This is a genomic window from Blautia sp. 2227st1_G12_2227SCRN_220401 (genome assembly GCF_039062885.1).
Classification (GTDB): domain Bacteria; phylum Bacillota; class Clostridia; order Lachnospirales; family Lachnospiraceae; genus Blautia_A; species Blautia_A fusiformis.
Genome location: NZ_JBCLNI010000001.1, coordinates 115,343 through 172,243 on the forward strand (window position 1 = coordinate 115,343; position 56,901 = coordinate 172,243).

The following is a 56,901-nucleotide window of genomic DNA, read 5'->3' on the forward strand; positions in this document are numbered from 1 at the left end:
AGAAGCCTTGGAGGCATATTGTTCTACTACGCTTTCAAGCAGCGGCTGAAGTGATGCTTGCTGAGGGGAAAGTGAAATGATCCCATTTTCCAGTCTGGAAAGTTTTACGAGAGAATCAATCAGAAATCGTAGCTTTTCCGATTGTTTGTACAGTGCCTCCACGTTTTCCTTTGCCGATGCAGGCAGAGTTTCCTCCATCAAAAGCTCGCTGTATAATAGCAGGTTTGCAATCGGCGTTTTCGTCTGGTGGGAAATGTCCGCAATCAAGGATTTGATTTTGTCTTTTTCCTGTGCCATATTTCGAGAAGATGCTTCTGCGGCAGAAAGATAGTGTGCAAACTTTGTTTCCAAAGCAGACAGCTGGCTTTCATCAAAAGTGATTTCAGAAAAAGAACCGGTCATGGCAGCGTCCAGCATCCTTTCGATTTCTTCCATCGTTTTTCTGACCTTTCTCCGCTCCCATAATACAACAGCTGCCGCCGCCAGAGAACACAGCAGTATGATCACAATGCCGGTTTTATTCATCTTTTGTCACCCAGCTATAACCGATTCCATAGACGGTTTTAATGTATTTCTGTGCCCCAAGCTTATCCCTCAGACGCTTGATCGTAACAGACAAAGCATTTTCATCCACATATTCTGCGCCATCTGTCCAGATCCTGTCTATAAGGTTTCCACGCGTCATGGTCTGACCGCGGTTTTCAACAAGAAGACGCAGTAATTTTTGCTCTGTTTTACTTAATTCTACTTTTGAATCTCCCACATAAAAGGTCATTGCTTCAAAGTCAAAGTGAAATAGATCAATATGGATCAGCGCATTTTTATGGTTTGACGCTTGCTTTCGCAGTTGGGTATTCACTCTTGCCCGCAAAACCGAAAGAGAAAAGGGCTTGGTAATGTAATCATCAGCGCCCATCTCCAGTCCGTCCACGATGTCCAGATCGGTATCATTGGCAGTCAGCAGAATAACAGGAATCCCGGGTGTGTTTTCCTTGACCTCCCGTAGCAATTCAAGCCCACTGCCATCCGGCAGATTGATATCCAACAGGATCAGGGATACACCGCCGCAAAGCAGCTGCTCCTTCGCCGTTTTCAGGTCTTGGCAGGAAATGATCTTCCGATCATCTACTTTCAGTGCTTTGCATAAACCTTGATTCAAACCAATATCATCTTCAACAATCAATAATTGCTCCATATATCTCACTCCCTCGTTACTCAAAGGTATTCGGCAAAGTTAATAACAAGACACAAAAATAACCGCTTCAGCCTCGCAAATGAAGTGAACGGTTATTTTCAATCAATTAAGTATGTGGACTAACCGTCTATCGGCAGCACACTTTTTCTATAATCATATTAGCACGCATATGTGACAATGTCAAAAAATTTCTTCATTCTCTTGGTTATTAATCTCCTTGATCAGCTGTACTGCCTTCTTTGCATCATCGGTTTTCACGAATATATCCACACCATATATTCCAAATCCAGGTGCTCCATGCATTGCAACATTCGCACCTGCTTCCTGGGAAAAAGCTTCTATTTCACTTTGCTTTAACATTTCTACGAGCTGTTCTGTCTCTACTATATTCTGTGCATTATAAATCTTTGTCCATTCTGTCTTAGATTGGGAAGTTTCTTTTCTCTCCTGAACATTTGGTGAATTCTGATTTCTTTTTCGATTAATAAATGCTAAGGTCCTAAGAATAATAAATGACACAATAGTAATACCTATCAGAAATCCCAATGCCAATCGTGTTATCTGTGTTTCTGTAGCTCCCATTCTAAATAAACATATACCATAGATGACTGTAAAAATTCCTGCACATATTACACTGGTGAGAAAATTTCGCCATATAGCAGCACTTTTTGGCAGGCATTTATCCCATATTCCATTATACACCATAATAGCTACATATAGGATTCCTCCTACTAAGACAGTTACTATCTCTCCCAAAACCAAACGAGTATCCACCATTAATAGCATCTGAATAATAATCGCTAACACACCAATCACAAACATTGATGCAAATGCAAGATTTCCAGCCTTTAATGCTTTTTGTTTCACCCATTCTTCATACACCGCAACTTTGTCCAGTGTTTCTTTCATCTCTTTATTCATAGTCTGGCTCCTTTCTCCATCCAGGAGCTCTCTTATCTCAACATCGTAATACTCAGCAAGTTGAACAAGTACACTGAGATCTGGCATATTTATTCCTGTTTCCCATCTGGAAACTGTTCTTGCAGATACCCCAAACTTCTCGGCAAGCTGTTCTTGCGTAAGATTCTTTTCTTTACGACATTGCTTTAAAAAAGCTCCAATCTTTTTTGTATCCATGTCTCTACCTCTCTTCCACTTACAGCTTACCAATATGCACCAAAATTACCACGACATAAAACGAGAATCCGTTAATTTTCAACCGGACATCTTATGTCTAGAATAAATAAACGGTATTTTCATCCCGAAAACAAATACCTATAATCATTCCAACATTCAAACAAGAAGTATCTCTCGCCCAATGCGCTCGGTCATATGTGAGAATGTCACAATTTTTCTAAACTCAATATTGCAAGACTGCTGGCATTGCTATTTCTTTTCATTCAATAATTCTTTTACTCTTTTAACCGGAAATCTATCTTCAATATCAACTACTTCAAACAGATTTAATGGCAATTTCTTTTCACCAATCAGGGAAAGGTATTCATTAACAGCTCTACGATCAACCATAATCTTTCCATGTCCTGCCCAATGACGATTGCTCTCTTCCTTTTTCAGTCCGGAAATCCAATATTTATCACCATTCTCAATATCTATATAATTTGCATAGTTACCGATATTTTTCTGAAAGGCATGGTCATTAAAATAGATTGTTTTCTTACTTTTTGAAGTTTTGACATATCCAATCCATGCCGGACCATCATCAGAATATCCCGTTTTTAATTCAATGTACATCAAATTGTTAATCATTCTTATTCTCTCCTGATTCCAAATTTTGCAACATCTCAACTAACTGGAAGTTATTACTTTCTGCATAGCGTGTTTCCCAAAATGATAATTACCGCGACATCAATCAAAATAATTCCCAATGCAATATATACAAAAAATGCAGGCAAAATATTTTCAAGCACGCCCATAATTAATGCAAGAATTGCTATAATAGACATTCCAATTCCCATTGTTCTGCATAACTTCTTTTCATCATATTTTTCCTTTTCTTCTTTTGTAGCTGTATTATATCCAGAAATAAACCAGCTTCCGTGTCCAGAAAGTAAAGTTATAGAAAGTGCAGCAAATATTACAAAGACAATCCACACTATCCAATCAGAACCTGTTGCTAAATCTGCTAATTTCATCTATATGCTCCTTGAATTCCAATTTTCTAAACTCTCAATTCCATCTTCTTGCCATTCAAACAAGAAGTATCTCTCGCCCAATGCGCTCGGTCAATCCCGATTTGAGTTAAAGCCCAAGAGGCTTTTAATGCCCCTTATGCTTTTCTCTTTTCTTTTGCTGTTTCAACTCAAACATTCGCTGTTCTTTTGCCTCTTTTTTCTTGCGATTTCTCTCTTTACGCTCCTGTTTGTTATGTTCCTGCTGTAATTTCAATGCTTGCTGCGATTTTGTGCCAATACCTGTTCCTATTGTCTGCTTTTTTACTTCTCGATGCATCCGTTTCGGATTTCTTTTTATATCCTTTACAACAGTTTCAACAGCCGGACTGAATTTCAAACTGAAATAGTATTGTTGAATATATTCCTGCACTTCGTAATCTTTTGGTTCTGCACCAAATATTACCTTCGCTACAGATAATTTACCATCCTCAATACGCTCGAATACGCCTACCCAAAATGGTTCTTCAAAATATACCGTCAGTTTTCCATTTGTTTTGTCCATAAAAATCCCTCCTAAAATGAATTGAACAAAGAATGGACAACCCGGAGGGGCAGGTTACTTACCCTATTTACATAGGACGGCTGGGCTACCTACCAGCTCTAGCATATCTTAAAAATATGCATTGCGTTTTTATCTTGTTTTTATCATATAAAGTGCAATATCACACAATATATCCTTACAATTTATATATTCTAATTCCTATAGTAAATCTATACAATCATCTTTTCCATTGATAGTACGAGACGATTTTAACATAATACTTTATCTGTTTTCAACACATAATCATGGGAACATATAATTCTGCTTCTCTGAATGATATCACCTCTAACAGAACAGTTTCCTTTTGCACAGCCTTCTATCGGTGTAAAATTTTTGCAGGAACCACATTTTCTGCGTTCCTTTTTCATTCCACGTCCATCGCACCGGATCATTTCATAACCAACAATGTATTTTTGCAATTCATCTTCCGGGATTGTCTTTTCCAGCTTTTCCCCTGCATCATTTCTCAGTTCAAAATGAATATCTTTGCCATTTATGTCTGCTTGCAAGGCTATATTATTATTTAAGAGACCTTCCTCGTTTAACTCATTGATTTCTTCACAATCCAGATTTTCAATAAATTGCAAAATATCTTCCATTATGTCCACAGACAAGCCATATCCTCCAGAGCTGTATTCATAGAATATATTTCCATAATAATCGCCTTCTTTTAAGGTTATCGCAATCACATAGTCCCTGGATTTGTAATCATCAGATAGATCATGGTACATTTTTGTCTTCTCCTTATACTGATATCTGTTCTGGTTTTCTTCCCTGTACTTTTCATTTCTTATTTTATCGGCTGCATTTTGTTTTTCTATCTTTGCTTCCATTGCAGCATAACCATTTTGCTTAAATTTTTCTATCAGCTCGTCCCCATAACAATCACGAAATTCTTCTCTACATTTCTTTAATGCATCCAGTTGTGTAGATAAAAACTCATCAAAGAAGCTTTCCGGAATATGCAGCCTGCTTGAAAATTGTCTTTTTCTCTTTGGTATCGTTTTTTGTGTGCTGGCATATCCCAGCACTCCCATAGACACATCTAATACCCCTGCTAATTCTACTGAATTTAATTCATAGACCTTTTCAATCGCATCATAAATATTTATTTCTACATCGACTCCCTGTTCATCCTGTTGTAAAAGATCCAGAAATTTTTCATAACTTATTTTACATCTATCATAAGGTCCCTTAATATACCAAGGTGCTTTTTTCGTAATCTCCGTATAATACTCCAAAGAAGCTTCCCAGTCATCGCACTCTTCGTCTTCCTTACATGTGCTATACATACCACACACACCATTAGAGTCAAATCCACAAGTTTTGCAAGTTTTGTCAACCCTCATACTGATCCCCTCTCAATCCATCAATACTTTTTTGCATAGATAAATTTTTTCATCGAATTCTTTCCTTGTAATTATACACTTTTTCTGATGATATTACTATCTGCATGGATATTTGAACTTACTATTGAACTCTTCTTACTGAAAACTATAGATACTCAATTTGAACATACGTTTTTGACAATTACATTGTATTTCAACCCGAAGATTCTTATTGTCATTCAGTGTGTTTATAAATGAATTTTATTATATATTCATAAAATTTTATACTAAAAACTTCAAAATAGTGATACTATATTTATATTTAGATTAAAAAACCAACAACATATACAACGTCACCTTTTTTCTTTCCAAATACACTCTTTTGGGTTCAATTACTCAATTCTTACTGTAACTACTTTTCTAGTGATATTATGTTTTTTCATAATAATCTCTATACAAATCTTATAAATGCGCAAAAAACTATTGAAAAAAACATAAAACGTGCTATAATTGCTCTCCGTTGTTGAACAAAGCGCTAATTTGACAGCTAAATATTTTTCGGGAGGACAACTATGCGTAAAAAAAACAAATTAAGAATAATACTCATGTGGATGTTATCGCTTACATTGATATTAAGCGTCAATTTTAGTGTTTTTGCCTCAAATCAAAATATTACTCAATCTGATATAAAAATATCCTCATTACATGATGAAGAGGGATTATCTTTAAATGCTACATCTTTAAGCACTGACTCTGTAAATCTTCATAATAGAAAAAATGCCTCTTCTTTAGCTTCCAGAGAACAGGAAGTTGTCGGTGAGTTTACATATCATACTAATTATCTTTATGTTGACGGAAAATTACGTTATGGTTTTGTTATAGACTCTATGATTGGAGAAAAACCTAAAGTTCTCACTGTTCATTTCACACTACGTCATGGATCCAATATAAAACAAGTAACAGCTAATACAAATTTAGGAACTGTAACTTTTAAAAGTAGTGAAATAAGAAAGGGACAGGTTAAATATGTTACTACCGCTGCTAATACAATGTTTTGGAAATTAAATACTTCCTTTAACGCGGTTATGGCTGATGGCACTTCTAATCCTGGTGCAAACGGACAAATAACTCCTATTTTAACAAATAAAAAAGGACAAATCTTCCCTCAATATGTTGATCCCGTATCTAAAAAAGATGCTGAATCTACAATTAGCACCACTTGGAAAAAGCTTGCGAAATCTCCTACATGGAATGGAAGATCAAAGTATATAAAACAATATGAAGAAAAATATGGAAAACAGCCTTCTTCCTTCTGGTCAAGTGTTCAAATTCATCATATACGCCCAAGACAATATGGAGGTGCATTAAATGATTTTAATAATTTAATGCCCGTCAAAACCGAAAGCCATAGAGCAATAACTTCTTGGTTTAGAAATTATTAAGGAGAGAGTACATAATGGAAGATGTAAATGCAATACACAGAATTTTCAAAAATTTAAAATATGAGATGGATAATAATGGTTGGGTCTATCAATGGCATTTAGGTGATGAGCCTATAAAAGTAACTCATAAATTTTACCCACCTGTATCCTCCGAAGAAATTCAGTTATTTGAAAAATATTTTCCCAACATGAAACTTCCCGCTTCGTATAAAGCCTTTTTATCTTGTTCAAATGGAATGGAGCTTTTTTGTGGAGAAGAGGGTAGTTCTCTAGTCAGCTGTACCATCTACTCTTTAAAAGAAGCTCTTAATCAAAAAGAGGTTTGGAATAATACACCCATTTTATCTGATCCAGAATTCACCTATCATCTTCCCATTCTTTTTCTGCAAGATATAGGTGATATAACCATGGATTTACAAGCTGTATTAGAAGGTAGAGACGATTATTTATGTTATCCAGCTCCTGACACCGATCGTTTTAACCTTCCTTTTAATGAGTGGTTGGAGCGCTATATTGTATGCCAGGGACATGAATTTTGGTTTTTCTTAAATCCGTAACTACCAAAATACTTTCTCTCTATTTTTATAAAAAAAATATATGCTTATGAAAAACACTCTGACTACTAAGTTGGAGTGTTTTTATAATTCATATTATATTTATAGATTTACTCTCAGTGCTACACATTCCGGGGGTTGAGGCCGTCCCCAAAGTGCGTTTTGATGTCCAAACGCTATGCTTGCCAGATACTTCCGAACACTTTTTAAGGAAACCATACCATCCGTCCAACCATTTTATATTAATTCTCATCCATATTATCTTTCTTCTCCATCAGCTGTTTCAGCTTTTTATTTATTTTGCTTCTATTCTCCTCCTGTAATTTTCCGCAGAATAGATAGCAAAATTTCAGTGCAAACCACCAGATATACAAAGCTTTAAAGCTCTGGAATGCCTGATCATCCAGCATTCCATGTGCCACATTGTTGCGCATGTTAAATCCAAATTTTGAACAGAAAATCGTATTTAAAGCAAATATAAGGTCTTCATCCAGGCTTTCTTTTACTCCTTCCAATTCTAAGACAGCGTGCATTGGTTTTACTTCTTCAATCCCTTCTTCATTCATGTTGTAAACAGGTTCTCCACATTCCACTGCCAGATATCTTACTGCATTTTCTATCTGTGGAATCAGGATACTTAGCGCCGTCAAAAAATCTCCTGAAAAGCCAAACATAAGACCCTTGGTATACGATTCTTTTCTCCCCTCTGGAATCGCACAACTTACATCTACAATCTTTTTTACATCACTCTCTTCGATCACAAATCTGGAACGAATATATTCAAACGTATTTCTCACCAGAATCTGTGCAAAATAATCCATCTCCATGGCTGCTGTCCGCTCCATATTATCCTTAAGCGCACCTTCATCGATTGTTCCATCAGGCTTTTTCACAGGCCTGCTTTTAGCAATTAATTTTCCTCCTTTTCCAAGGATTGCCGCTGGAAATATCGTGTTCAGGATCCCAGTCCTATTTAATACTTGATTCTTTACCTTTTCTCTTACCGGAATCGGAAGAAATGAAGCAAAATAACATAATGCCTCTTCTTTATCAAGATCTTCCAGTTGGCGGAACAGTTCTTTTACAATGCCGCTGGCATCCTGTTTATCACTCCATACCATCATCTCCGAAAGGGAAGCTTCTTCTATCTGTGCTATTTCCTGCAACAGTGCCTTTCTTTCTTCTTCCGTACCCTGTATGGTCTTTAACAACTGAATAACCTCTTTCAAATAGTGAATCTTTCTCATTAAATTTCCTTTGGAAGAGGCCCCGGCATATTCAGCCTCCATCCGGATAGCCTGAATCTTACGTCTTCGTATCGCAATCAGTTTAGGTTCAGTAATACACTTTTTCTTCTGCCTCTTCTGCCAGTTATTTTTTCTGCAATAGAGTTCTTCCAACAGATCACAAAACTTACCAATGAGCGGTGCATCACAGCTATTATCATCGTAAGTTTTCAAGATATTTTCCACATAAGGGATCAGATATCCTGTATCCACTTTTTCCTCCATGGCGGTTTTTATCAAATATCCAATTTTTGCGTGGCTGCTGTTATCATACTCTTCTAATACTTTTATCAGCAGATTCTTTCGCACCTCTTCATTGATTTCCTTGCTTCGGATTTTTTTAGAGATAAACAAGATCCGGTTTATAGCCATGATATGATCTGCAAATGCACCGGTGTTCTTCAAGTGTTCGTAATAAGCCGTTTCTGCTATTTTAGCATTTGAAAAATCATTTTCCACAACCCATAAAAAATCCGATATCTTTGCCTTGTTGATCGGTGCGATGGGATAGCTTCGGATTTCCTCCAGCAATGCCTGATACTCTTCTCTATTTATATCTTTCCGATTCCAAATGCTGCGGGCATAGGAAAACGGTACGTCTTTAGGCGTATCAATCCATCGTTCCACAATAATATCCACCAGAAGATTCCTGAATTCCCCATCCATCGTTCCGCAGAAATCTGTCAGTGCTTTCTCTGCCGTTTGAAAATTAGGTCCTTTTAAAATCTCTGCAATCTGCTCTGCCATTTTTTCTGCCATACATATCCCTCCAACCTTTTTCTATAGGAAAAGTATAACGCATTTTTCTTTTTCCTGTAAAGCAGAAAGACCTGAAATTCCAGGTCTTTCGGTCATCATTGATTAGAAATTGAAATTCACACTCTATTTTATATCCTTGGAACCCATAGAAGCCGCCCATCCAGCCTGAATCCTTTGTATTACGCTTCCATCCCGTGCATCAATCGTAAGGAGTGGAACACCTGCAGCATCCATCGTTACGTCTCCCATGACCGGTCCATCCTCCCCATTTCCGTACTCATACTCTGGCTCTTTGGATGTCCAGGTTCCATAAAAATCCCACACCGGGATCAGGACTGCTTCGGTATCGCTGCCTTCACTGTCTGGCATGCACATATAACCCAGTTGTACCTTTGTTATGGTTATCTCCGCACTCTGTGCATCAATGGACGGATAACGGTAGTGGCTTCCTCCATCGACAGAGATCAGCCGATTCTTGTCTTCTGTCATTACCTGCAAAGTGATCGTTTTTTCAAAGATATCCTTGACCTCATCAAAAGGAAGTAAGAACAGCCTCTCATCGGAAGCATTCGATGCTTCTATGGGATTTCGGTGCAGAAAACTCTGAAGTGTCCCACTGCAAAAGTCCATCGTCAGTACTTCATTTTCCCATCCTTCAGACTGTCCTTCATGAAGTGTTCCATCTTCGTTTTCCCATTCAAGAGCCTGCTCATTAACAGGCAGAGAGGTTTCCCTCACATAATTAACCGGAACCCCGTCTATCATCCGTTCAAAAATGAAATCATCTTTTTCCAGGGTAGTGCTTCCTTCAGTAAGTGCTTTTGAGGAACTTTCAAATATCTCCCAGTTTCCGGACACAAGACCTGAAACCTTCTCCTTTGCTTCCTTTTCAGATACTTTCCCGCTTCCTGCCTTTATATAATTTTGAAAGCGTTCTTCCCTTTCTTTTTTCTCACTCGATTCCAGGGTCATGTCTCCACAATCGTCAAAGATAAACTTCGCTATCCCAAATCCGAGTTCCTCCACATCCGATACCTGCTCACTCTGTGTATAAGAATACCGATAGGTCAGTCCATCTACTGTATATGTCCCCGCCTGTTCGTTCTCATTCTTCTCTTCCTGCATGGGCTGTCCTTTTCCGAATGTGTCTTTTATTTTATTCTGTTCTTCTTCAGGAATCGCCACCCTTTTTACTTTTTTTAAACAGATTGCATCTACATCCGGGACTTTTACCGGTGCATCCGCTGTCAGGGTAAAATTCATCGGGGTTTCTTTATCCTCCCGGTCCGCTGATCTTAGATCTGCTTGGATTGTTGTCTGGTATGTTTCCGGTGCCTGAACCTGTTCGGCAACGATTTTCTGAACTGTCTCCTTTTTCTCTTCTTTTTTCTGTTCTGTCTGATCCTTTTCTTCCACAACAGCAGACTGGACAATACGGTCACATCCGGATAATGTCAAAAGATTCATACACAGAACGGCTCCCATAAACATTTTTATTTTCTTCATCCTTTTTCCATCCTTTCCTTTCGGTATTAAAAAAGGTACCCTCTTCTTATGAGAAAAGAGTACCATATTGCTTTGCCGATGTATTCATCAAGATGTAAACAAATTGTAAATCAAAAGATGGCTCTTACCGTGGTCCCCTCTCTCTGTTTGCTTTCGATTTTCAAGCATCCGCCATGGATTTCAGCCACCTTCACACAGAGTGCCAGCCCAAGTCCGGATCCGCCTTCTTTTCGGCTTCGTGATTTGTCCACCATATAGAATGCATCTGTGATCTTTCCCATTTCTTCCTCCGGGATCCCCATTCCGGTATCCGACACCTCAAAGATCTTTTTTCCAGCTTTCTCATAAGCCTTTACCCAAATGCTTCCACCGGCATCCGTAGCCTTTAGGGCATTGTCGATCAGGTTTATCAGAAGGCTTTCCATCAAGGCCGGATCCATTTTCATGGAAAAGGCTTCACATTCCATCTTGAGGTGCACCGCTTTCTTTTCTGCCTGTTCTTTTTCCATGTCTATGACATGGTTTAAAAGGTCACCTGCCATGGTCATTTCCATCTGTATGGCATGGTTCTGATAAAGCCCCAGCATCTGCAGCATCTTCCCAGAAAGAGCCTCCAGGCGCTTTCCCTCCCGGTTGATATGTTCCAGTGCCCGGTCTTTCTGTTCATCTTTCAGCTTTACATGGCGCAGGGTATCCGAATACCCGATAATGGACGTTAACGGGGTACGCATTTCATGGGAAAGTGCCCCCATGAGCAGCTCCTGTTTCTCTGCCACTTCCTGTAACTTCTCCATCTGTTCCACAGTTCTTCGCATCATCATATAAATAAAAAGGCCGGCGATCAGGAACACAGCCAGATAAATTCCCAAAAACCAGACAGCGGTCTGTCTCAGCTCTGCAAAAAGCCCTGTGACTTCCCGGACAGAGAGGACTTCGTATCCTTCCGGTCTGGATAATGGTTCCAGCTGGAGAAGGAGGTATTTCTGTCCCAGTTTCTGTATCTTGTAGGCATACGGATCTCCTTCATCCTTTAAGCCTAAGTTTTCGAGCCCCACCACTTTATAATCTGTCAGGTTTTCAATGACGGCATTGCTTTTTCGGTCGATCAGGGCCATGCCTTCCCCACAGCATCGCTGGAACTGAAAGCCCATATAAGCCTGCTTTCCAGTCTCGGACATCTGCTCATATTTGCTGTTATCCCAAAATTGTTCCAGGAGTATCTTGCCATTTTCCAGCTGTCTTCCGTAGGTCTCTGCAGCATTATTGAGGCTTCGTTTTCCTGTGATATAAAGACTTAGCGTTCCCACTGGGATCAGGGCACATAATAGCGTTACCAGCATAAGAAGTACCGTTCGTTTCCACAGCTTCATCCTTATTCCTCCAGACGGTATCCAAGTTTCGGGATCGTCCTGATCTCATCATAAAGTTCCAGCTTTTTTCTGAGCTGTCCGATATGGACATCCACCGTCCTGCTTTCTCCCAGGTAGTTTTCTCCCCAGACCCGTTTTAACAGTTCTTCCCTTCCAAGCGCAATATTCTTATTTTGCAGGAGCAGCACAAAGAGGTCATATTCCATTGGCTTTAGGCTTACCGGAAGCCCGTCTTTGTAGACCTGATGGCTTTGCATGTCCACCAGGATGTTCCGGACCGTTAAGACTTTCTTGGCCCGTCCCGTCCTCTCCAGCACCTTCTCAATGCGTACCAGAAGTTCCAGCATCTCAAAAGGTTTTACCATATAATCTTCCGCACCCAGCTTTAATCCCTTCACCTTGGAAGCCACATCATCCTTTGCAGTCAGGTAGAGCACCGGAAGCTCCTTCTTTTTAAAATCCTCCATCAATGCAAACCCGTCTTTTCCCGGCAGCATGATATCCACTACTGCCAGGTCCGCGTCCTCCTGCCATAAGAGCAGCCTCTGGGCTTCTTCCCCATCATACGCTGCCACAGTCTCATACCCTGCTGCCTCCAGGTTCATGCACAGCAATTCTGAAATTGCACGGTCATCTTCTATCACCAAAATTTTATTTTTCATTCCCGTTGCCACCTCTAACGCTTTTCTATAGTATAGTTTTTTATATCCCAAGTCTACATTGCATTTGTTCTTGCTTTCTCATCATTTATACGTATCAGGGCACGATAATGTGACCAGCTCAATTCAGGGCACAGTGTGTCTCGAATTAGAAAAGTACAATAAAACTGAAATTATAGATTTTTGTCCCTTTTCTTTTTGGCCATTACGAATCCAAACAGTGACATGCTCCCACCACTTAAATCTCTGATTTTGAAGTGGGGGCTTCTTGCTCAATGGCTCTACTGAGCCAAGTATCTACAAGCTATCCTCGCGTGCCCCGCGATTTTTATTAGTCCGGTTACGGACTTTTTATTGTGCTGTCATGCACATTCTGCAAAGATTCTTTTTCCCTCATTCATGATGTTAACTGCTGCATTTACATCACGGTCCATTCTGTGTCCGCATTCACAGTAATAGATCCTTTCAGATAAAGACAATTTTTCTTTTTTCTTTCCACATGCACTGCAAATCCTACTTGATGCAAAATAACGATCTACTTTTATCAGATACTTCCCGCGTTCCTCCAGTTTATATTCCAGCATAGACAGAAACAGGCCATATCCATTATCATGTACGCCTTTTCCAAGATGAAGTCCTCCTGCCATCCCTTTCAGATTCAGATCTTCCACGCATACTGCATCGTAGCTCTCGGCAAGACTGGCACTGAGTTTATGTTGAAAGTCTTTTCTCTGATTTCGGATCTTTTCATGGCACAGTGCAACTCTTTTCTTCTGTTTCTTATAATTCTGACTGCCTTTCTGACATCTGGACAGCTTTCTCTGTTCCCGCGCAAGCTTTTTCTCTGTATTTCGATAGAACATCGGATATTCAGCTCTTTTACCGGTAGAAAACACACACATTCCCTGCATCGCAAAATCGATCCCAATAAATTTTTCTGCCGGTCTTTTTTCTGCTGTTTGGTTTTCACAGCAAAACAAAAGACTGGCAAAATATTTTCCGGATGGCTCCCTGCTGACTGTCACAGATTTCAGTTTCCATTTTTCTGATACCGGACGGTGAAGCTTTATTCTGACAGCCGTCATCTTAGGCAGTTTCAGATATTTCCCTTCCAGAAAGATATTTCCATTCACCACGTTTGTTGTATAGGATTTCCTTGATGACTTCTTTGATTTGAAACGCGGAAATCCTGCAGATGGTTCACGAAAAAACTTATGGAATGCACTTTCCAGATGCATCTGTACATTTGCTAACGCCAATGAATCCACCTCTTTCAGCCAGGGATATTCTTTCTTGTAACTGGCTGGTGTGTTCCTTAACATCTTTTTTTCTTTTTTATAATGTTCCATTTTGTCAGCAAGCATACAATTATAGATGAAGCGACTGCAACCGATTGTTTTATCTATTTGCACACGTTGTTCTGCATTTGGATAGATTCTTATTTTTACTGCCCGATTTATTTTTCTCACCTTATTCCTACATATGAATGATTTCAATCATCGTTTTTTGAACAATATGTTCTCTTTTTATTATTATAATACAATTCCAACACGCGAACAAGTGTTTTCTTTTTTTGTTTATAAAATTCTTTTGAGCATTTATGCTCAGATCTACAATTCATCTCCCACCTATAGAGGAAGGAGAATTCTTGTTATATTTTGTTAAATAACTATCGTTATCAATTCTATTCCAATCGAATAATACTCCTTGTAAGAATTGATCATTCATCTAATCACCTGCCTGTAAAAAACACTTTCTAATCTACCTTTTCTTTCTCTTTGGACAAGAAGCAAAAAGAACAGAATTGATTATTCCAACTATCCACTGACTGTTTATGAGTCCAAATAATCTTGTTTGTATGTACCCTCTGAATAATACTTCTAATGTTCTCTTTGCTACAGTAAAAAAATAAAAAGAAGCCAGCAGTCAAAATCAAAGGGATCCATATCTGTGATAAATTCAGCACAATAACATTTATATTTGTTGTATAAAGCCAGCCCTGACAGAAAGCACTGCACATGATTAAGCAGTAAACTGCAAGAGCTTTCATCCCATCCCTTTTATCATTTTTTCTCAAATTACTTTCGTACTATATATTTAACCAACTCATTCGATCACTCCCACATGCCAGCTAATTCTATTATGCTTTCATCATCTCTATAAACTTTTATTTATCTTCTAACTCAAATCCGAGTTCTTTCAATTCTTTTTCGTTTCTGACATCTTCTTCCGTTTTCTTTCCAGTAATGGCACTGTAGGCTTCTTTGATTCCATTTTTCACTGCCCATTTGATGACGAAATACAGCGCAATCAAAATAATAATTGCGGTTCCCCCGCTTAAACCTAATTCATTCCACATAATCATTAACTCCTCCGATTTCGTAACTTTCAATTTATTTTCAATTTTGCAGGCTGGGATTTATCATTGAATAAAACACATCCATACTCCAACTGCTATAATCAATATGCCTGATATTCTTCCTGCGAATTTTGACTTTTGATATCCTAGAAAATTAATTGTTTCAGGAGTTGTAAATGGCAATAAAACAACATCTATACCCATTACTACAATCCCAATTCCTATTATAAAGACATTATTGTTAGAAATAATGCCATAAAACATAACTAAGAATCCCAAAATAATGCCTAATGTAAAATACTTGATTTTATGGCTGTCTTTATCCATCATCTTTTCATAACAATTTTCACATTTACTGTTACAAAATTCAAAATTATCATTGAGTTTTTTGCCACAATATTTGCATTTTTTCACACTCTATTCCTCCATGATTTTCGTTTTGTCACTAACATGATATCATATTTTTTCCTCAATTACATCCACCTAATTTTAATACACTGCCATTCGTTTTGCTTCTGTAACCAGCATCCTCTTGTTCTTCTCCTGCAAGGTTTCCTTTGCATCTTCATCAATCGAATAGTTCTCATTTATCTCGATTTTTTTCGATTCCCGGTCAAAATAGTCAAAGACTTCTTTCCATATCTGGACGGAACATATACACTTTTCTTCCATAAAATTATTGCTGATAATTATAAAAAAACAGAAGACCAATTAAGATCTTCCATTTTATAAACAAATCTCTATATGAAGCTATATATCCTGCCCATTTTTAATAAAAACAGACAATCGGCACACTTTCGTCTATCCTATTATAAAGTTCTGCCGCTTTGTCCGCCGGAAGATTAATGCATCCATGGGATCCACCACCTTCTCGGAAACGATTTCCTCCAAAGTATGGCTGCCATGAAGCATCATGAAATCCAATCCCCCCATTAAAAGGCATCCAGTAAGTTACTGGTCTTTCATATTCATATTTCCCATTTTCCAACATTTTTCCTTTCAGCACAGATGGACTTTTCTTGTAATACAGTTGAAAAATTCCCGATGGTGTCTGCCGTTCTGCATACTGCATATCTCCTGACACAATATCCGATTCCAAAATGATCGAACCATCCTGATAGTAATATAAATGCTGTGCAGACAGGTCCACTTCAATATACGTGCTGCCTATATCATTCATTCCCCGTGCATTTGCCCGCATAGCGTATACCGGTTCCCGGTTTATCTGTACTCCTGCAATCATTTCCTGCATAATGGTTTCTATTTCCTTTTCCTGATCGATCTTCCATCCATAAACGGAACTATACACCTGAACAGTACGTCCGCTTGTTGTACAAAATTCCCTCTCTGTATTTACGGTATCATGTGTGGCAGCCAGCTGTGCCACATATTCTGCCACACACTGTCTCAGTTCATCCTCATTTTTTTGCAGCTTTCCTCTTTCATCAAAAATAAGCCAGTTTCTGATCTCGTCTCCCTCCAATGTTACCGTTTCTTCTCCAAATATATATACGATTTTGGTCCGGATCAGATTTTGGCATTCTTCCAATGAATTTTTAAGATCTGGATCATCTTTCAGTACTGCTGCTTTTACATAAACAGCCGGACAACTATTCAGATCAATGGTTCTTTTTTTGTCAGTAACCGCTTCTGACAGTGCCTGATAAGCTCCATTGAAATCCATGGTATTCCCTTCCGTTTCCGGTACGATTTCAAACTTCGAATCTTTATAAGCTACATAAGCATCTTCTGGTGCTGTCTGATTCTCTTTTTTTACACATTCCAGTTTTTCCAGCTGTTTTTTTAACTTCACTTTATCATAGGTCATATTTTCCTTGGCTGTATAATTTTGTTTTTTCCAAAATCCCCGAACCCATTTATATGGTTTTTGTTCATCCAGATATTGGGAAATACTGCCATCCGAAACATAACGATATCCGATCAATTTTCCATTGATACTCTGTGATTTCAGATTTCTTGCCTTTACTTCCAGCAGATAGTCCTCTGCTTTTTTAGCAACCGCCTGTTCTGCCTCTTCCGATGTTTTTCCAGAACAGTTAATTCCATTGATCGTTGTTCCCCGAAAAAATCTGTCTGAATAGTAATAAGACATTCCTGCATAGCCAGCCATAGCAAAGAACACTATGATGACAGTGATTATTATCCACATTTTTTGCTTTCCATTATCCTTACTGGTTATCTCTTTTCTTTTTCCCATCCATGCCCCCTGTTTTTAACGATAAACAGCATTCAGACAAATTTTTTAAATCGTCTGATTTTAATATCTCCGATTTAATAAAAAATAACCAAGGCTGCTGGAAAAAACATTTTCTTTTACAAACAGTAAGCTGATTTCTACAAAACATTTTCCGCTGTTTTTTTACGGATAGAAACACCGCATCATCATTTATCTCATATTTAGCACTTTTTGGGTATTTTCAGACACTTTTCTTTTTCTCTGTGAACAGAACCCTGAAAACAGGAAAAAAGGGGCTGACATGACCGGTCAGGGATGTTTCATCCTAGACTGATTCATGACAGCACCTAATCAGATCTCACTTATTTTCTTCTATACAAAATCGCTTCTCTGTTTTCTCCTTCTGTCCGGCCGGATTGTACACGTGTTTGTTTTACACTAATTAGATGCAGATACAAGCAAATCGGTTCTCATAATAATAAATTTTTTCTTTCTATCGAATTTTCCTGGTTCATTTGATAAAATGTCCTTATCTAACAGGAGGGGATTTTTTGAAAAGAGTATTTGATAGTCCTTTTTTGAATAAAGCTGCACTGGTGCTGATCTGGCTTCTATTAATGGGCGGGACATTCTTTTATGCCAATAAAAACTATTTTCTTTACCATGAAAATCCAAATTTAATCAAAGCAGACGGATATTATCTTTATAATTTTGGTAGTCCGCGTCATTATTACTGGGCACTGCCTGTTAAATTCAGCCATGAAGGCAAAGTATATCATTCTCAGTTTCCTTTAGATATACGAGATGAAAGTTCATCCTGTACTGTAGATCTTCGCATTTACATACCGGCAGATTCTTCTGGCAGTGCATTTGCATTCCGAAACAATATCACCATTCCTGCACTATGGAGGATCTTTATTTTTGTTCCACTGCTACTTCTTCTTACATCCAAAAGAAAAGCCTAGGAAGGTTTCACACCTTATAAAAAATATTCTATTTTCATCATCTTCCTTTTAAAAAATGGGAGGTTTCACTTACCTCCCATTTTCCCAAAAATCCTTTTATTTCAGTTTTTATAATGTTTCAAGAAAACGCATGAATGCTTCTCTTCCCTCGGTCGTACATTTGTATACTCCTGCATCTTCCAGAACATGGGTAAATACGATTCCAATCTCTTTCTGAAGAATGCCATGGATGTTTTCTTTTGTGATTTCCGGATATTTCGGAAGAAACTTCTTAACCCACTCTGCATGTTTCTCAATCTGTTCATTTGAAGAAATATCTTTGCCTTCGAGAATATACTCTTCCAAAAGTTCCATCTCACCTTTTAATCTGACCGGAAGAACTGCAAGTCCCATAACTTCGATCAGACCGATATTTTCTTTCTTAATATGATGATATTCTGCATGCGGATGGTACACTCCCAGCGGATGTTCTTCTGTTGTGATGTTGTTCCTTAATGTCAGATCCAGTTCGTAGGTATCACCTACTTTACGTGCAATTGGTGTAATTGTATTATGTGGTTCTCCATTGGTCTCAGCATAAATAAATGCTTTTTCATCGGTATAGCCTCTCCATACTTCCAGCACATGTGTTGCCAGATCTACCAAACGGTTGGAATCTTTATGTCGAATACGAAGCACAGATAATGGCCATTTTACAATTCCAGCCTCTACATCTTCAAATCCCGGAAGTATTACATGCTGCTCAATTGGTGCTTTTGCCATTGCAAATGTATAATGTCCACCCTGGAAATGATCATGGCTTAGGATCGAACCACCTACGATCGGCAGGTCTGCATTAGATCCAAGGAAATAATGCGGAAACAGTTTTACAAAATCAAACAGTTTAATGAATGCATTTCTCTCGATTTTCATTGGAGTATGCTGGCAGTTAAATACAATACAATGCTCATTGTAATACACATACGGAGAATACTGGAAGCCCCAAGGAGTATCATTGATCATGATCGGAATAATCCTGTGGTTCTGCCTTGCCGGATGATTAACACGTCCCGCATATCTTTCATTTTCCGGGCAAAGAAGACATTTCGGATAGCTTCCGGATTTTACATTCCTTGCCGCGGCAATTGCTTTTGGATCTTTTTCCGGTTTGGACAAATTAATGGTAATATCAATCTCACCGTATGGACTGTCTACCTTCCACTTTTGATCCTTCTCTACGCGATATCTGCGGATATAATTGCTATCCTGACTCAGTTTATAAAATAATCAGTTGCTTCCTTTGGGCTTTCTTTATATTTATCCCAGAATTCTTTTTGCACCTGGCCCGGACGCGGCATCAGACAGTTCATTAATCTGGTATCAAATAGATCCCGGTATACAATACTGTCTTCGATCAGTCCTCTTTTTACAGCTTCGTCCAGCAATTCGCCCAATGTTGCTTCAAGATTAACAGGTTCCTCAATGCTGTCCGGTTTCTCATAGTCATCCTCATGAAAAACGTCCAGCAGAAGATTTGTTGTGTAATTTCTTTCACATTCTGGTGTCAGACCTGTTGTAATCCCATACTGTACCAGTTTTGCAATGCTTTCACTTAACATTTTTCTTCCTCCTGTGCTTCACTTTTAAATTTATATTTTTGGTAACATATATACCGATTTCCCTGATAAGTCAGCATACCTCGATCGCCTTTTTCCAATTCACGAAAATCTCCCTGTTGCATTTGAAATTCCATCAAACTTCCATCTGTCATCTCAAATACAACGCGAAACCAAGGTACATGTGATTCAGACTGCATATGGGTATAGATTCCTTGCTTCTTTTCAACTACAGTCGCATCAACAGATTCAACTGCCGCACTGCTGTTATTGCCAAAACTTAACAACATTTTGGTAAATACAAACATCATGATTATGAGTGCTGCTATACAGATTATAAATGCCATCCTATTTCTCCATTCCAGATATTTCATCCTGGGTCTGACTTATATATTGTTCATGATAAAGATTCCGGTATTCCCTTGACGTTACTTTATATCTTTCACGAAATACCCTGTTAAATGTCCTTTGGCTCTCAACTCCTGCATCCAGGCAAATGTCTGTGATGCTCTTACCAGTACATTCCAATTAATCTCCTGCAAGTTTTGTCTACTTTTTCTTCCCATTTGGCAAGTAATATACGTCTTCTGATATTATAATGTGCTTGTAAGATAAAGAAAGGAGGAAAACGAAATGAAAAGATTTAAAGCATACGTCAACTACCTCATGAACTTCTATGCCAACTACTTCAGAATTTACCGCTATATGTAAAGGACATTCCTGCCATCACAGGAATGTCCAATACGGAAACCCAGTTTCAATGGTTTCCCTTATTATACTCTAATTTAGTTGCATTTGTACATGAACAGGATTCTCGAAAACATAGACAAAATTGAACAGAATTATGAAAATACTCTTACCAAGTTTTTTGATTTGTCCAATTAATAATCTCTGAATTTCCATACATCTGATGGAGTTGCATTTTTCATACTCAGCATTCTTTGAAGCTGCTCTTCTGTAAACCACAGATCGTGCAGTATTTTTCCGAAATATAGAGGCTAGATATCAGACCGCTTCATTGCAATTATAAACTGTTGATTTACCAAGATTATTTACATATACGGTAATCAAGTCGCCTTTCTTAAGATCCGGCTTTTCCCATACCAAACGGCTTTTATGATAATACACTTTATCATGATATGTAAAACTATATAAAATCCTGTATGGAATCTGTCTTCTATATCTTGTGTATTTTTGCAAATATACTTTTTCTACCAAGCCCTTCACTTTTGTACCATTTTCGATTAATTGTAAATGTAATTTATCAAGCTTTGCAGTATAAATTCCAAGAGCAGCACTTATTATACACATAAGCACTCCCGTTATAGAAAACACAGTTCCCAACATGTCTGGATTCTGAATGCCTGAGTTTACTGCTGGTTTTAATATCCCAAGAAAACTTAAGACACCGGAAACAAGAAAGAATATTCCTATCCAAAAGAAGATAACTCTCAATAAATCTTCTGTATAATTAAGTTTTTTCATATTTATTTTCTCCACAAGCATTCCATCAAAATTTTTTATCCTGTTTCAATCATATCTAATTTTACTTCAATTTAGTTAAATCCTCTAAATACATTTCTGTATGTCCACACTCTGGACAGACTGCAACTTTAACATCATCTATAGTTGTCGTTTTTTGTTTTTCATCTACATCTACAACGATCCCATAGCCACCGCCATTAACTTTAAGTCTTAAATCCGCTCTCATGACTGTTCCACACTTTTCACATTTTCTCATTGCTGTCCTCCAAATATATGTTTCGCTTTCCTATTTTTCTTACTATATAATAGCAGACAAAATATTAACCACTGAATGATCTACCGTTCATACGATGCAATGATTTCCTTACTATCCGCTATTTTATAATCAAGCGTTTCCAAATTACCAATCAAATCAAATGTCATATCCGCATTAACTTGCAATTCATCTTCAATCTTAACTGCAGACGGCTCAACTTTTAGAAATACTGTTAATCCATAAGGCTTCGTTTCAGACTGTATCTGTATGCTATCATAAGAATATCCTTCCTGATACTCTTGCCCACTTACAATATTTATAACATTCGAAGAATCTCCTACATAATCTGTCTTGTACTGTGACAGGTTAGGAATCTCGTACAGTTCTTCTTTTCTGCCACATGCAGAAAGCAATATTGCTGATACCGTAAATAAAATAATTGGAATTACTTTTTTCATCATGAACCAGCTCCTCTTCACACTTTGATATAAAACAGCCTGCCCAATGAACCAGAAACTGCCATATATTTGCTTCTTTATTTATAGATCAGCCTTTAAACAAACGAAGCATAAATCATAAAAATTTCTGCAATCAAAATAATTCCTAAAACACAATCAATCATCAGGTTATATTGACCAACTGTTAGCCAAGTCTTCGAATGCATCAGAACATACTTTATACTTTTTATACCACTCAAGATTGTAACAGTCAGAAGGAGTATCGGCATTAAAAAAATTTCTATCTTATTGCCAAAGTCATCTGCGACTCCATTCCCAGCAAAGTGAACGGGAATAATCTCCGGTAAGAAAAAGAAGCTTATTATTGCAATCGCAATGCCAGCGATGCAAATTCCCCATGTTAATTTCCTGCTGCTTATACCATCCATAACAGTGCCTCATCTGGAACGATATCTAGTAAATATGTTTCCTTAGAAGAAATTTTTTCAAGAAGTTTTTCCAGTAAATTTTCTTCCTTACCTTCTGCTATTGGCAGAAGTTCCTTATACAAAACCGTAGGAATTCCAATAGAATACTTTTCTTCCTCATATACGAGAGAGCCAAATGTCCAGTCTTCCTGTTCCTCTGGGCCTAATTCCACGATCAACTCAACAATCTGCAAATAATGACACATTTGTAGGAAACTTAAATTAACTTTTATCCGGCCTTCCTCGCCCTCTGGATCTTTTTCTATTATCTCTATTTTATCCTTTCCCGTTACGGTCATTACAATTTAAAGAATTGAAAATCTCAATATTCGTAAGAAACAATAATCTTTCTGCAGAAATCACAATTATAGGCAGCTATGCGGTCTCCAGATATCCTTGCTGCCAACTCTGGATCCGTATTTAACCGCAAACTCTCAGAGCCTTCTTTCCACTCCAGTCCTGCCCCTGCACCAACCGCATGCAACTGACCCTTGCGCATTTTTCCTTCACAATATGGACATCTCATATTCACGTCATCTCCTTTAAGTAGTTAAAGTTCCTCTTGTTACCGAGTATTATCCTGTTCCTGGATAGCTTGTATATCTTCTTTCGCATATAATTTTTGCCTAAATGTTCTTTTCTATTTTTTCTCGTTTCATACGTTCTTTCATCAATAAAACAAATTGAAAGGTCCATATTACACACGCTGCAAAACACCCGATTCCACTGTATAATAAATCTATGGCTGCACCGACTACAAATGGCAGTGCCATCCACATCATCCGATTTCCATATACTCTGCACATTTCTTTTTCATCATACTGTTTTCGTTCTTCCTTAGATTTCATATTATAGCCAGACAAAAATGCAGCGGCCTTTCCATTTGATTTTACAAAGCAGATTCCGAATAAAAACATAATCACTGCCATTCCCAAATCAAAGATAACACAGATTATCATTGCAGACACCTCACTTCCCGCTCTGGCTATCAAATAAAAAAAGCCAAACACAACAGTAAAACTTATTATGTTTGGCTAGGTCAACTTGTTATTTTTTTATCACTTCTTATGGTTGTATTATACTATATATTTCTCTATAGTAAAACAATTTTTTATATTATTTTTTATTTTAATATTATATTTCTACTATCATCAATTTTTCAGATATTTCCAACGCATAAACAATGCTATTAGCTACAATATTTCCGGAAAATTCATCATAGGTCTGTGTTGCCACAAAGAAACGGCGGATTTTTTTCTTTTACCGTCATGCGGCAGATAACCAATTCATTCTATTTTGAACTTCTTTTATGCTACCTGATGTCTGCAATAGGAATGAATTGCCAAGAATATAAACACAAATAATTCAATTCCTGCCGAAAGCAAAATAATCTGCGGTGTCCAGAAACTCATTCCACCGATATTCAGATAATTGAAATCTGCAAGCTGAGAAAGGAAAATGTTCTTCAAATCAATTCCGGCAGATGGAAGTATGGTAGAGAGCCATGTTGCTCCCATCGCCACATAAGCAAAAAGCGGCATGAGAAGAACTACAATAGAGATCAGCAAAACTGTCAATGTGTCTTTACATTTTGCAGACAGGAACAACGTACAGCTAACCGTTGCTAATACAGAAAGTAAGCCCACTGCTGCGAGAATTATCTGTAACTGCCCCAGATTGATGTTTGGCAGGTTAATGATAGAGTATCGCATCTGAAACGATGTTTTTAAGCAATCCGTCCCGAACGCTGCATGAAAAAGTATGCGCTGATTCCCTCTGCCACACTGCATATTGCTGTCATAATAAAATACTGTTCTTTAAGGTCCATCAGATGATATACATCATCTTCTGTCGCCTGTAGTCTCAAGGGCATCCATCCTTTCCGTCATGCCACGCTTATTTTATCCGGGGATTTCTTTTTTTCCTCTCGGCTTTTTATATAGTCTGTACATTCCCGGATGGTCTGTTCACACAGGTAATAAGAAAATTTCCCGATATGTGTGTCCTTTTCCCGGAGATTCAAACGGTTCTGAAGCCAGATATATGTGCTGTGTTTGGTCATATAACCATTTTTCCAGATTGCATCCAAAGCTCTGTGTGCTTCGATCCGCTTATTACGCAGATTGCTGTCAGCCATGGTTCCCATGGGACGCATACTTTTTTTGTGTGCCCCAATGTATGAATCACAGGAAGGATAGCCGCTGCATACATACAGGTATTTCTCCGGATCCAGGTTGTTATCCCCATAGACATAGGCTGCCGGCCTAAGTACCCCGGGTCTTTTGCAATATGGACAGTACAAGGTTTCCCGCATCTGTTTTTTCTTCTTTTTTGCCATCTGACGTCACTCCTTTCCATCTTTATCTCCGATGTTAAAGAAATCCCTTTTTCTGTGTCAACAGAATTCTTTGAAAATCATAAAAACATTTTCAGGAAGCTCTTTTGATAAGCCTTGTGATAATGCCTTCTGCCACTTCATAGTTGTCGTTGATGCGGGTCACCACAAATCCGATCTTATCTTTCTTTCCCGGAAGTGCGGACATATTGCAGGAATGTGCCACGGCATTGACTCCGATATCAAGGCGGATAAAATAGGTTCCCTTATAGACTTCCGTAATGATCCCTGTATATTTTCCCTGTTTATGGCATTTCCGGAGGTTATCTTTATTGATATTGGCTGTCGGACTCTTTGCATCCACTTCTATAATGATCTGGTCAACAGAGCTTGCTTCCACCTTATTGACCATGACCAGCACCAGATCACCTACCTGGAATTTTTCTCCGGCATCTACCATCCACTCCCAGGCCATGTCTCTGGCCCGGACAGATACTTCTACACCAAAGACTTCCAGGCGGACTGCTTTGGGAGCTACCGCGATCACCCTTGCTTCTACGATCCTGCCTTCATAGAGCATTGGTTTTTCTGTATCTTCCCCAAGGTAAAAAGTCTGTCTCTTTTTAAGCATTGCATCTTTTCTGGATGCTACAACGCTCCGGCTCTTGTTATCCAGATCTTTGATGATGAAATCAATATCACAGCCGAGCATGTTGTTAGCAATACGGACCTGACGGTTTAAGGTATCCGCGTTTTCACGCCCGTCTCCCTGAAGGTTGATCATCATTTCATTCATTGGGATAATGATCCGGAAACCATTAAAGTATGTAACAGCAACCATCCATCCACTCTCCAGTTTTTCAATGCCCCCAAGCTGGCCCGTCAGGATCTTTCTGGTACGATGTGCATTCAAAAGCTGATGCCATCTGGCTTCTTCCTGTTCCTCCATGCTTTCAACCTGCGCGTCTACATCGATTGTCAAAACACCATCGTAGACCGCACGCGGAACATCTTTTTCCCCGTTTCCCGCCAAAACTGTTTTTTTGGTATCCTCCATATACTTCCTCCTGTTCTTATTTATTTTTCGTCTTCTCTGCTCCATCCAGAAAACTCCTTTTCCTCCGGCACTCAGGAAAGACAAAAGAAGACACAAAAAAAGCAGCCCGTTTAAAGCTGCTTTCTTCATGCCTTCTTTTTACAGATACCATTCTATAATACATGGAATTCTATGTCAATATTACCTCGATTGCAATAGTGTCGCATATTAGTTCCTTTTATGAAGCCTGTACGACAGAAGGATTTGGTAACACTAAGAACTGCCAGATTCCTGTGTCCTTATAGAAAATTCCATCTCATATGTAATTGTTTCATTATATAGTGTTTATTTCTTCCTCTTAATCGTCCCCAATAAGACAACCGACCTTCTTGTACATTTTTAAACTATAGATATTACGGAACAGTTGCAGTAGATATATATTTTTTCAAATAGCTGAAGGATAATACCTGATTATCTGTTATTTATATACATAATACATATTGAATTTTAGTAAAACTAGAGGATACATAAAAATGCCATTAACCAAAGAACAATTTCTTAAACAATTAAATTCTGATTGTTATTTCTCCACATACTCTTCTGCCATATGTACTGCCATAGCACCATCTGCCACTGCTGTTACTATCTGACGAAGTAACTTTGTTCTGACATCTCCTACAGCATAAACACCCGGAATACTCGTTTCAGTGTTTTCACCTGCCACAATATATCCTTTATTATCCAGTTCTATCTGATTATCTAAAAAATCTGTTGTCGGTTTTCTTCCTATACTCACAAACAGGCCGTCACATTCTATAATGTTTTCTTCTCCTGTAACTGTATCTTTCAACCGCACACCAGTCAATCGTTCTCCATAAATCAGTTCATTTACTGTATTGTTCCATCGAAACTCTATATTTTCAGTTTTCATCAGCTGGTCATGGTAGATTTTCGTTGCACGTAATGTATCTCTTCGATGAACAATGATGACTTTCTTAGCAATTCGACTTAAAAGAACAGCATCTGATACAGCAGAATTTCCACCACCAACAACCACCACGATCTTATCTTTATAAAACATACCATCACAGGAGGCACAATAAGCAACCCCATGACCTATCAATTCTTTTTCTTTAGCAAGGCCAAGTTCTCTTGGATTTGCTCCAGTAGCAATCACTACTGTTTTCCCAATATAAATTCCCGAACTAGTTTCTACTCTCTTAAGCTTTCCTGTTAAATCCATATTATAAACTTCAGCATATTCACTTTTAGCATCAAATTTTTCCGCCTGTTTTTGCATTTTCTCTGCCAATGAAAATCCGTCAATTCCATTTTCAAAACCAGGATAGTTATCAATCTGCCAGGTCAATGACATCTGACCACCTGCAGATAATTTTTCTATAACAATTGTATCAAGTCCTGCTCTGGCTGCGTATAATGCTGAAGTATACCCTCCAGGTCCTCCCCCTACGATAATCATATCGTAAACATGATTTTCATTCATACAGCAGTCCTCCTTTTATTTTTCCAATGCTTCATTAATAAAATTCTCTATCATTATTTTTGATTCAGGTGCAACAATAGAATCTATTGCCTTTCCATTTCGATATAAAACCAGCGTAGGAATCACCTCAATCTTTTCAGCTTCTGCAATCTGCGGTTCTTCATCAATATTTACTTTTCCAGCAACAAGAATATCGCTGTATTCTTCACTTATTTTTTCATAAGCTGCTCCAATTCTACGGCAATAACCACACCAAGGTGCCCAGAAATCAACCAAAACCGGTTTTTCCTTATGAATTAATTGTCCAAACTTTTCTTTATTTATATTTATAGATGTCATATTTTTCAACTCCTTCTCCTATTTGAACTTAATATACCCCAAATAAGTGCTTGCTTCCGTGATGATATCACAGAAAAGATAATTTACTTTATTACACTTCTTTTTATTTCTATTTATGGCATATGCCAGTTATATAATTGACGCATCTAAAAAAAGCAAGTATACTATGTTCGTAAAGGAGATAACGGTTATGAACTTCGAAAATTGTTTTCCACTATGGAATGACTTAAATACAGCACAGAAAAAACTAATTTCAGACAATTTAATCACACGGGATGTAAAAAAAGGAACGATCATTCACAATGGAAACCTGGACTGTACTGGATTATTACTGGTTAAATCCGGGCAGCTTCGAACTTACATACTTTCAGATGAAGGACGGGAGATTACACTTTACCGTCTGTTCGATATGGATATGTGTCTTTTATCCGCCTCATGTATCATGCGGTCTATTCAATTTGAAGTAACCATTGAAGCAGAAAAAGATACGGATCTTTGGATCATCCCTGCTGAAATCTATAAGGGCATCATGAAAGAATCTGCTCCTGTCGCAAACTATACCAATGAGTTAATGGCTACCCGTTTTTCTGATGTCATGTGGCTGATTGAACAGATTATGTGGAAGAGTTTGGATAAGCGTGTTGCTTCATTTCTTTTAGAAGAAACATCCATTGAAGGAACAAATGAACTGAAAATCACTCACGAAACTATCGCAAACCATCTTGGTTCCCACAGGGAAGTTATCACTCGAATGCTTCGATACTTTCAAGGCGAAGGACTCGTCAGACTCTCTCGCGGCAAAATAGCAATCCTTGATTCGAAAAGACTGGAAACACTACAAAGATCATAAAACGTTTTTTTCTCTAAAGAATCCTCCATTTATCAGAATTATGAAAGTCATTCTAATAAATGGGGGATCTTTTTATACTACAATCAAACTATAAAAATATTTTATTTATTTCTAATAATCCATACCACATGCATATGATCTTTCAATCAGTGCATGGTCATTAGCCACTGCATCATAAAAGCGGAATCCACCTGAAAAGTTGTATGTTTCATATCCATTTCCTTCCAAAATACGGCTTGCAATATAACTGCGTAGCCCACTCTGGCATATCAGGTAAACGGGCTTTCCCTTCTCAATTTCATTGATACGTTCCCTTAGTTCATCTACAGGAATGTTTTTGAATCCATCCATATGCCCCCTGTTAAATTCACCTACAGTTCTCACATCCAGCAACACAACACTTTTATCTCTAGAAATCTTATCCATATCTTCCAGATGCCATTGTTTTAAGGTACCTTTTGCTATATTGTCTATCATGAATCCTGCCATATTTACAGGATCCTTGGCAGAGGAATAAGGCGGTGCATATGCGAGATCCAAATCCTTCAGCTGGGTTGCCTTCAGCCCTGCATGAATTGCTGTTGCCAGCACATCAATACGTTTATCAACTCCTTCATATCCAATAATCTGAGCACCAAGCAAACGATAGGTCTCTTTTTCAAAAACCACCTTCATGGTCATCACTTTTCCACCAGGATAGTAACCGGCATGACTCATAGGAGAAAGAATTACTGTATCTACCTCTAATCCTGACTTTTTGGCATTGGTTTCATTGATACCTGTAGTGGCTGCTGTCATATCAAACACTTTTATAACGGAGCTTCCCTGACTGCCCAGGTAACGACTATCACCGCCACAAATATTATCAGCGATGATTCTGCCCTGTTTATTGGCTGGTCCTGCCAAAGAAATCAGCGCATCATTACCCGTAACATAATGTTTTACCTGAACTGCATCACCTGCAGCATAAATATCCGGTACAGAAGTTTCCATTCTGTCATTCACTACAATACTTTCCTTGATGCCAAGTTCCAGACCGGCTTCTTTTGCTAATACTGTGTCTGGTGTGACTCCGATTGCCAGAACTACCATATCAGCCTGAAGGGATGGATTATCTTTCAACAGGACCTCCACTCCGGTGTCTTTTTCTTTAAATCCTTCTACTGTATAGCCCAGTACCAGTTTTATCCCATGTTTTCTCATTTCATTATGGATCATGGATGCCATATCCGGGTCAAAAGGGTTCATCAGCTGCTTAGGCCGCTGGACAATCGTAACATCCATGCCAAGCTCCCTTAAATTTTCTGCCAGTTCCAGACCAATAAAACCACCACCTGCCAATACAGCCGATTTTGGATGATTCTTATTTATATATTCCTTTATCCGAAAAGTGTCTTCTACAGTACGAAGTGTAAAAAGTTTATCAATACCTACTCCGGGAAGTCTCGGCTGTGTTGGCTTTGCACCTGGAGAGAGGATCAGCTTATCATATTTTTCTTCAAATATCTCACCATTCTCTAAATTTTTCACTGAAACCGTTTTACGTTCCGGATGTATGGAGATAACTTCATGATGAATTTTCATGTTAATACGGAAGCGTTTAAAAAAACTCTCTGGTGTCTGTAGTGTAAGTTCTTCCGGGTCTGTGATCACGTCTCCAATATAATATGGAAGTCCACAATTTGCATAGGATATGTATCCGGATCTTTCAAACACAGTAATTTCAGCATGTTCATTCAGTCTGCGTATTCTTGCTGCGGCTGTAGCTCCTCCGGCTACACCTCCTACAATTATTACCTTCATCTTATTTTTCCACCTTTCCTGAGTAAGCTACAATGCCACCGATATTATTTACTTTAGAATATCCCATTCGTTGCAGTATCCCAGTTGCCTGGCGGCTTCGTGAACCGGAATAACAGTATACAAACAGTGGGATATCCTTATTCTTCGCTACAGAAGCAATATTGTCAAGTTGCTGCAACGGCACATTTTTACTTTCTGGTATATGTCCTTCCTGATATTCCTGCGGTGTACGTACATCCAGCAGAACTGCATCATCAGTCCTTTTATATTCTTCTATGCCTTGATTAATATTCGACTGTTTAAAGAGATCAAAAAATCCCATTAGCACACCCCCCCCTAAAGCATTTCTAAAATCGCATTCTTAGGTCTCGCCCCTGAAACCTGCTGTACAATCTTCCCATTCTTCATAACCACTAAAGTTGGAATGCTCATAATACTGAACTTATTTGCCAGTTCAGGCTCTTCATCTACATTAATCTTTCCAACTTTAATATCTCTACGCTCACTTGCAATCTCCTCTACAATAGGTACTACCATACGGCAAGGCGCACACCAAGATGCCCAAAAATCTAAAAGAACGGGTTTATCGGAATTCAGTACTTCGTTCTGAAAATTATTTTTATTGATATTAATAGCAGACATTTTACAGTCCTCCTTATCTTTCTCTTTTTGTAGATTTATTATAGTCTTAATTTCATTTATTTTCCGTGATTACATCACCATACCTCATTAACTTAACTTCTTGCCATACCATCTACACTTAATATAACACCTGTAATGTAACTCGCCTCATCTGAAGCAAGAAACACAAACGCGTTGGCAATATCTTCTGGCTGTCCAAGACGACGCAATGGAATTCTTTCAATCATAGGTTCGATAACTTCCTTTGGCACGGCCTTCATCATATCAGTTTCTGTAATCCCAGGTGCAACAGCATTAACACGAATACCTTTAGGTCCTAGTTCTCTTGCTAATGATACAGTCAATCCGTTTACTGCAAACTTCGATGCCGGATAAGCAAACCCACTTGGCTGTCCCGAAATACTCACCATGGAAGAAGTTGAGAGAATGACCCCCTTGCCTCTTGCCACCATACATTCTGCTGCTACACGAGTAGTATTAAATACTCCTTTTACATTTAGATCCATGACTTTATCAAAAGTCTCCTCTGTATAATCCATAAATGAGGTGTTTTCTGAAATCCCTGCATTATTTACCAGTATGTCGACACATCCATATTTTTCAGTTGCCTCTTTAAAAGCCTTTCTGACAGACTCCATGCTTGCCAGATTTGGACTAATTCCAGCAACTATTGCATTGGGATATTTTTCTTTTAATTTATCTACAGCAACATCTGCCGATTCCTGTGAACTTGCTGCCAACACAACTGAAGCACCTTCCTTCAAGAATTTATCAGCTGTAGCAAATCCTATACCACGGCTTCCACCCGTAATGATTGCAACTTTATCTTTTAATCTCATTTAGACTACCTCCTTACTTAGTTTCTAACTACATTATAAGCAAAAGGTAGATTATTTTCTGTGATATCATCACAAAATATCGCAATAAAAAACCCTGTTGCTCACGCACCAGGGTTTTGGTTTATCCATCTGTATTTAACACAAGATTAGGCTTCTATTCAACTTCTGAAAACTGATCTTTTCCAACATTACATAATGGGCATTCAAAATCTTCTGGAACATCCTCCCACTTTGTTCCTGGTGCAATACCACCTTCAGGATAACCTTCCTCTTCATCATATTCCCATCCGCAAACGTCACATACATATTTCATTAGTTTATTCCTCCTTATAAATATATTAATACACAGCATATATTACTGTTGTATCTGAATTATTTTGTAATCTTAGCACGAAAGTCAAGTGTTTTTAGCATTTCCAGAGTCCATGAAGATTGCAGTATGCGTATACTTCTTCTACATATTCTCCATCACAGAGGCAGAAATCCGCAATAGGTTCCTGTCCTGGAATTAGCTGTTTTCTATAAATACCCTGATTTGTATTTAGTGTAATCCATTCAATGAAATGATTATCAAGCATTGGATGTTTTATTTCACCGACCACAACATGTACATGCTGTTTGTCCACTGTATATACAGGTACATGCTTCTCAACAGCAGCATCTGTCACTCCAGCTTTTAACTCATGCATAGCCTCTCCGCAACACATTACTGGTACGCCTTGATCCTTTAACATTTCAATAATGTTTCCACAATGATTGCATACATAATATTTTACTTCCATCTTTTTTATCTTCCTATGTTTAAAATTTAAAATCCAATTGTTTCTATAACTTTCTTCAAAGCATCCGTCGATTCTTAAACTTTAATGCTTCTTTACCAACCGATGCAGAACCAACAAAGCCACAGCCTATCATTACTGCTTTTTTTAATAATCACTTTCTTCTTTGTAATAATCTCCTTCTCTTTAATAGTTCTCTTCACGTATTTCGAAATAACTCTGTGGATGGTTACATACTGGACATATCTCAGGTGCCTTTGTTCCTACCACAACATGTCCACAGTTACGGCATTCCCATACCTTAACTTCACTCTTTTCAAACACCTGTGCAGTTTCAATATTCTTAAGAAGTGCACGATATCTCTCTTCGTGGTGCATCTCAATCTGTTTATTGTCAATAGATAATAGTAATAATTACTATTATTATAATAATCAATATTACTGATTACCTTTTATTTAAAATAATCATTCAATCATCATTTTTTCCGTTCAAAAACATATTCTGCATCTGATGATAAATCAGAGCGGAATGAATAGCCTAGTCTATCAAATTTCTTAATATCCTCAGGATTTTCAATTCTGTTTTCAGCCATGAACCTAACCATTTCACCACGGGCCATCTTAGCATATGTACCTTTTGTCACCAGTTTATCTCCTGATAACTCACAAAATGTAATCGTAATGTATCTATCCTGTCGTGTCAGATATTTTTCTATGCACTTAGAGTATTCTTTCGATGCCAGATTGATTATAATCCTGCTGTTATCAATCACTGAGCGGTATAATAAATCTCCCCAGTACTCATACAGATTTTTTGTTTCTCCTATTCCAACCTTCGCCTGCATTTCCAAACGATAAGGTGTCACACCATCCCTTGGTTTTAGCACACCATAAAATGCAGATATTATTCTCAAATGATTTTGTACATACTCGAATTGACTGTCCTCAAACACGGATGGAGCCATATATTGAAAAGCAATTCCTTCATATGATAAGACAGCTGGGGTAAGTAAATGATAAAGATCCATGTTTTCCAATCTATTGAAGTTCTGTTCTGTAATTTTGTCATTACATTTCCAGATAGTCTTCAGTTCTTCTTTTGACTTACTTTTCAACCAACTTTGTATCTCTGTCGTCTTTTCAATAAATTCAGGCAATCCATCCGGCGCTATGCTGTCAGTATCTGTAATCATCTTTTTAGCAGGGGATAATATTATCTTCATTAATCTAATTCCTTGAGCATATTTTCAGGATCATCTGCAGCCTTGACTTTATCATTTGCCTTTATAATAATCCCCTGTTCATCAATAAGATATGTGGTTCTTACTACTCCCATAGAGACTTTGCCATAATTTTTCTTTTCTTTCCATACATCATATGCTTCAATAACTTTCCGCTCTGGATCTGCTAAAAGTGTAAATGTCAATCCATATTTTTCCTCAAATCTCTTATGAGAGGATACAGAATCCTTACTGACTCCAAGAATAACTGCTCCTTTTTCGGTAAACTGAGGGTATCGCTCAGAAAACCCACATGCCTGTTTCGTGCATCCCGCTGTATTATCCTTGGGATAGAAATATAAAATCACTTTTTTTCCTGTATAATCCGATAATCTATGTATTTTCCCATTTTGATCTGGCAACTCAAAATCCGGTGCCTTAACCCCTACTTCCAACATTATTTATCCCTCCCTTTCTGTATCTTTCTCTTTATTCGCCTTTTTCTTCCTATTCCCGGTAATCATTTTATGACCTGTATATATCGCCATTACCATACATAACATAGAACTTAAAGCAAAGTATTTGTGACTTGATTTTTGCTTTTTATATCCAGTGTAAAAAGTCCCAAGCATTGTGATCAATGCTCCTACTGACCAATATTTATGTGCTTTCATGTAATTCCTCCATTTTTTCAGTGTATTCAATTCTAATTATACGCTACCATATTCCTATGTCAATTTGATAATAGAGCATTCCTATAAATTTTTTTAAAATATCATTGTCAAAACTATGTATTGTTATCCTTTAATTTTTCTTTGAAATAATTGACAAAAAGCTTGCTTTCAGGAGATTACTATTTAATCTCTTTTCCATCTATATATAGTTGAAATTTATCAGGATTATTGACAACATCATAGTCCTTTCCGTATTCTACAGGTCTATATTCGGCTGTCATTACCGATTCCCCGTCTTCAATATCCTCTTTCCATAAATAGATGTTCATATCAATGCTCGTCGCATATCCTCTGTCTGTGGAGAATTTTGTCGAATGAAAAGAGACTTTACAACTTAAAATTGGATAAAAAGGACAAAAAAAAGAAGAGCTGCTTGCTCTTCCCATATAGTAGTAGTAAAATAATATGTCATGCCAGCGCAATATATTACCTAGAATATCGCTATAACAGGAAAGGGGCTGCATTGTGACAGCCCCTAATTTACTTCATCACGTTGTCTACATTCTGAGTGAACTCGTTCCCTGGTTTATTTTAGCATCGGTCTGGATTTTGTTTCATAAAGATAAATTTTGCCACAGAGCGGTCGTATGTTTTAATGTGTCCAAACAGCCAGTCGATTACATTTTTCTGTACAAGTTCACTGAACCGATCTGTTGGTCCTTCATACTCCTGAAGGTATTCATACAGTTCTTGAATTGTCTTTTTAAACTCTTCATGTTTTTCATAATGTTTTTCACGCTCTGGATAACCGGATTTTTCCTGAAGCTTTTCCTCTTCTTTGAAATGAAAGTCAGTATATTCATCCAGATAATCCAGCATTTTGATTGCTTTTACTTTGCTGTCGCCATTTTGACAGGCAGTTACAAAGTTCTGGATACGGTCAATCAATTCTTTGTGCTGTGTATCGATTGTTTTATTTCCTGTTACTAAATTGTCATCAAAGGTAATGTTTAAATCGTAAGTCATAATTTGACCTCCATTTCTTTTATATGTTCTCTTAGGCTCTTTTAATGTCTGGCAGTTTCGTACCTGCATTTTCTGCTTAGTCTTCTACAGGAACGAAAACATCTTTTCCTAATCCGCAGATTGGGCATGTCCAGTCATCTGGAATATCCTCAAATGCAGTTTCTGGAGCGATACCGGCGTCTGGATCTCCTACTGCCGGATCATAAATATATCCACATGGTTCACATTCATATTTTTTCATAGTCATTTTCCATTTTCAATGTCGATTTATTTTTGTTACCAAGTTCCTAGCAATTTTTCTAACACTTTGTTTCTTGTATATCTGTATTATACATGATAATTATTCTTTTGTCAATAATAGTAATTATTATTATTTTTGCACTTAGCATAAACTGATATTTGAATTGCACATTTACATATTGTATATATCATGGGAATAGTTGAATAAAAAAATGAACTCTATTCATTAAAGACAGAGTTGCTGGAAATTATTTCTCTCCAACAACTTTCTTCGTCTTTAAGTCCTTGAAACACAATACTGTCCCATCAGGTTCATCCAACTGTTATATTTATTCTTTTCACACACCTTTCGACAAATTTCATTTTCCATCAATACACAGAACATCTTATCATAATCAAATGCCCAAACAGCACCATTCACATGGTTTTCCACTGCTTTCTGATCTATGTACTTTAAACGTGTGACCATTTTTTCAATTTCTCCATTTCTCAAGTTACCGATATTTTTGCAGATAAACCGAAAGAAATTCAACGTTGCATATTCGTCATGCCAATGGAACTCTTCTGGATTGTTTTTAATTTTACTGGCTCGCTGCTGTTCTTTGATTATTTGATCAGCTACACCTTTCATCGAATCTTCGTATCTCATATTACTCACCTACTCTTCCTCAACGCCCAGTGACGGTTTAAATCTTTTATCCTTTGCCTGCGGTACCACGATCTCGTAAAAATAAAATCCTAAATATCCAAGTGCCTGCTTCTTCATTTTATAAAAAGAAGTCCTGCCTATTCCTAGCTCCTGCTGTACTTCCACATCTGTCTTATTATAATGACTGCAAAAACAGGAATGAAGGATTTCACTGAGCATCACACCATTCGGTGCATAGAACTTCACCAGTGTCATTCCACGATAGATCATATCAGACAAGCCATAAATGATCATCAGGTTATTCATTTCCCGGTGCATCTTTGGCACATTCAGCTGATTGTTATAAATGCTCAGATAACTCAATGCATATGCCATATCTTCATTGATTTTCTCCTGGCACTCCATATCCAGTTCTTCCAATACAACTGGTTTTCTAAAATCAGTTTCTGGTAGCTTGTCATCAGTTCTTTAATATCAGTATAATGTCTTAATCCTGTGCATGACTTGCCATATGGAAGGTAATTTCTTTCACTGATTTAATTGCATAATCTCTGTCTGTCATCAGTTTCAAAATCTCCTTATCATCATCACACTAACTGGCGGTCTTTCAGACCAGTTCGCTTTCCCCATGATTTTGATGGGAAGCAATTACTTACTACAACTTGCAGAAGCGGATATCCAAAAGGCATTGTGGGAGCTGCCTTTGCTGACCGAAATCCATCTTCTTATGTAAAACCTGCAGGAATATAAAGGGAAAGTGACTATCCCTGCCGATTAATAATCCAAATAATATCGTCTATACCAATCTCTCCTTATTTTTCAAAGCATCTGTAAAATCGTTTTCTATCATTTGGTTATAAAGTCTCTTCTGCGCCAGTTCATCTGTATAATACGCATAGTCATGATTATAATCTTCCATAACTGTTTCTGCCGCCATAGATGCATAATCACATATGGTAGCTATTGAAAGATTCTTATCTATATTTTTGTAAATACCATATTTAATCTTTATTTCTTTAATCGGAGCATTCTCTACAAACTCATTAATAACATTGTCCATTCTCCGATGATCCAGCTCACAATCATCACTTAATAAGCAGAGAAAAGATGCTTTTTCTTTTCTCACCGGTGCTGCTCAAGTTCATAATGCCTAACTCATCTAATCTTATATCTGAATCCTCACTTGCAAACGCAAACACTATTTTTTCGAATGTATCTGCATTTCCAATTCTTGCACATTTCATACGATAACGCAAAGTATCATTACCATTTTTTATCCTGTAATGTATTGTGAACTGTGAGACCAGTTGCAGTTGTTTGCATATATTATTAAAATCCGTAGCAACCAGCATTTTATTTCTGTCTTCTTCAAATACATTGGTCTCTATATACTTCTGTATTACGGTTTCATATGTTTTTTTTCTCGTTCATTAATTCATCTAACTCTGTGTTTTCATTTAGATGTCTATAAATCTGAATGTACTGATCTTGACGATTTACGCAATATATACTACTAAACTCATTCCCCAAAATGTTAATAATATCCGTAATCAGCATTTTTCCCCTTACTCTTCATTTACATATCATTTTATTGTAATCTCTTGATCTTTTTCAAAGATACTTTCGCTGTTGTTCCAAAGTTTCCATGTCTCTCTTTCTTTAAAATACAACGAAAAGTGAACTCTTATGTACTTGAAGAATCTGAAATACGATTCCTCCCTGTAAATATCAATCTGTTCCACAAAGCAAGTGACATGCTCCCACCACTTAAATCTTACGATTTTGAAGTGGGGGCTTCCTGCTCGATTACCCTTTAGGGCAAAGCTAAAACAGGCTATCCCCGCGTGTCCCGCGGTTTTGTTTTTTATGTTTATCCGGTTACGGATTTTTTTCTTGTGCCGTCAGGCACATTCTTTATAGATTCTTTTTCCTTCTTCACGGATGTTGACTGCTGCATTCACATCCCGGTCCATCCTATTTCCACATTCACAAACATACATTCTATCCGACAATGCCAGTTCCTTTTTCTTATGTCCGCATACACTGCAGATCTTACTGGATGCAAAATAACGGTCTACTTTTATAAGATGTTTTCCATATTCTTCCAGCTTGTATCCCAACATGAACAGAAACTGCCCGTACCCGTTATCCTGCACACCTTTCCCAAGGTGCAGCCCTCCGGACATTCCCTTCATATTCAGATCTTCCACACATACTGCATCATATCTTTCCGCAAGCTCCCTACTGAGCTTATGCTGGAAATCTTTTCTCTGGTTCTTTATCTTTTCATGACATAAAGCTACCCTTTTTTTCTGTTTCTGATAGTTCCGGCTTTCTTTTTCACAGTGGGAGAGCTTTCTCTGTTCTCTTGCAAGTTTTTTCTCTGCTTTTCTGTAAAACATAGGGTACCCGGCTCTTTCTCCTGTAGAAAATACACACATTCCCTGCATGGCAAAATCGATCCCAAGAAATCTCTCTGCCGGTCTTTTTTCCACTGTTTGGTTCTCACAGCAGAACAAAAGGCTGGCAAAATATTTCCCGGATGGCTCACGGCTCACAGTTACAGACTTCAGTTTCCAGTCTGATGGAATCTGACGGTGAAGTTTTATCCTTATGACGGACATCTTTGGAAGTTTCAGATGGGTATCCTGCAAAAGGATATTTCCGTTTAGTGCATTGGTCGTATATGAATTTCTTGCATGCTTCTTTGATTTATAACGTGGAAATCCGCAGGCTGGTTCCCGAAAAAACTTCCGGAACGCACTTTCCAGATGCAGTTGCGCATTCGCCAGGGCAAGGGAATCCACCTCCTTCAGCCATGGATATTCCTTTTTATATCCGGCCGGTGTGTTCCGGAGCATCTTTTTTTCTTTCTGGTAATAGCTGATCTTATCTGCAAGCATCTGGTTATAGATAAAGCGGCTGCAGCCGATTGTTTGCTCTATCTGAACTCTCTGCTCTTTATTTGGATAAATCCTTATTTTTACGGCGCGGTTCATTCTTCTCACCCTGGCTTTCTATATACTGCCGTATCGTTTCAATCGTTGCTCCGCCTGCACTGAGCAGACCGAAGATCTGACCCCAGAATGCATCTTTCATGGTCTAACTCCATTATATTTATCGTCCTTTTTCTTATATCGACGGATATGTATTTATGAACTAATTGTTCTTTTTCAGTATACTACATCAGGGAAGGGAGAACGAGTGTTTCTTTTATACTATAGAGATTTTTTTGAGCAGATATGCTCAGATGTGCAATTCATCTCACCACCTGAAGAGGTGGGAGAATTCTTGCTACATTTGTTAAAATTTATTCTTCTCAGTGGTCTTAATATATAGTTTATCAAAATATAGAAGAAATGGATATATATTTTCTTTTAATATTTTTCTAAAAAAGCTTTATTTTATCACTCTCCAGTCACCGGACGCATCATGGAAAGCAGCTCCTTCCGGTAATGATCGGCCTTTTCCTGATTGCCCTGTTCTTTCCGTACCATCTTTGTGATTCCCGGATACTGTCCTGGGAAGCTTTCCAGCATGATACCATCTCCATAGATCAGGTAAACATCTCCGTCTGTCATATCTTCCTCTGTCAGCTTCTTTCCATTCTCATCCGTAAGCTTATCCGGTATCGTTCCGGAGAAAATCGTGTCCGTGTCCAGATCCGCAAAATACCAGCTGTTATCATCTGGATGAAAATACACTGCTGTCATCGGCTTTTCCCCGCATCCCGCCAGACAGAACATAACAAGTACCGCCAGCATCACGATCCATTTTTTCATTATTCCACCTCCTAGTCTCTGTCAGTATTTGATTATTTCGACTTCACACCGTGCTAGCACCATGAAAAACATTAATATTACTGACTTCTACAATGTTTTTTATCTGGCACTACCATTAGTGGGAGATTTTTAATATAAATTTAATTGATCGTTGGAAGTACTTCCATAACCTGATCAATTACTTCCACAATTCTCTGTATATCCATATTTTCTTTTACATCAGAACTATCATTCACGTTCAAACCATCTTGCCAGTCCTGGACAATCGATACTGCCGGGATATTCACTAATGCAAACGGATAATGGTCACTGTTGGTTGCCATTGTCAGGAAAAATCTGTCACTGGGTGTAAATAGTTCTGACATACTGTTTTTATTTAATTCTGCCAGTTTTTTCAATCCCTCATCATCATATTCCGCATTGTCTGGTCTTTTGTTTCCTTCGATCATCGCCATATAACCCAGATCACTTTTTTCTGCAATAGTATCAATATTTATTACTCCGATGATCTGTTTCCGCTCGTCCTCCGTCAGCTTACCAACATACCATCTTGAACCCAGCATATATTTCTCTTCGCCCGAGAACAGGATGAATTTTATATTATACGGTATCTCTGTATCTTTTAAAATCCTTGCCAGTTCAAGCACTGCTGCCACTCCGGAACCGTTATCATTGGCGCCCACCGAATCTTCTGCACTGTCATAATGGGCACTTATGATCAGATTTTTTGTAGTATCAATAGATGAGTTTTTTGTCACAATGATATTTTCACCAATGCCGTCAACAATTGCATCCTCGGCTGTTGATGCCAGAAACACATCCGCCTGCGAGGAATGCCTTATTGCATTCTCATTGTTTTCATCGTTATATTCGAATTTCTGGTATTCTATATTGTCATATCCCAGATTGCCAAAATATTCACTAATATATTCTTTTACATTCTGTATTGCATCAGAATTTATTGGACGCGGTTCAGAAGTGATTTCATCGATGATCTGTTCAATATTCTGTTCCAAAGGCTCTATTATTGTACCGTTCTGGGTAACACTCTCCGCCATTGTCTGAATTGGTGCTATTAATGATATAACCATAATTAAGGCAATTGTAATTTTTTTCATTTGTGAGCTCCCTCATTTTACCAAGTATTAATCAGTATTTTTATCCAATAACTTTCCATGCAGAACCATAGGCTACAACGAAAGCTTTTTTCCATACCATAAGCATTATCATGTGATATACTTCTGCCAATTAAATCTCAGATTTTGAAAAAGGAACAGACATTGATAAATTTACTTAGTTCCATTCTGGGCTATGCACGGAACATTACAACCACATGATCAAAAAGCAGTAAATCTGATATTCAAATGTACATTGTGATCCTTTTTTTAACAAAATAAGCTTTTTTATCATTTATGTTATCAACTGATACTATTATACCATGAACTGCAGCACCAACCAAGTGTTCTTTTTTGCTTTTACAATTCATTGCACATCTGCAGAGGAAGGAGAATTCTTGCTATATATTAATATTATGTTAAATTCCTGAAAGTATTTTCTTTGCGTTCTCCAGGTTATTTTTTCCATTTATTTTTAGATATACTTTACTGATCTCAGAAGGCTCTCCTATTTCTCTGCAGAGATCCTGTGCCTGGGAAATGGGTATGTAGATTTCGTTGCCTTCTATTACTACAGCGGCTTTACAGGGCATATATGAGGTTTGCGGTTCTCTTGCGGAATTGCTGGATAAGGTAGTAAGATCATCTGTGGCTTTGGAAGTATCCTTCTCTTTTTCATCCAGGGAATAAAAAATATTCAGGTTTTCACCCATCTCTAAAAATTTTTCCTGTTGTTTTTTTGAAATGGCATGATTATTATAGTCTTTCATATCCCGTAGGGAACCATTTCCCAGCAATAACAACGGCATCTTCCCCAGTTCATTCTGAGTTGGATTTTTTCCAAACGCATTCATATCAATTCCTGAAAAAGTCGTTGTTTCCGTATAATCTTCAATTTTGATGACAACCGGGACTTCTATGACTGGCCAGATTTCTTTTATACCTTTTATCTTCTTCGCTTTCTGCAAAAAATCTTCATCATAAGCCAGATCTCCAAGTGGGAGCAACACAGTAAATTGCCGTTTTTCTTCTTTCATGCCTGCCAGCAGCATTCCTAATAATGTAAGTATCAATGCCAGCAGAAGTATGACTAATAAGGTAAAGCTGTCTATTTTTTTTCTTTTCAATGAGAAGCCGCCTTCCTCGCTTCTTCAAGAAGGATATTTTTCTTATGAAGCTTTCTGACCAGAATCAGGATTATGGAAATAAGCAGTACTGCAACAACTGCAGCTATGGAATACCACCAGTTATTGGTTTTCTCCTGGTCATCTTCAACCTTTAAAGTTTTTATCTGGGTTTCTTTGATTTCAGAATCAAATTTTATTTCTTCCTCATATGATTTGCCATCTGCATCCTCATACGTAAGAATTAATTGACCTGCACATTTTCCTGTTTTTCCTTTTACATATATGCGAAGACTTCCTTGGGATAAATCTCCGGCCTCTATGGTCCCTAAGAATGCAGTATCGTTTGAGCTTAATTCATCAGCCTTTAAGCTGACACTTGCATTGTATATTTTGTCTCTTCCGAGATTCATTGCTTTTACCGGGATCTCTACTGTATCCATAGTGTATAAAACAGATGGAATATCTGAAGCTTCCAGCTTAACACGAACCGGTTGGATGATCTGAAAAGACAGTAATTCTGTACCGGTAGTTGCCGTTGCTTTCGAATCTTCATAATCCAGAGAAAAAGTAATGACAGCCTGGCCAGGATCACAGTTTTCTGTTATAGTAATCATCTGTTCCAAAGTAATTGCTTCACCAGGAGCCAGGACTTGTACATAAAAAGAGTTTTTCTCAAATTCGATTCCTTTGTTCTCTGTAGAAAGGGAAATTTTTAAACCAAATACATTTTGACTGCAGCTTTTATTTCGAAATGTCAGCGACATTTCTGTTGTAGAACCAGCCTCCAATCGTCCACCTGAAAGATTGCTGTCTTCTAATAATACCTGCGGTTTATGTAATATTTTTTCACTTGATGAGTCTGATGTTGAATTACCTCCTCCCCCACCGCCCGAATACCCTCCGTTGTCTATAACCGGATCTGTTATCTGCGGGGCGTCACCGTCCTCCGGATTATCACTGTCTATTACAACATGAAAAGGATTCGATTTAGAACCATCACCAAAGTCATCTCCTGATGTAAAAATATCCGGATCCGGATTTTCTTTATCGGTATCAGCTTTATCAGGAGTCTTTTCATCCTCTGCCGGAGGTTCGCTACTCGTAGAATCATCCTCTTTTTCATCAAGGGTTAACGAGTTGTCATTCTCATAAGATACGGACGGATCTGAGTCCGTAAATCCTTCTTCAGCAGATGTAATCTCCGTGTTTTGAGGCTCTGTGGCAAAAACGGTAGCTGGAAGAAATATTATTGTCGTACACAATACTAATGCCGTTTTTACAAATAAATTTCTCATTATCAGGCAGTCCTTTCTCTTAAGATTCCTCCATCCATTTCATATACGTGGTCACATAAGATTCTGATGTCCTCTTCATTATGGCTTGCCAGCAAAATGGTTTTTCCTGCTGCTTTTAAATCCAGCAGCAGTTCTCTTATTTCTTCCACGCCATGTTTATCCAGTCCATTAAACGGCTCATCCAGGATCAAAAACAGAGGATCTTCCATAATGGCCTGTGCAATACCAAGGCGTTGACGCATTCCAAGGGAATATTTTCCGACTGGTTTCTTCATGTCCGGATCCAATCCTACCCTTTTTAAGACTATGCGGATATCGGCCTTTGAGATCCGGCCATTCATGTCTGCCAGGATCTCCAGATTTTTAAAGCCCGTATATTGTGTAAGAAAACCGGGAGTCTCGATAATAACTCCAAGACTTTCAGGAAAATCCACATCATGGCCTATTTTTTTTCCAAATACAAAAATAGCGCCCGTAGTTACAGGAAGAAACCCACAGATGCATTTCATAAGGACGGTCTTTCCTGAACCGTTATTTCCAACAATCCCATAGACGTTCCCTGTTTTCAGGGAAAGATTTACTTCCTGTAACACGATGTCTTCACCGAAACGTTTGGTCACGTGTTCTATTTTTACGCAGGTGTTCTGCATCATTCCACTTGCTCTTTGCGGATCACAGGCCAGATTAAATGTCCCTTCAGATTTCTTCCAATCTTCCATATAAAACACCTCCCAGAATTCCCAGCATTACTAATAAAAACAACAGTAGAAATAGCCAAACTCCTATTTTGTCCGGTCCCCAATTTTCATCAGCCAGTATCCATTCTACTGGATAAAACCATATCTGATTCTTAAAATAGCGGTCATGAAGGATAATTCCGAAATAAAAGCTTACAAAAGGGATTCCATATGCCATGTAAGCAGAATCCCATAAAATCCCGCAGCTTCCACCGAAAGTACTTATGATACTTCCGATAAGTCCTGTCCGAAATGCCTTCATGAGTAAGTCCAGAAGTGCTTCTTTCTGAATAGCACCCTTTATCTCCAGCGGATAGAACACAATAAAATTGATAAAAAGTACCGTTAGTATAGATAACGTCCAGACCATAAAACCAGATACCATAATGGAAAAAACTTTACCTTCGATATACTGTCTGCGAGTCGTTCTGGGAAGTATCTCCTTTAAAAATCCACTTTTATATTCTTGCAGAATGGAATCACTCCATGGCAATACGGCTGCTACCGGAATGGCAAAAGATACTGCCTGACTTTTTAAGGAACCTTCCAGTATACTGATAAAAGTACTACATGTCAGTGCTTTTTTTAAGCTGGGATAAGTCTGTCCAATGGCTATGGAAATGCAGGCTATCAGCCATGCTGCCAGAAAATTCTTATTAAAAAACATACGTTTTGTTTCACCCCACATAGGTTTTCCCCCTTCCGATCATGTCTTTTCTCCAAGAAATTCAAAGGTATATTTTTTCATCCGGTTAATTGCAAAAACTGCAAGAAGAACTAAAATACCCAGAAAAAACATGTAGGAATGCGTGATTTTCGGAAGCAATGGGTCATAACCTAAGTTATGTTTTCCGTATACTGCCTGGTTCAGAGGACTGATCCAGCAGATTAATACATTTACCTGATACATTTCGTATTTTTCTTTATGTAAAATTGTAGCCAGTACTTTCGGGTCCAATAAAAAACCAAAGACACTGTAAAGAAGGCCAAAAATCATCCCCTTAGTCTTCCCTTTATAGAGATTTCCTACAAGGATTACAAAGCTTAAGGTCAACGAATAACAAAACAGAAGGAAGAAAACCTGCAGCATACAGCCATAGGGTGAGATACTTTCCATGACCCTTACTGTAGAAGGGACCTGCAGGTTTTTTCCTAATTCTGAATAACCAAGCATGGCCGCAGTTTCGCTCCACAGGTTACCTGGATAACTCTTTTTCATACACAGCACGGCCGTAAACAGCAGCATCAAAACCGTATATAAAACAGTTACAAGAATAACATAAATGAATTGACCTAAAAGCCATTTCCTCTTGGTTGTCCGGGTCAGCTGGTATGGAGTAATAGGTGTCATCTTCGGCAGGTCAGAAAACATAAGAAGCAAGAGCAGCGAACTGGACAGTACTGCTATCCCATCCCCAAATGTCCAGATAAATGGTTCAATGGCCTGTACCGGTGTATCGTAGGTCTCCATTACAACCATGATTCTGCCTGTAAGCAGGAAACTAAGTACAAATTCTAACAGAAATACAAAAATAACTTTGGGATTGCGTAAAAATCCGAAGAAATTGTACCTTACAATTCCAAATACCTGTCTCATGTCAGTAACCCAGATTCCGGTCTATGATACTGCCATCCACGGCATTAATGGTAAGGAAACTTTCATTCGGATCTTTACTGGTATTTGATTCTGTTTCTCCGTTATATTCACTTTCTGAAGTCATGCTGCCGAAAAAATCCCAGACGGGGATCAAAATACCTGTGTGTGCGTCAGTAGACGGCTCATATATTCTGGCATAACCAAGAACGATCCGATCAATATTATAGATCCTGGAATTTTCATATTGCATATTATCAGCGTTTGTTACCACCATCATTTTTTCATAAATTTTCATAATCTCGCTGAATGAAAGAAGATTTAAATTCTCTGTCTTTATGTTACCAATTGTGTAGGGATTTGAATAAGTCATGCTTTCTATGCCATCTTTATCGACATAGAAACAGAGACTTTCATAAGACCATGTTTCCATTGTACTATCCATATCTTCCAATGCCCCACCGTCTGCAATTGTCTGAGTTACCGGCACACCATTTATGGTACGTGCATAGTCAATTCTATATCCATTTCCAAAATTACCTGAACTATTATCGCCTTCAAAACTTTTGCACACCGCGTAATTCCAGTTAGAAAACTGTAAATCTGTGATGCCCATTTTTTCAACTTTTTCCTTTGCAAGTTTTTTTGCTTCATCCAGGGACAGCCCGATAGATTCTTCTGTGGGTTTTTCTTCCTCTTCAGAATATCCGTAATCACACCACATTGCATCCTCCGGTATTTTTTCCCCGCCCTTGTTTGCTGCTTTCTTGATCTTGACTGACAAGGTATCGGAGCCATCGGAAGATATTTTATAATAGAATTGTGAATCGTCTGGCATTTGTGCAATACAATCGAAAAAATTTCCGGCAACAGGTTTTGCCTCTGTCAGGGTTTTCTTTTCCGGAGCAGTTTCGTATTCCTGTTCCCATGTCTCAATATCTTCATAGATATCATAGACATAATTCCCATCATCATCTGTTCCATAGTTATACGGATCCAGGTTTCCGTTTGCAACGTCTTCTTTTAGTTCATCCAGAGTTTTTTTAATTTCATCCTTTGTCTTCACGTAATAACTATCCATGGTATAAAGTTTTGCCTCTGAGAAGAATGCGTTTGTAATACGGTCGAGAAGCTCCTGGGTAACTTCTGCCGCGGTGACAGAAATAGCAGATATCTTTTCCACTTCCGGAATTTCTACGCTTGCATCTGTATTTACCACGAGCTTGGCACTGTCATCTTCCACATGGCTTTTATAATTTTGAGGAGCATCAATGAGATTCCTGATGGTTGTCTTTGACTCTGAACCGTCATCGTTCTTACTTTCAGATGCTTCTCCTTTAGAACCGCTAACATCATCCGCTTCCGTATAAGCATCTACAGCCTTGCTCCCCTTCGGCTTTACCAAAGAAGAATCCGGGGTCTGTGCGCATCCTGTAAACATTCCAATACAAAGCACTATTCCTGCAAACTTTCTTATGTTTTTTCTCATTTCTGGTAATATCTCCTTTCTAAGGTTGTTATAAGTATATCATCGAGCATTACACCAAATCTTTCGCGATTTGTAACTGATATGTAAACGTTAGTGTGATTACCAGAAAACAGAGACGGTAGTTCCTTTTCCCGGATTGCTTTCAATCTTCAGTTGGAAATCGTGCAGTTCTATAATTTTCTGACATAAAGAAAGACCAAGTCCTACACTTCCTTTTGCCCTGGAACGAGATTTATCTACCATATAAAATGGTTCCGTCACCATTTCCAGATCCTCTTTCGGTATTCCCTTTCCAAAATCCTGAACCATCAGATGGTCTGGGGTTGCCTCAAGCACAATTTTAGATTCTTTCCTGGAAGCTTTGACTGCATTATCAATTAGATTTGTCACTACACTTATCATTAAGTCCTGATCAAACTTCTTTACCAATTCTTTTGGTTCACAAAATACATCAAGAGAGATGTTTTTTTCTTGAAGCCTGCAATCAATGAGTTCTTTTACTTCTTTCAGAAAGTTATCCACCTGTATTTCAGCTGGATTGAATGAGTCTTCCGAAGCTTCGTAGAGTCCGGTTAATTCCAGCATTTTCATAGAAAGTCTTGAAAGCCTGCGACATTCATTTTCAATATAAATCAGAGCCTTCTCCTGCCTTTCCGGGGTTAGGCGCACAGTAAGCAATGTATCTGCATAGCCTATGATTGCAGTCATTGGGGTCTTCAGCTCATGAGCCAGACTTCCAATAAGCTGTTTTTGTGTCCGGTTTATGTTAGAAAGACTTTCAATTTGTTCTTTTATTTTACCTGTCATAAAATTAAAGGTTGCACCTACCTGTGCAAGTTCTGTATTTCCCTCTGACGGTACTTTAAAATCATAAATACCTTCAGAAACAAGAAGCGTAGCTTCTCTTAGGCTTGTAAGCGGTGCTGTGATTTTTCGAAGGCTCAAATAAAGGATAATTCCCATCACCACGATCAAAGATAAAGTAAATCCACCCGTCTGAAAAAACAGCAGATGACTTTTTTCTATTACATCTGTTATATCTTTATAAGTAATAATCTGATATCCCATATTTACATTGCCATAGTAAAATAACAAAAGTGTCCTTCCATTTATCTGACTGATCATAGGGCCATGACCGTCACTGTTGCTGCCATGATCCACCATGTTTGCCTTACTTTCACATAATTCTCTTAACTTTTTTACATCGAATTCATAAACAGTTCCATTATAGATCATTTTTCCATCAAGATATAAAACCGCGCTGTCATGAAAAACCTGCCGAAAAGCATAAGTAACTATTTGGGGGCGCATTTCGTTGTCGGCATTCTGTTTCTGATTGTCAGAAAGGCTTGTTTTATTTTCAAACTGTAAGATATTTGTTCTGAATATACTGCTTTCATAACTGTTGATATTCTGTATACTCTGATTTTTCCAACAATAAGTGGTATAGAGAAAGATCCCTGACGATACCAACAAAATGATACATGTAGTCTGAGAAAAGATCTTTATTAAGAGTTTCATAAATCCACCTCAAGTCTGTAACCGATTCTGGGAATTGTTTTAATCTTATCCTGCCAGCCAAGCTTTTTCCTGATACGACCCACATGTGCATCCACAGTTCTTGTTTCTCCGCAGAACTCTTCATTCCACAGTTCCTGCAGAATCTGATTCCTGGTCAGTGCTTTATTCGGATTTTTGGCGAACACCATGAGGCAGTTATATTCCATTGGCTTTAAATAGATTTCCATGCCCATTTTTGTAACAGTACGACTAGCAGTATCAATGATGACATCACCAATTTGAATCTGTTCTTGTACAGTGCCATTACGTTCCAGTACTTTTTCAAGACGGACCATCACTTCCAGCATTTCAAATGGTTTTACAATATAATCTTCTGCACCGTCTTTTAATCCCTTTATCTTGCTCGCGATATCTCCCTTTGCGGTAAGAAATATTACGGGGATTTCATACTGCTTCAGTTTCGGTAACAGGCTATAGCCGTCTCTTCCGGGAAGCATGATATCTACAAGTGCACACTGAAACGCATGATCTTGAATAATTGCTTCATATGCCTCATTTCCATCCAGATATCCTACTGTTTCATACCCTGCAATCTCCAGATTCATACATAGCAGGTCATTGATTGACATTTCGTCTTCTATCACAAGAATTCTTGCCTTCAAAATTATCACCTCACATGTTTTTATAACTATCTTTTCACAGGTTAATTATACATTAAATTCTATATTGCAGTTGTAACTGATTTGTAACAGCAAAAAAGGAAACCAAAACCATTCTGTGAGAATAGTTTTGGTTTCCATACGTAGCCGGATTCCTTTCATTTACCTTTATCAGATTGTGTCATTTAAGTCACATCCACTGATGATGCGATTCCATAAGTTCTCCCGCTTGTCCATTCCTTTGGTAAAATAGGGAAGTCTTTCCTCTTCCAGCTCTTCCAGACGAAGCACATTTCCATTCAGATAATTGTCAATCCGGTATCCTGTACTTTTAAGTCTTGTAATTACGCCACCAATTTTTATATCCAAAATCTCATAACCAAATGGCGTTGCATCGTTCATCCAGATTTTTTCTCTTGATGATTTCATCTCTGTCAGATTGCAGATGATTCCAGGAATAACATTCTGACTGATATTTTTCAACGCTGCTCTATCCGATCTGTCATATGCTGATTTTATACACATGCCCAAATCGGCTTTATCAGCTAATACCGCCGCCAGTTTTTCATAAAATGAGAATAAAAGCTGATATTTTCCTGTTTTTTTTGCACATTCCTTCATACATTTCTGTATGTTTTGGTAGTAAGATTTTGTATTGACACCTGATTCTTTCACATGATAATCAAAAATGCCTAACATTGGATCCTGGTATAACAGATATTTTGAAGGATTTTGAGCCTCTTTATTCTCTTTCGTATTTAAGAATAAGGAATCAAAATTGTCAAGTGCCATAAAATCATCAAATTCTCCGCCTGTGCAGTCCCTGAACTCCTGCTTAAGGATTGTTTCGTCATAGTCTCTGTGAAAATCAAGGTGTGCAAAAAGTACAAGTCCCGGAAGCAAAGCATCCACCGGGGTTTCTGCACCATTATCCATCCATGCTGTACAGAGCACCTCTTTTATATTGTATTTTTTACAAGTAGAAAGAGCTGCTTTGGTACACGCATAGGTCTTAGAATAATTGGGGGAAATTCCGTTCCAAATCCAAGATCCTCCTGCAAAAATAACGTTATCCGAAAGCTGCGCATGGATATCCAGCATTTTTTCATAGGTTCTGGTATCATCATGATAATAGTCCCAATATACTAATCCTAAATCTTTTTTCGGTTTTTCCCATTTGGAGCAGTCCGTGTTTTCGGGCAGATCATAGTATCCGCCTGTAGAATTTGCTGTAATGTACATGTCACTCCATATCATAGGCTTTAATTCTAATTTTCTGCAAATATCTACGACCCTGTTACAATGTTCCCTGATTATCAGTGACCCTTTTTTATATCCATTTTCTTTTAGATAATTTCCAAGTCCCAGCATGACAGCCTCATCCATTCCAAGATGTACCCTGTTGGTAGAAAAATTCTCCTTTACTGAGCTGAGCAGCTTTTCAATAAACTGATAAGTTTCCTCTTTTTCAGGCTGGAGAATGTCCGCAGAATCACGAATCTTATCCATTCCCGGCCACTTCAGCGCATTGTGCAGATGAGCCAGGGTCTGAATACACGGAACAAGCTCTACCCCAAACATGGAAGCGTAAGCATCCAGTTCTTTTATTTCGTCCTTGGTGTATTTTCCACGATAAGCTCCAAAATAAGGCTGCCCCTCTACTTCATAGGTATCTTCTGTATAAAGCATGAGTACATTCATTCCAAGTTTTGCCAGTGTCTTGATCAGGAATTTCACCTTTTCAACTGTAAATACAGCATTTCTGGAACAATCCAGCATAAGACCGTTTCTTTCAAAACAGACATGCTCTTGATATTGAAATTCATCCTCTTTCATATGATGTATGGCATAATTAAGTGCGCGGTAATAATGAGATATTTCCCGACAGATGATACGAATCTGGTTTTCTCTTTTATTTATCAATATTTCTGGTCTGTCCTGAAATTTAACAAACAATTCTATGTTTTGGTTGAAACCGTCATTTTCGGCCAGCAGTATTTCAGTACCTTTTTTAATAGTATTATATTCTTTCTTATCAGATGAAAAAACAATGTTCATAAGCATTCCTCTTTCTTTAGGAATTCTACTCTTCTTAACAAATCAATCTTTTTTAGCAGAGTATCCCCCTGTCAATGTTCTATTTTATTCGTTTGTAAATAATCGGCTCACCATAATTTTCATACGGTTCAGAAAAAAGCTGTTCTTTCAGTTTGCATTTTCTGTTCCTGGAAGTAAAGGCTGCCTCCACAGAATTCAGAAGCAGCAGCCTTTTCTGCTCCTGGGTAAGATTTAACAGAGATTCCATATATCGGAATTCCCGGGAAAGGGTTGTTCTTTCAATCGCCGGATCATCGGTATTTAAGGTTACCTTAAGTCCCATTTCGAGAAATGCTTTCAGCGGATAAGCAGACATTTCTTCCACAGCTTTTGTCTGGCGGTTGCTTGTAGGGCACATTTCCAGAAAAATCCCCTTATCCTTTACAAGCTGTATCACTTCCTTATTTCCCGCGATCTTCACACCATGACCGATCCTGACTGCCCCCATATGGACAGCTGTTTTTACATCCTCTGCATTTCCGGCCTCGCCTGCATGGATGGTAAATGGAACCTGATATTTTCTTGCTTTTGCAAAAAGCGTCTCGTAATTTTCTGTTGGAAAGAGTGCCTCGGCTCCTGCAAGATCGATAGCAACCACGCCGCCATCTTCAACAAGATATTTTTTTGCCAGCTCCAGAGTTTCCAGATTTTCTTTCTGGTTAAGATCACCGCGCATACAGCATAAGATCAGATTACCGGGGATGGGAGCTCTTTTCAGACCACGTAATGCAGCATGGATCGCTGTTTCCTGAGTCATTTCCTTCTGTATATGAAGCTGTGGGGCAAAACGAAGTTCTGCGTAGATCACACCGTCTTCTTTCATTTCAGAAAGGATAAGATAAACAGCCTCTTCCAATGCCTCTTCTGTCTGAAGAAGGGAAAGAGGCAGGTCAAAGCATTTCAGAAAATCATTGAGATTTTCGCAGGTATCCGGCACAGAAAGGAGAGAAAGAAGCTCTTCATCTGTGGCAGCCGGAAGCGTGATCTGCTGCAATGCGGCAAGTTTTCTGGCTATCTCTGTGGTAATGCAGCCGTCCAGATGTGCGTGGAGATCGATGTAGTGATCAATTCTATTTTCTGTTTTCATAGGCGCTAAGTACCTCCCTGGTTGGATTTATTCTTATCCCTGAAATGGGTTTGCGTTTCTTATGGTATCTGTCGGAAGGAAATATTAAGGTGAATTCCGGGTTATATTTCCTGTGTGGCTTTTTTTAACCAGGATTGCTCTTCTTCATTCAGATACGGAGAAATCTTTTCGTATACAAAGGCATGATACTGATTGAGCAATTTGCGCTCTCCTGCTTCCATCTGTTCCGGATCGATACCTTCCAGATCAAATGGGACCAGAGTCAGTGGCTCAAATTTCATAAACTGGCCGTAGGATGTTTTTTCGGCTTTTTTGCAAACTACAAGATTTTCGTGACGGATGCCGAATTCATTTTCCGCATAATATCCCGGTTCATCGGAGGTGATCATCCCTTCTTCCAGAACAGGAGCCGGAAGCTCGGCAGGGCTTTTCCAGCGAAAACTCTGCGGTCCTTCGTGTACATTGAGAAGATAACCTACGCCATGGCCGGTTCCGTGGTTGTAATCCTCTCCCATAGCCCAGAGAGGTCCTCTAGCCAGGGCATCCAGATTCAGGCCGGTACAGCCGTAACGGAATTTTGCTGCTGCCAGGTTCAGGTGTCCACGGAGTACTGCTGTGAAATATTTTTTTTCTTTTTCAGTAACCGGGCCAAGTACAACGGTGCGGGTGATATCAGTAGTGCCCTCCAGATAATGTCCGCCTGTATCCATCAAAACCAGCCCTTTTGGCTCCAGTGGAATATTGGTTTCTTCTGTTGCACTGTAATGGACAATGGCTCCATGTGCACCGTAGGCAATGATGGGATCAAAGCTGTTTCCCTGAAAATTCTCCTGTCCGGAACGGAATTCATAGAGCTTATCAGCAGCGGAAAGCTCGGTGATTTCCTTCATTCCCACATTCTTCTTCAGCCAGTGGATAAACTTCACCATTGCAACGCCATCTTTAATATGGGCTGTCTTTTCATTCCGGACTTCGGTTTCATTTTTGATGGCTTTTGGGAGAAGGGTCAGATTTTCACCGTCCAGGATCGTTACCGTCTTTGGAATACTGCTGACCAGCCGGCTGTTTACATTGCTTCTGGAAAGAAATACCTTTTTCTCTTCGGGAATCGTCTGTACATAGGTGTAAATATCATCATATGGATAAATGGCAATACCGTCTTTGGAAAGTGCTTCCTTAACAGAATCCGAAAAGGCTTTTTCATTGACAAAAAGACGGAGCTCACTGTCATCCAGCACAAGATAGGAAAGAACTACCGGGCAGCAGTGGATATCATTTCCGCGGATATTTAAAAGCCATGCAATGTCATCAAGGGAAGTGAGGATAAAGAGGTCTGCGCCCTTCTCTTTCAGTTTGCTGCGGATCTCACGGATCTTGTCTGCTCTGGATCTTCCGGCCCATTTTTCGGATAATTCCATTACCGGTTCACAGGAAAGTGCCGGACGGTCATTCCAGATATTTCCGATGAGATCCTCATTTACAGAAAAATGTACCTGTTTTTTCTGAAGGATTCTTTCTAGCGTCTCTGCTTCTTCTGCGCTTACGGTACGGCCATCGAAGCCGAGACACATTCCCTCTTTCAGATTTTCTTCCAGGAATTTGTGGATCGTTGGTACGTCCGGTTCTCCCATCTTAAACAGAGTAACCGGAGTTCCCTCTAACTGCTGTGCAGCCTGGATAAAATATCTTCCGTCTGTCCAGAGTCCGGCCATGTCCTGCATGATCACGGCAGTTCCGGCAGAACCGGTAAATCCGGTGATGTATTTTCTGCATTTAAAATAATCCCCAACATACTCAGAACCATGAAAATCATCGGTCGGAACCAGATAAGCATCGATTCCCTTTTCCTTCATTTGTTTTCGAAGAGCTGTGATCCGTTCTGTAACTGTCATAATCTTATGCCTCCTCTGTATAACTGTTCTTTATCGCAAAGCCATGATCCATAGGGCCGTTTCCCTTTCCCAGATCCAGCATGGCAGCAAGGGCTCCGGAAATATAGTCCTTGGCACGGTTTACAGATTCCACCATGGAAAATCCCTTTGCAAGGTTGGAAGTGATGGCCGAGGAAAGAGTACATCCTGTTCCGTGGGTGTTGGGATTGTCGATCCTTTTTCCCTCAAACCACTGATATGTTCCATTCACATAGAGAAGATCATTGGCATCATTGAGCTTATGTCCGCCCTTGCAGAGAACTGCACAGTGATACTGCTCGGAAACCTGTTTTGCAGCTTCGATCATATCATCGGCGCTTTTGATCTTCCGTCCGGTAAGCACCTCGGTTTCCGGGATATTGGGGGTGAGAAGATCTGCAAGAGGAAACAGTTCTTCCTTCAGAACATCCACCGCCTCCTCACTGATCAGTCTTGCACCGCTTGTGGCAACCATAACCGGGTCCACCACGATATTTTTTGCCCGATACTGTCGGAGCTTTCCTGCGATCATATGGATCAGATCACTTTCGGAAACCATTCCGATCTTTACTGCATCCGGAAAGATATCCGTAAAAATACAGTCCAGCTCCTGACCCAGGAACTCTGCGGTTGCATTCTGGATGGCTGTGACACCGGTAGTGTTCTGGGCAGTCAGTGCGGTGATGGCACTCATGGAGTATACTCCGTTTGCCATCATGGTTTTAATATCGGCCTGGATCCCGGCTCCTCCGCTGGAATCGCTGCCTGCGATGGTTAATGCTGTTTTCATCTTTGGTTTCCTCCGTTTTCTGCGAATATATAGTTCTGTAACTCTGTCAGATCCCGACAGTAGATATAAGCATCCTTTTTCAGCTGTTCCTGATCCGGTTCTCCCAATGCGTCATAAATACCGGCAGTCAGAAATCCTGCATTTCCGGCAGTCTGCAACGCGTAGAGTGAATCCTCCACAACCAGCGTCCGGGATAGCTCCGTTCCCAGTGCTTCTGCAGCTGTAAGATAGACCCTCGGAGAATGTTTGCTTTCTCCGATCTCACTGGTGGTATAGATTTTATCAAAAAAGGAAAGAAGTCCGTTTCTTTCCAGCGCCCGGCAGATATGTTCCCTGGGGCTTGAGGTTGCCACCGCAGCCGGGATTTTCTGTTCTGCAAGACATTGAAGAAGCTCCCTGGCACCTGATTTTGCCGGGACCTCTTCAAAATAATATTTGCGGATCCGGGCTTTCAGATCCATCACGATCTTTTCTTCGGAATACTCAAGAGTAAACCTGCTTTTCAGCCAGGCCGCTCCCTGCTCCATACTCATGGGAAAAAGGATTTCGTCCATTCCCGCAACCGGCTGATATCCCAGATCTGTAATATATCGTTTTCCAAGCTCCTTCCAGACAGAAAGCGAGTCCAGAAGGACACCATCTGCATCAAATATCATGGCTTTTATAGGAAAAATCATGTTTATACTCCTGGAAATTTTTTTGTGATACTCTGTCATTGGAACATTACGAAATAATTTTCCATGACATAAAAACTGATATAAAAAACGCGGATATATCACAAAAGATATATCCGCATTTATTATAAGCCGCAGATTCCCAAAATGCAACCGGGAGTTAATGAGGCTCATCTGAAACAGTAGCTCTATTTTCAAAACATTTTTTATTCTTTACCGTTAAAACAATATGTGCATACATTACAAGGATCGATTCCAATGGATTCCAGAAGATCATCCAGTCTGTGATAACGGAGAGTGGTAAAATTCTGCATCTTGCAGATATCCTGTACCATCTGCTCGTATTTCTCTGTATGTGGATCTGCATATTCATCCAGAATTTCCTGCGGACAGTTGGGGCCTTCTCTTTTTTCAATCACCTGACGGGTGATCAGCTCCATCTCAGATTTGGAACGTGAGAAGTTTAAGTATTTG

67 protein-coding genes and 3 pseudogenes (2 of these 70 only partly in view) are annotated in these 56,901 nt (G+C 38.6%); 4 read left to right on the forward strand and 66 right to left on the reverse strand.

Translation table 11 applies throughout. The features are described 5' to 3' along the window. The 7 genes from ABCM67_RS00530 to ABCM67_RS00560 all read right to left on the reverse strand — a co-directional run. Positions 1-525: the 5' portion of a HAMP domain-containing sensor histidine kinase gene (locus ABCM67_RS00530; RefSeq protein ID WP_059085807.1), read on the reverse strand. It extends 375 nt beyond the left edge of the window; only the first 525 of its 900 coding nucleotides appear in the window; it begins with the start codon at positions 523-525; its stop codon lies beyond the left edge, outside the window. After that, a complete protein-coding gene (locus ABCM67_RS00535) occupies positions 518-1,195 on the reverse strand; it encodes a response regulator transcription factor (protein ID WP_059085806.1) in 678 nt (225 codons plus the stop codon). Before ABCM67_RS00535 ends, ABCM67_RS00530 begins: the two co-directional genes overlap by 8 nt. Before the next feature lie 180 nt (positions 1,196-1,375). Further along, positions 1,376-2,332 carry a helix-turn-helix domain-containing protein gene (locus ABCM67_RS00540; RefSeq protein WP_147603558.1) on the reverse strand — a complete coding sequence of 319 codons (957 nt, stop codon included), beginning with the start codon at positions 2,330-2,332 and terminating at the stop codon, positions 1,376-1,378. Positions 2,333-2,581: 249 nt separating this feature from the next. Beyond that, on the reverse strand, positions 2,582-2,962 hold the full coding sequence (locus ABCM67_RS00545) for a mannose-1-phosphate guanylyltransferase (RefSeq protein WP_147603557.1): 381 nt from the start codon (positions 2,960-2,962) through the stop codon (positions 2,582-2,584). Positions 2,963-3,015: 53 nt separating this feature from the next. Next, positions 3,016-3,348, reverse strand: coding sequence for a DUF3784 domain-containing protein (locus ABCM67_RS00550; protein ID WP_059085803.1), 333 nt, complete (start codon positions 3,346-3,348; stop codon positions 3,016-3,018). Positions 3,349-3,472: 124 nt separating this feature from the next. Further along, a complete protein-coding gene (locus ABCM67_RS00555) occupies positions 3,473-3,889 on the reverse strand; it encodes a YjdF family protein (protein WP_015525019.1) in 417 nt (138 codons plus the stop codon). 248 nt (positions 3,890-4,137) lie between these two features. After that, complete coding sequence (locus ABCM67_RS00560; protein WP_147603556.1) at positions 4,138-5,277, reverse strand: hypothetical protein; 1,140 nt, start codon at positions 5,275-5,277, stop codon at positions 4,138-4,140. 551 nt (positions 5,278-5,828) lie between these two features. Here ABCM67_RS00560 and ABCM67_RS00565 point away from each other — a divergent pair. Both ABCM67_RS00565 and ABCM67_RS00570 read left to right on the forward strand, forming a co-directional pair. Continuing rightward, the gene (locus ABCM67_RS00565) at positions 5,829-6,698 is read left to right on the forward strand and encodes an HNH endonuclease signature motif containing protein (protein WP_118607976.1); all 870 of its coding nucleotides are present in this window, start codon (positions 5,829-5,831) and stop codon (positions 6,696-6,698) included. 14 nt (positions 6,699-6,712) lie between these two features. Beyond that, a complete protein-coding gene (locus ABCM67_RS00570; RefSeq protein WP_147603555.1) occupies positions 6,713-7,255 on the forward strand; it encodes an SMI1/KNR4 family protein in 543 nt (180 codons plus the stop codon). Between the two features lie 239 nt (positions 7,256-7,494). On the opposite strand, the gene ABCM67_RS00575 is transcribed toward ABCM67_RS00570, so the two are convergent. The 9 genes from ABCM67_RS00575 to ABCM67_RS00615 all read right to left on the reverse strand — a co-directional run bounded on the left by ABCM67_RS00575 (position 7,495) and on the right by ABCM67_RS00615 (position 17,409). Beyond that, on the reverse strand, positions 7,495-9,297 hold the full coding sequence (locus ABCM67_RS00575) for a DUF4209 domain-containing protein (RefSeq protein WP_147603554.1): 1,803 nt from the start codon (positions 9,295-9,297) through the stop codon (positions 7,495-7,497). Between the two features lie 123 nt (positions 9,298-9,420). After that, entirely contained in the window at positions 9,421-10,803 is a 1,383-nt protein-coding gene (locus ABCM67_RS00580) for a DUF6034 family protein (RefSeq protein WP_147603553.1), read from the reverse strand. Between the two features lie 110 nt (positions 10,804-10,913). Then, the gene (locus ABCM67_RS00585; RefSeq protein WP_147603552.1) at positions 10,914-12,173 is read right to left on the reverse strand and encodes a HAMP domain-containing sensor histidine kinase; all 1,260 of its coding nucleotides are present in this window, start codon (positions 12,171-12,173) and stop codon (positions 10,914-10,916) included. Between the two features lie 2 nt (positions 12,174-12,175). Then, positions 12,176-12,835: a response regulator transcription factor gene (locus ABCM67_RS00590; protein ID WP_015525013.1), complete on the reverse strand. Its 660-nt coding sequence runs from the start codon at positions 12,833-12,835 to the stop codon at positions 12,176-12,178. Between the two features lie 359 nt (positions 12,836-13,194). Then, positions 13,195-14,301 (reverse strand): RNA-guided endonuclease TnpB family protein, encoded by a 1,107-nt coding sequence (locus tag ABCM67_RS00595; RefSeq protein WP_059085798.1) that lies wholly within the window; start codon positions 14,299-14,301, stop codon positions 13,195-13,197. A gap of 698 nt (positions 14,302-14,999) precedes the next feature. Next, positions 15,000-15,191, reverse strand: a complete 192-nt coding sequence (locus ABCM67_RS00600; RefSeq protein WP_059085796.1) for a DUF6019 family protein — start codon at positions 15,189-15,191, stop codon at positions 15,000-15,002. A 63-nt stretch (positions 15,192-15,254) separates the two neighbouring features. Continuing rightward, positions 15,255-15,605, reverse strand: coding sequence for a DUF2116 family Zn-ribbon domain-containing protein (locus ABCM67_RS00605; protein ID WP_117996831.1), 351 nt, complete (start codon positions 15,603-15,605; stop codon positions 15,255-15,257). A gap of 75 nt (positions 15,606-15,680) precedes the next feature. Then, a complete protein-coding gene (locus ABCM67_RS00610) occupies positions 15,681-15,863 on the reverse strand; it encodes a hypothetical protein (RefSeq protein WP_173775443.1) in 183 nt (60 codons plus the stop codon). Positions 15,864-15,960: 97 nt separating this feature from the next. Further along, positions 15,961-17,409 carry a L,D-transpeptidase family protein gene (locus ABCM67_RS00615; RefSeq protein WP_342992417.1) on the reverse strand — a complete coding sequence of 483 codons (1,449 nt, stop codon included), beginning with the start codon at positions 17,407-17,409 and terminating at the stop codon, positions 15,961-15,963. A 530-nt stretch (positions 17,410-17,939) separates the two neighbouring features. Here ABCM67_RS00615 and ABCM67_RS00620 point away from each other — a divergent pair. Next, positions 17,940-18,353, forward strand: a complete 414-nt coding sequence (locus ABCM67_RS00620) for a hypothetical protein (protein WP_092072158.1) — start codon at positions 17,940-17,942, stop codon at positions 18,351-18,353. Between the two features lie 108 nt (positions 18,354-18,461). On the opposite strand, the pseudogene galT reads toward ABCM67_RS00620, so the two are convergent. The 15 genes and pseudogenes from galT to ABCM67_RS00695 form a co-directional block, all read right to left on the reverse strand. Further along, a pseudogene (galT, locus tag ABCM67_RS00625) lies at positions 18,462-19,951 on the reverse strand (UDP-glucose--hexose-1-phosphate uridylyltransferase). Continuing rightward, positions 19,945-20,295: a DUF2500 domain-containing protein gene (locus ABCM67_RS00630; RefSeq protein WP_158526443.1), complete on the reverse strand. Its 351-nt coding sequence runs from the start codon at positions 20,293-20,295 to the stop codon at positions 19,945-19,947. Before ABCM67_RS00630 ends, galT begins: the two are co-directional and overlap by 7 nt. A 1-nt stretch (position 20,296) precedes the next feature. Further along, positions 20,297-20,476 (reverse strand): helix-turn-helix domain-containing protein, encoded by a 180-nt coding sequence (locus ABCM67_RS00635; RefSeq protein ID WP_092072164.1) that lies wholly within the window; start codon positions 20,474-20,476, stop codon positions 20,297-20,299. A gap of 477 nt (positions 20,477-20,953) precedes the next feature. Continuing rightward, positions 20,954-21,433, reverse strand: coding sequence for a hypothetical protein (locus tag ABCM67_RS00640; RefSeq protein WP_092072167.1), 480 nt, complete (start codon positions 21,431-21,433; stop codon positions 20,954-20,956). Positions 21,434-21,494: 61 nt separating this feature from the next. Continuing rightward, complete coding sequence (locus ABCM67_RS00645; protein WP_055056113.1) at positions 21,495-21,689, reverse strand: zinc ribbon domain-containing protein; 195 nt, start codon at positions 21,687-21,689, stop codon at positions 21,495-21,497. An 80-nt stretch (positions 21,690-21,769) separates the two neighbouring features. Beyond that, complete coding sequence (locus tag ABCM67_RS00650) at positions 21,770-22,150, reverse strand: DUF4825 domain-containing protein (protein WP_092072171.1); 381 nt, start codon at positions 22,148-22,150, stop codon at positions 21,770-21,772. Positions 22,151-22,242: 92 nt separating this feature from the next. After that, positions 22,243-22,575, reverse strand: a complete 333-nt coding sequence (locus ABCM67_RS00655) for a DUF1648 domain-containing protein (RefSeq protein ID WP_015524994.1) — start codon at positions 22,573-22,575, stop codon at positions 22,243-22,245. Further along, the gene (locus ABCM67_RS00660; protein WP_129974476.1) at positions 22,563-22,793 is read right to left on the reverse strand and encodes a hypothetical protein; all 231 of its coding nucleotides are present in this window, start codon (positions 22,791-22,793) and stop codon (positions 22,563-22,565) included. Before ABCM67_RS00660 ends, ABCM67_RS00655 begins: the two co-directional genes overlap by 13 nt. Before the next feature lie 447 nt (positions 22,794-23,240). Then, positions 23,241-23,573 carry a DUF3784 domain-containing protein gene (locus ABCM67_RS00665; RefSeq protein ID WP_180211298.1) on the reverse strand — a complete coding sequence of 111 codons (333 nt, stop codon included), beginning with the start codon at positions 23,571-23,573 and terminating at the stop codon, positions 23,241-23,243. Between the two features lie 348 nt (positions 23,574-23,921). After that, positions 23,922-24,365 (reverse strand): annotated as a pseudogene (locus ABCM67_RS00670) (ABC transporter permease); the annotation flags it as partial. Further along, a complete protein-coding gene (locus ABCM67_RS00675) occupies positions 24,341-24,481 on the reverse strand; it encodes a hypothetical protein (RefSeq protein ID WP_161208826.1) in 141 nt (46 codons plus the stop codon). The pseudogene ABCM67_RS00670 and the gene ABCM67_RS00675, both read right to left, overlap by 25 nt. A gap of 18 nt (positions 24,482-24,499) precedes the next feature. Beyond that, the gene (locus ABCM67_RS00680; RefSeq protein ID WP_055066318.1) at positions 24,500-24,952 is read right to left on the reverse strand and encodes a zinc-finger-containing protein; all 453 of its coding nucleotides are present in this window, start codon (positions 24,950-24,952) and stop codon (positions 24,500-24,502) included. Between the two features lie 91 nt (positions 24,953-25,043). After that, positions 25,044-26,006: a S1 RNA-binding domain-containing protein gene (locus ABCM67_RS00685; protein ID WP_110925766.1), complete on the reverse strand. Its 963-nt coding sequence runs from the start codon at positions 26,004-26,006 to the stop codon at positions 25,044-25,046. A gap of 559 nt (positions 26,007-26,565) precedes the next feature. Continuing rightward, the gene (gene trxB, locus ABCM67_RS00690) at positions 26,566-27,489 is read right to left on the reverse strand and encodes a thioredoxin-disulfide reductase (protein WP_015524990.1); all 924 of its coding nucleotides are present in this window, start codon (positions 27,487-27,489) and stop codon (positions 26,566-26,568) included. 15 nt (positions 27,490-27,504) lie between these two features. Further along, positions 27,505-27,828, reverse strand: coding sequence for a thioredoxin family protein (locus ABCM67_RS00695; RefSeq protein ID WP_015524989.1), 324 nt, complete (start codon positions 27,826-27,828; stop codon positions 27,505-27,507). A 166-nt stretch (positions 27,829-27,994) separates the two neighbouring features. Between ABCM67_RS00695 and ABCM67_RS00700 the strand changes: the two genes are divergently transcribed. Further along, positions 27,995-28,678, forward strand: a complete 684-nt coding sequence (locus ABCM67_RS00700) for a Crp/Fnr family transcriptional regulator (protein ID WP_147603551.1) — start codon at positions 27,995-27,997, stop codon at positions 28,676-28,678. Positions 28,679-28,789: 111 nt separating this feature from the next. On the opposite strand, the gene ABCM67_RS00705 is transcribed toward ABCM67_RS00700, so the two are convergent. The 35 genes and pseudogenes from ABCM67_RS00705 to ABCM67_RS00875 all read right to left on the reverse strand — a co-directional run. After that, positions 28,790-30,481, reverse strand: a complete 1,692-nt coding sequence (locus ABCM67_RS00705; protein ID WP_092072197.1) for an FAD-dependent oxidoreductase — start codon at positions 30,479-30,481, stop codon at positions 28,790-28,792. A gap of 1 nt (position 30,482) precedes the next feature. After that, on the reverse strand, positions 30,483-30,803 hold the full coding sequence (locus ABCM67_RS00710) for a rhodanese-like domain-containing protein (protein ID WP_015524982.1): 321 nt from the start codon (positions 30,801-30,803) through the stop codon (positions 30,483-30,485). Positions 30,804-30,817: 14 nt separating this feature from the next. Further along, positions 30,818-31,123, reverse strand: coding sequence for a thioredoxin (gene trxA, locus ABCM67_RS00715; protein WP_005421612.1), 306 nt, complete (start codon positions 31,121-31,123; stop codon positions 30,818-30,820). A 92-nt stretch (positions 31,124-31,215) separates the two neighbouring features. After that, positions 31,216-31,962 carry a 3-oxoacyl-ACP reductase family protein gene (locus tag ABCM67_RS00720; protein ID WP_005421611.1) on the reverse strand — a complete coding sequence of 249 codons (747 nt, stop codon included), beginning with the start codon at positions 31,960-31,962 and terminating at the stop codon, positions 31,216-31,218. A 154-nt stretch (positions 31,963-32,116) separates the two neighbouring features. After that, positions 32,117-32,275 (reverse strand): rubredoxin, encoded by a 159-nt coding sequence (locus tag ABCM67_RS00725; protein WP_005339874.1) that lies wholly within the window; start codon positions 32,273-32,275, stop codon positions 32,117-32,119. A gap of 94 nt (positions 32,276-32,369) precedes the next feature. Continuing rightward, a complete protein-coding gene (locus ABCM67_RS00730) occupies positions 32,370-32,744 on the reverse strand; it encodes a desulfoferrodoxin family protein (protein ID WP_015524981.1) in 375 nt (124 codons plus the stop codon). A gap of 183 nt (positions 32,745-32,927) precedes the next feature. Next, positions 32,928-33,128 (reverse strand): annotated as a pseudogene (locus ABCM67_RS00735) (rubredoxin-like domain-containing protein); the annotation flags it as partial. A gap of 89 nt (positions 33,129-33,217) precedes the next feature. Beyond that, the gene (gene yaaA, locus ABCM67_RS00740) at positions 33,218-33,964 is read right to left on the reverse strand and encodes a peroxide stress protein YaaA (protein ID WP_005421606.1); all 747 of its coding nucleotides are present in this window, start codon (positions 33,962-33,964) and stop codon (positions 33,218-33,220) included. Further along, positions 33,964-34,419 (reverse strand): thioredoxin-dependent thiol peroxidase, encoded by a 456-nt coding sequence (gene bcp, locus ABCM67_RS00745; protein WP_005421605.1) that lies wholly within the window; start codon positions 34,417-34,419, stop codon positions 33,964-33,966. The genes yaaA and bcp overlap by 1 nt, the downstream gene beginning before the upstream one ends. Positions 34,420-34,422: 3 nt before the next feature. Next, entirely contained in the window at positions 34,423-34,635 is a 213-nt protein-coding gene (locus ABCM67_RS00750) for a DUF6219 family protein (RefSeq protein ID WP_005421604.1), read from the reverse strand. A 179-nt stretch (positions 34,636-34,814) separates the two neighbouring features. Beyond that, entirely contained in the window at positions 34,815-34,964 is a 150-nt protein-coding gene (locus ABCM67_RS00755; protein WP_015524977.1) for a hypothetical protein, read from the reverse strand. Between the two features lie 262 nt (positions 34,965-35,226). Then, complete coding sequence (locus ABCM67_RS00760) at positions 35,227-35,661, reverse strand: hemerythrin family protein (RefSeq protein ID WP_015524976.1); 435 nt, start codon at positions 35,659-35,661, stop codon at positions 35,227-35,229. Between the two features lie 76 nt (positions 35,662-35,737). Next, positions 35,738-35,902, reverse strand: coding sequence for a rubredoxin (gene rd / locus ABCM67_RS00765; RefSeq protein ID WP_015524975.1), 165 nt, complete (start codon positions 35,900-35,902; stop codon positions 35,738-35,740). 276 nt (positions 35,903-36,178) lie between these two features. Continuing rightward, positions 36,179-36,550 (reverse strand): hypothetical protein, encoded by a 372-nt coding sequence (locus ABCM67_RS00770; protein ID WP_059086885.1) that lies wholly within the window; start codon positions 36,548-36,550, stop codon positions 36,179-36,181. Between the two features lie 9 nt (positions 36,551-36,559). Then, positions 36,560-36,955 (reverse strand): hypothetical protein, encoded by a 396-nt coding sequence (locus ABCM67_RS00775; protein ID WP_015524973.1) that lies wholly within the window; start codon positions 36,953-36,955, stop codon positions 36,560-36,562. A gap of 391 nt (positions 36,956-37,346) precedes the next feature. Then, positions 37,347-37,610 carry a hypothetical protein gene (locus ABCM67_RS00780; RefSeq protein ID WP_147603548.1) on the reverse strand — a complete coding sequence of 88 codons (264 nt, stop codon included), beginning with the start codon at positions 37,608-37,610 and terminating at the stop codon, positions 37,347-37,349. A 25-nt stretch (positions 37,611-37,635) separates the two neighbouring features. After that, on the reverse strand, positions 37,636-37,902 hold the full coding sequence (locus tag ABCM67_RS00785; protein ID WP_147603547.1) for a hypothetical protein: 267 nt from the start codon (positions 37,900-37,902) through the stop codon (positions 37,636-37,638). 549 nt (positions 37,903-38,451) lie between these two features. Next, positions 38,452-39,549 carry an RNA-guided endonuclease TnpB family protein gene (locus tag ABCM67_RS00790; RefSeq protein ID WP_342992418.1) on the reverse strand — a complete coding sequence of 366 codons (1,098 nt, stop codon included), beginning with the start codon at positions 39,547-39,549 and terminating at the stop codon, positions 38,452-38,454. After that, positions 39,512-39,649 carry a hypothetical protein gene (locus tag ABCM67_RS00795; RefSeq protein ID WP_199579967.1) on the reverse strand — a complete coding sequence of 46 codons (138 nt, stop codon included), beginning with the start codon at positions 39,647-39,649 and terminating at the stop codon, positions 39,512-39,514. Before ABCM67_RS00795 ends, ABCM67_RS00790 begins: the two co-directional genes overlap by 38 nt. 308 nt (positions 39,650-39,957) lie before the next feature. After that, positions 39,958-40,332: a hypothetical protein gene (locus tag ABCM67_RS00800; protein WP_021651441.1), complete on the reverse strand. Its 375-nt coding sequence runs from the start codon at positions 40,330-40,332 to the stop codon at positions 39,958-39,960. Between the two features lie 140 nt (positions 40,333-40,472). Further along, entirely contained in the window at positions 40,473-41,450 is a 978-nt protein-coding gene (locus ABCM67_RS00805) for a M20/M25/M40 family metallo-hydrolase (RefSeq protein WP_227752247.1), read from the reverse strand. A 416-nt stretch (positions 41,451-41,866) separates the two neighbouring features. After that, entirely contained in the window at positions 41,867-42,574 is a 708-nt protein-coding gene (locus ABCM67_RS00810; RefSeq protein ID WP_227589068.1) for a hypothetical protein, read from the reverse strand. Next, positions 42,571-43,869 (reverse strand): hypothetical protein, encoded by a 1,299-nt coding sequence (locus ABCM67_RS00815; protein WP_147603988.1) that lies wholly within the window; start codon positions 43,867-43,869, stop codon positions 42,571-42,573. The genes ABCM67_RS00810 and ABCM67_RS00815 overlap by 4 nt, the downstream gene beginning before the upstream one ends. A 2-nt stretch (positions 43,870-43,871) precedes the next feature. Beyond that, positions 43,872-44,588 (reverse strand): ATP-binding cassette domain-containing protein, encoded by a 717-nt coding sequence (locus ABCM67_RS00820; protein ID WP_147603990.1) that lies wholly within the window; start codon positions 44,586-44,588, stop codon positions 43,872-43,874. Beyond that, entirely contained in the window at positions 44,566-45,294 is a 729-nt protein-coding gene (locus ABCM67_RS00825; protein WP_227589067.1) for an ABC transporter permease, read from the reverse strand. Before ABCM67_RS00825 ends, ABCM67_RS00820 begins: the two co-directional genes overlap by 23 nt. A gap of 18 nt (positions 45,295-45,312) precedes the next feature. Beyond that, on the reverse strand, positions 45,313-46,203 hold the full coding sequence (locus tag ABCM67_RS00830) for a hypothetical protein (RefSeq protein ID WP_015524961.1): 891 nt from the start codon (positions 46,201-46,203) through the stop codon (positions 45,313-45,315). A gap of 1 nt (position 46,204) precedes the next feature. Beyond that, positions 46,205-47,689, reverse strand: a complete 1,485-nt coding sequence (locus ABCM67_RS00835; RefSeq protein WP_195274589.1) for a DUF6034 family protein — start codon at positions 47,687-47,689, stop codon at positions 46,205-46,207. A 99-nt stretch (positions 47,690-47,788) separates the two neighbouring features. After that, on the reverse strand, positions 47,789-48,925 hold the full coding sequence (locus ABCM67_RS00840; RefSeq protein WP_243269371.1) for a HAMP domain-containing sensor histidine kinase: 1,137 nt from the start codon (positions 48,923-48,925) through the stop codon (positions 47,789-47,791). Between the two features lie 281 nt (positions 48,926-49,206). Continuing rightward, positions 49,207-49,872 (reverse strand): response regulator transcription factor, encoded by a 666-nt coding sequence (locus ABCM67_RS00845; RefSeq protein ID WP_005423065.1) that lies wholly within the window; start codon positions 49,870-49,872, stop codon positions 49,207-49,209. A 168-nt stretch (positions 49,873-50,040) separates the two neighbouring features. Continuing rightward, on the reverse strand, positions 50,041-51,927 hold the full coding sequence (locus ABCM67_RS00850; RefSeq protein WP_147603994.1) for a beta-N-acetylhexosaminidase: 1,887 nt from the start codon (positions 51,925-51,927) through the stop codon (positions 50,041-50,043). A gap of 79 nt (positions 51,928-52,006) precedes the next feature. Continuing rightward, positions 52,007-53,053 carry an adenosine deaminase gene (gene add, locus ABCM67_RS00855; protein WP_147603996.1) on the reverse strand — a complete coding sequence of 349 codons (1,047 nt, stop codon included), beginning with the start codon at positions 53,051-53,053 and terminating at the stop codon, positions 52,007-52,009. A gap of 101 nt (positions 53,054-53,154) precedes the next feature. After that, positions 53,155-54,945, reverse strand: coding sequence for an aminopeptidase P family protein (locus ABCM67_RS00860; protein WP_147603998.1), 1,791 nt, complete (start codon positions 54,943-54,945; stop codon positions 53,155-53,157). 4 nt (positions 54,946-54,949) lie between these two features. Further along, the gene (gene thiD / locus ABCM67_RS00865) at positions 54,950-55,753 is read right to left on the reverse strand and encodes a bifunctional hydroxymethylpyrimidine kinase/phosphomethylpyrimidine kinase (protein ID WP_147604000.1); all 804 of its coding nucleotides are present in this window, start codon (positions 55,751-55,753) and stop codon (positions 54,950-54,952) included. Then, entirely contained in the window at positions 55,750-56,430 is a 681-nt protein-coding gene (locus ABCM67_RS00870) for an HAD family phosphatase (protein WP_195635343.1), read from the reverse strand. Before ABCM67_RS00870 ends, thiD begins: the two co-directional genes overlap by 4 nt. A 203-nt stretch (positions 56,431-56,633) precedes the next feature. Beyond that, a protein-coding gene (locus ABCM67_RS00875; protein WP_118513963.1) for an amidophosphoribosyltransferase crosses the window boundary here: on the reverse strand, positions 56,634-56,901 show its 3' portion. 1,145 nt of this gene lie beyond the right edge of the window; the window shows 268 of its 1,413 coding nt (coding positions 1,146-1,413); the start codon falls outside the window, past its right edge — the gene reads right to left on this strand; it ends in the stop codon at positions 56,634-56,636.

What these genes read in the sequence shown, in the direction of transcription:
- ABCM67_RS00830 (WP_015524961.1), bottom strand. Translation starts at nt 46,203, where the DNA reads ATGAGACAGGTATTTGGAATTGTAAGGTACAATTTCTTCGGATTTTTA.
- ABCM67_RS00665 (WP_180211298.1), bottom strand. Translation starts at nt 23,573, where the DNA reads ATGATAATCTGTGTTATCTTTGATTTGGGAATGGCAGTGATTATGTTT.
- ABCM67_RS00610 (WP_173775443.1), bottom strand. Translation starts at nt 15,863, where the DNA reads ATGGAAGAAAAGTGTATATGTTCCGTCCAGATATGGAAAGAAGTCTTT.
- ABCM67_RS00720 (WP_005421611.1), bottom strand. Translation starts at nt 31,962, where the DNA reads ATGAGATTAAAAGATAAAGTTGCAATCATTACGGGTGGAAGCCGTGGT.
- ABCM67_RS00580 (WP_147603553.1), bottom strand. Translation starts at nt 10,803, where the DNA reads ATGAAGAAAATAAAAATGTTTATGGGAGCCGTTCTGTGTATGAATCTT.
- yaaA (WP_005421606.1), bottom strand. Translation starts at nt 33,964, where the DNA reads ATGAAGATAATATTATCCCCTGCTAAAAAGATGATTACAGATACTGAC.
- thiD (WP_147604000.1), bottom strand. Translation starts at nt 55,753, where the DNA reads ATGAAAACAGCATTAACCATCGCAGGCAGCGATTCCAGCGGAGGAGCC.
- ABCM67_RS00645 (WP_055056113.1), bottom strand. Translation starts at nt 21,689, where the DNA reads ATGAGAAAATGTGAAAAGTGTGGAACAGTCATGAGAGCGGATTTAAGA.
- ABCM67_RS00815 (WP_147603988.1), bottom strand. Translation starts at nt 43,869, where the DNA reads ATGAGAAATTTATTTGTAAAAACGGCATTAGTATTGTGTACGACAATA.
- ABCM67_RS00770 (WP_059086885.1), bottom strand. Translation starts at nt 36,550, where the DNA reads ATGAGATACGAAGATTCGATGAAAGGTGTAGCTGATCAAATAATCAAA.
- add (WP_147603996.1), bottom strand. Translation starts at nt 53,053, where the DNA reads ATGAAAACAGAAAATAGAATTGATCACTACATCGATCTCCACGCACAT.
- trxA (WP_005421612.1), bottom strand. Translation starts at nt 31,123, where the DNA reads ATGTCTGCTATTAATATCAATAAAAATAATTTTCAGAACGAAGTACTG.
- ABCM67_RS00540 (WP_147603558.1), bottom strand. Translation starts at nt 2,332, where the DNA reads ATGGATACAAAAAAGATTGGAGCTTTTTTAAAGCAATGTCGTAAAGAA.
- ABCM67_RS00550 (WP_059085803.1), bottom strand. Translation starts at nt 3,348, where the DNA reads ATGAAATTAGCAGATTTAGCAACAGGTTCTGATTGGATAGTGTGGATT.
- ABCM67_RS00630 (WP_158526443.1), bottom strand. Translation starts at nt 20,295, where the DNA reads ATGGCATTTATAATCTGTATAGCAGCACTCATAATCATGATGTTTGTA.
- ABCM67_RS00555 (WP_015525019.1), bottom strand. Translation starts at nt 3,889, where the DNA reads ATGGACAAAACAAATGGAAAACTGACGGTATATTTTGAAGAACCATTT.
- ABCM67_RS00600 (WP_059085796.1), bottom strand. Translation starts at nt 15,191, where the DNA reads ATGTGGAATGAATTAGGTTTAAGCGGGGGAACCGCAATTATTATTTTG.
- ABCM67_RS00785 (WP_147603547.1), bottom strand. Translation starts at nt 37,902, where the DNA reads ATGCTGGTTGCTACGGATTTTAATAATATATGCAAACAACTGCAACTG.
- ABCM67_RS00800 (WP_021651441.1), bottom strand. Translation starts at nt 40,332, where the DNA reads ATGAAAAAATGGATCGTGATGCTGGCGGTACTTGTTATGTTCTGTCTG.
- ABCM67_RS00870 (WP_195635343.1), bottom strand. Translation starts at nt 56,430, where the DNA reads ATGATTTTTCCTATAAAAGCCATGATATTTGATGCAGATGGTGTCCTT.
- ABCM67_RS00820 (WP_147603990.1), bottom strand. Translation starts at nt 44,588, where the DNA reads ATGGAAGATTGGAAGAAATCTGAAGGGACATTTAATCTGGCCTGTGAT.
- ABCM67_RS00685 (WP_110925766.1), bottom strand. Translation starts at nt 26,006, where the DNA reads ATGGAGGATACCAAAAAAACAGTTTTGGCGGGAAACGGGGAAAAAGAT.
- ABCM67_RS00575 (WP_147603554.1), bottom strand. Translation starts at nt 9,297, where the DNA reads ATGGCAGAAAAAATGGCAGAGCAGATTGCAGAGATTTTAAAAGGACCT.
- ABCM67_RS00545 (WP_147603557.1), bottom strand. Translation starts at nt 2,962, where the DNA reads ATGATTAACAATTTGATGTACATTGAATTAAAAACGGGATATTCTGAT.
- ABCM67_RS00585 (WP_147603552.1), bottom strand. Translation starts at nt 12,173, where the DNA reads ATGAAGCTGTGGAAACGAACGGTACTTCTTATGCTGGTAACGCTATTA.
- ABCM67_RS00730 (WP_015524981.1), bottom strand. Translation starts at nt 32,744, where the DNA reads ATGGAAGTAAAATATTATGTATGCAATCATTGTGGAAACATTATTGAA.
- ABCM67_RS00700 (WP_147603551.1), top strand. Translation starts at nt 27,995, where the DNA reads ATGTTCGTAAAGGAGATAACGGTTATGAACTTCGAAAATTGTTTTCCA.
- ABCM67_RS00705 (WP_092072197.1), bottom strand. Translation starts at nt 30,481, where the DNA reads ATGAAGGTAATAATTGTAGGAGGTGTAGCCGGAGGAGCTACAGCCGCA.
- ABCM67_RS00640 (WP_092072167.1), bottom strand. Translation starts at nt 21,433, where the DNA reads ATGAAAAAACTTAATTATACAGAAGATTTATTGAGAGTTATCTTCTTT.
- rd (WP_015524975.1), bottom strand. Translation starts at nt 35,902, where the DNA reads ATGAAAAAATATGAATGTGAACCATGTGGATATATTTATGATCCGGCA.
- ABCM67_RS00710 (WP_015524982.1), bottom strand. Translation starts at nt 30,803, where the DNA reads ATGGGATTTTTTGATCTCTTTAAACAGTCGAATATTAATCAAGGCATA.
- ABCM67_RS00790 (WP_342992418.1), bottom strand. Translation starts at nt 39,549, where the DNA reads ATGAACCGCGCCGTAAAAATAAGGATTTATCCAAATAAAGAGCAGAGA.
- ABCM67_RS00760 (WP_015524976.1), bottom strand. Translation starts at nt 35,661, where the DNA reads ATGACTTACGATTTAAACATTACCTTTGATGACAATTTAGTAACAGGA.
- ABCM67_RS00850 (WP_147603994.1), bottom strand. Translation starts at nt 51,927, where the DNA reads ATGAACATTGTTTTTTCATCTGATAAGAAAGAATATAATACTATTAAA.
- ABCM67_RS00835 (WP_195274589.1), bottom strand. Translation starts at nt 47,689, where the DNA reads ATGAGAAAAAACATAAGAAAGTTTGCAGGAATAGTGCTTTGTATTGGA.
- ABCM67_RS00680 (WP_055066318.1), bottom strand. Translation starts at nt 24,952, where the DNA reads ATGGCAAAAAAGAAGAAAAAACAGATGCGGGAAACCTTGTACTGTCCA.
- ABCM67_RS00840 (WP_243269371.1), bottom strand. Translation starts at nt 48,925, where the DNA reads ATGATCTATAATGGAACTGTTTATGAATTCGATGTAAAAAAGTTAAGA.
- ABCM67_RS00650 (WP_092072171.1), bottom strand. Translation starts at nt 22,150, where the DNA reads ATGATGAAAAAAGTAATTCCAATTATTTTATTTACGGTATCAGCAATA.
- bcp (WP_005421605.1), bottom strand. Translation starts at nt 34,419, where the DNA reads ATGTTGGAAGTAGGGGTTAAGGCACCGGATTTTGAGTTGCCAGATCAA.
- trxB (WP_015524990.1), bottom strand. Translation starts at nt 27,489, where the DNA reads ATGAATGAAAATCATGTTTACGATATGATTATCGTAGGGGGAGGACCT.
- ABCM67_RS00590 (WP_015525013.1), bottom strand. Translation starts at nt 12,835, where the DNA reads ATGAAAAATAAAATTTTGGTGATAGAAGATGACCGTGCAATTTCAGAA.
- ABCM67_RS00825 (WP_227589067.1), bottom strand. Translation starts at nt 45,294, where the DNA reads ATGTGGGGTGAAACAAAACGTATGTTTTTTAATAAGAATTTTCTGGCA.
- ABCM67_RS00560 (WP_147603556.1), bottom strand. Translation starts at nt 5,277, where the DNA reads ATGAGGGTTGACAAAACTTGCAAAACTTGTGGATTTGACTCTAATGGT.
- ABCM67_RS00750 (WP_005421604.1), bottom strand. Translation starts at nt 34,635, where the DNA reads ATGAAAGCACATAAATATTGGTCAGTAGGAGCATTGATCACAATGCTT.
- ABCM67_RS00775 (WP_015524973.1), bottom strand. Translation starts at nt 36,955, where the DNA reads ATGGAGTGCCAGGAGAAAATCAATGAAGATATGGCATATGCATTGAGT.
- ABCM67_RS00780 (WP_147603548.1), bottom strand. Translation starts at nt 37,610, where the DNA reads ATGGACAATGTTATTAATGAGTTTGTAGAGAATGCTCCGATTAAAGAA.
- ABCM67_RS00565 (WP_118607976.1), top strand. Translation starts at nt 5,829, where the DNA reads ATGCGTAAAAAAAACAAATTAAGAATAATACTCATGTGGATGTTATCG.
- ABCM67_RS00860 (WP_147603998.1), bottom strand. Translation starts at nt 54,945, where the DNA reads ATGACAGTTACAGAACGGATCACAGCTCTTCGAAAACAAATGAAGGAA.
- ABCM67_RS00725 (WP_005339874.1), bottom strand. Translation starts at nt 32,275, where the DNA reads ATGAAATATGTATGTGACGTTTGCGGATGGGAATATGATGAAGAGGAA.
- ABCM67_RS00795 (WP_199579967.1), bottom strand. Translation starts at nt 39,649, where the DNA reads ATGAAAGATGCATTCTGGGGTCAGATCTTCGGTCTGCTCAGTGCAGGC.
- ABCM67_RS00570 (WP_147603555.1), top strand. Translation starts at nt 6,713, where the DNA reads ATGGAAGATGTAAATGCAATACACAGAATTTTCAAAAATTTAAAATAT.
- ABCM67_RS00615 (WP_342992417.1), bottom strand. Translation starts at nt 17,409, where the DNA reads ATGGGAAAAAGAAAAGAGATAACCAGTAAGGATAATGGAAAGCAAAAA.
- ABCM67_RS00805 (WP_227752247.1), bottom strand. Translation starts at nt 41,450, where the DNA reads ATGAAAAAAATTACAATTGCCTTAATTATGGTTATATCATTAATAGCA.
- ABCM67_RS00695 (WP_015524989.1), bottom strand. Translation starts at nt 27,828, where the DNA reads ATGACATCTATAAATATAAATAAAGAAAAGTTTGGACAATTAATTCAT.
- ABCM67_RS00535 (WP_059085806.1), bottom strand. Translation starts at nt 1,195, where the DNA reads ATGGAGCAATTATTGATTGTTGAAGATGATATTGGTTTGAATCAAGGT.
- ABCM67_RS00755 (WP_015524977.1), bottom strand. Translation starts at nt 34,964, where the DNA reads ATGAACATCTATTTATGGAAAGAGGATATTGAAGACGGGGAATCGGTA.
- ABCM67_RS00655 (WP_015524994.1), bottom strand. Translation starts at nt 22,575, where the DNA reads ATGGATGGTATAAGCAGCAGGAAATTAACATGGGGAATTTGCATCGCT.